The sequence below is a fragment of the Paenisporosarcina sp. HGH0030 genome (assembly GCF_000411295.1).
Taxonomy (GTDB): Bacteria; Bacillota; Bacilli; order Bacillales_A; family Planococcaceae; genus Paenisporosarcina.
On the sequence record NZ_KE150423.1, the window covers coordinates 230,393 to 278,099 of the forward strand.

The 47,707-nt window shown below is 39.9% G+C and carries 52 protein-coding genes, 9 tRNA genes, 1 rRNA gene and 1 riboswitch (1 of these 63 only partly in view); of the genes, 45 read left to right on the top strand and 17 right to left on the bottom strand.

The features are described from left to right. A protein-coding gene (locus tag HMPREF1210_RS15855) for a GNAT family N-acetyltransferase (protein WP_036660369.1) crosses the window boundary here: on the bottom strand, nt 1-451 show its 5' portion. Its footprint begins 32 nt before the window's first position; 451 of the gene's 483 nt are visible here — the first part of the coding sequence; its start codon is at nt 449-451; its stop codon lies beyond the left edge, outside the window. Nucleotides 452-557: 106 nt separating this feature from the next. Here HMPREF1210_RS15855 and HMPREF1210_RS15860 point away from each other — a divergent pair, with 106 nt between their 5' ends. Both HMPREF1210_RS15860 and HMPREF1210_RS15865 read left to right on the top strand, forming a co-directional pair. Next, a complete protein-coding gene (locus HMPREF1210_RS15860; protein ID WP_016429719.1) occupies nt 558-1,001 on the top strand; it encodes a GNAT family N-acetyltransferase in 444 nt (147 codons plus the stop codon). Between the two features lie 101 nt (nt 1,002-1,102). After that, nucleotides 1,103-1,441, top strand: coding sequence for a hypothetical protein (locus tag HMPREF1210_RS15865; protein ID WP_016429720.1), 339 nt, complete (start codon nt 1,103-1,105; stop codon nt 1,439-1,441). Nucleotides 1,442-1,548: 107 nt separating this feature from the next. On the opposite strand, the gene HMPREF1210_RS15870 is transcribed toward HMPREF1210_RS15865, so the two are convergent. After that, the gene (locus HMPREF1210_RS15870; protein ID WP_016429721.1) at nt 1,549-2,199 is read right to left on the bottom strand and encodes a LytTR family DNA-binding domain-containing protein; all 651 of its coding nucleotides are present in this window, start codon (nt 2,197-2,199) and stop codon (nt 1,549-1,551) included. A 336-nt stretch (nt 2,200-2,535) separates the two neighbouring features. Here HMPREF1210_RS15870 and HMPREF1210_RS15875 point away from each other — a divergent pair, with 336 nt between their 5' ends. The 4 genes from HMPREF1210_RS15875 (at nt 2,536) to HMPREF1210_RS15890 (ending at nt 5,084) form a co-directional block, all read left to right on the top strand. Beyond that, nucleotides 2,536-3,318, top strand: coding sequence for a helix-turn-helix transcriptional regulator (locus tag HMPREF1210_RS15875; RefSeq protein ID WP_016429722.1), 783 nt, complete (start codon nt 2,536-2,538; stop codon nt 3,316-3,318). Between the two features lie 95 nt (nt 3,319-3,413). Beyond that, entirely contained in the window at nt 3,414-4,178 is a 765-nt protein-coding gene (gene yidC / locus HMPREF1210_RS15880; protein ID WP_036660322.1) for a membrane protein insertase YidC, read from the top strand. A 53-nt stretch (nt 4,179-4,231) separates the two neighbouring features. Next, nucleotides 4,232-4,477, top strand: a complete 246-nt coding sequence (locus HMPREF1210_RS15885) for a hypothetical protein (protein ID WP_036660327.1) — start codon at nt 4,232-4,234, stop codon at nt 4,475-4,477. Between the two features lie 70 nt (nt 4,478-4,547). Then, complete coding sequence (locus tag HMPREF1210_RS15890) at nt 4,548-5,084, top strand: superoxide dismutase family protein (RefSeq protein ID WP_016429725.1); 537 nt, start codon at nt 4,548-4,550, stop codon at nt 5,082-5,084. A gap of 16 nt (nt 5,085-5,100) precedes the next feature. Here the strand turns inward: HMPREF1210_RS15890 and HMPREF1210_RS18535 are convergent, their stop codons facing one another. Together HMPREF1210_RS18535 and HMPREF1210_RS15895 are read right to left on the bottom strand one after the other, a co-directional pair. Beyond that, complete coding sequence (locus HMPREF1210_RS18535; RefSeq protein ID WP_016429726.1) at nt 5,101-5,232, bottom strand: hypothetical protein; 132 nt, start codon at nt 5,230-5,232, stop codon at nt 5,101-5,103. A gap of 82 nt (nt 5,233-5,314) precedes the next feature. Next, nucleotides 5,315-6,472: a 3-phenylpropionate MFS transporter gene (locus tag HMPREF1210_RS15895; protein WP_016429727.1), complete on the bottom strand. Its 1,158-nt coding sequence runs from the start codon at nt 6,470-6,472 to the stop codon at nt 5,315-5,317. Between the two features lie 121 nt (nt 6,473-6,593). Between HMPREF1210_RS15895 and HMPREF1210_RS15900 the strand changes: the two genes are divergently transcribed. Together HMPREF1210_RS15900 and HMPREF1210_RS15905 are read left to right on the top strand one after the other, a co-directional pair. Next, nucleotides 6,594-7,490 carry a D-alanyl-D-alanine carboxypeptidase family protein gene (locus HMPREF1210_RS15900; protein ID WP_016429728.1) on the top strand — a complete coding sequence of 299 codons (897 nt, stop codon included), beginning with the start codon at nt 6,594-6,596 and terminating at the stop codon, nt 7,488-7,490. Between the two features lie 158 nt (nt 7,491-7,648). Next, nucleotides 7,649-8,461, top strand: coding sequence for a LysM peptidoglycan-binding domain-containing protein (locus tag HMPREF1210_RS15905; protein WP_016429729.1), 813 nt, complete (start codon nt 7,649-7,651; stop codon nt 8,459-8,461). 181 nt (nt 8,462-8,642) lie between these two features. Here the strand turns inward: HMPREF1210_RS15905 and queF are convergent, their stop codons facing one another. From queF to cls, 5 genes are all read right to left on the bottom strand, one after another. Then, the gene (queF, locus tag HMPREF1210_RS15910; protein ID WP_016429730.1) at nt 8,643-9,140 is read right to left on the bottom strand and encodes a preQ(1) synthase; all 498 of its coding nucleotides are present in this window, start codon (nt 9,138-9,140) and stop codon (nt 8,643-8,645) included. Between the two features lie 15 nt (nt 9,141-9,155). Next, nucleotides 9,156-9,863, bottom strand: coding sequence for a 7-carboxy-7-deazaguanine synthase QueE (gene queE / locus HMPREF1210_RS15915; protein ID WP_016429731.1), 708 nt, complete (start codon nt 9,861-9,863; stop codon nt 9,156-9,158). Beyond that, nucleotides 9,860-10,285, bottom strand: coding sequence for a 6-carboxytetrahydropterin synthase QueD (queD, locus tag HMPREF1210_RS15920; protein ID WP_016429732.1), 426 nt, complete (start codon nt 10,283-10,285; stop codon nt 9,860-9,862). Before queD ends, queE begins: the two co-directional genes overlap by 4 nt. Further along, entirely contained in the window at nt 10,282-10,950 is a 669-nt protein-coding gene (gene queC / locus HMPREF1210_RS15925) for a 7-cyano-7-deazaguanine synthase QueC (protein ID WP_016429733.1), read from the bottom strand. Before queC ends, queD begins: the two co-directional genes overlap by 4 nt. A 169-nt stretch (nt 10,951-11,119) precedes the next feature. Next, a riboswitch (PreQ1 riboswitch) is annotated at nt 11,120-11,163 on the bottom strand. A 140-nt stretch (nt 11,164-11,303) separates the two neighbouring features. Continuing rightward, nucleotides 11,304-12,761: a cardiolipin synthase gene (cls, locus tag HMPREF1210_RS15930; protein WP_016429734.1), complete on the bottom strand. Its 1,458-nt coding sequence runs from the start codon at nt 12,759-12,761 to the stop codon at nt 11,304-11,306. Between the two features lie 225 nt (nt 12,762-12,986). Here cls and HMPREF1210_RS15935 point away from each other — a divergent pair, with 225 nt between their 5' ends. From HMPREF1210_RS15935 to HMPREF1210_RS15940, 3 genes are all read left to right on the top strand, one after another. Continuing rightward, nucleotides 12,987-14,306, top strand: a complete 1,320-nt coding sequence (locus HMPREF1210_RS15935; RefSeq protein WP_081637845.1) for an L-cystine transporter — start codon at nt 12,987-12,989, stop codon at nt 14,304-14,306. A 223-nt stretch (nt 14,307-14,529) separates the two neighbouring features. Next, entirely contained in the window at nt 14,530-14,685 is a 156-nt protein-coding gene (locus HMPREF1210_RS18155; protein WP_016429736.1) for a hypothetical protein, read from the top strand. Nucleotides 14,686-14,827: 142 nt separating this feature from the next. Continuing rightward, nucleotides 14,828-16,393, top strand: coding sequence for a GNAT family N-acetyltransferase (locus HMPREF1210_RS15940; protein ID WP_016429737.1), 1,566 nt, complete (start codon nt 14,828-14,830; stop codon nt 16,391-16,393). Nucleotides 16,394-16,395: 2 nt separating this feature from the next. Here HMPREF1210_RS15940 and HMPREF1210_RS15945 read toward each other — a convergent pair whose 3' ends face one another. After that, a complete protein-coding gene (locus tag HMPREF1210_RS15945; protein WP_016429738.1) occupies nt 16,396-17,643 on the bottom strand; it encodes a helix-turn-helix domain-containing protein in 1,248 nt (415 codons plus the stop codon). Nucleotides 17,644-17,758: 115 nt separating this feature from the next. Between HMPREF1210_RS15945 and HMPREF1210_RS15950 the strand changes: the two genes are divergently transcribed. Beyond that, a complete protein-coding gene (locus tag HMPREF1210_RS15950; RefSeq protein ID WP_016429739.1) occupies nt 17,759-19,063 on the top strand; it encodes an MFS transporter in 1,305 nt (434 codons plus the stop codon). Nucleotides 19,064-19,082: 19 nt separating this feature from the next. Here HMPREF1210_RS15950 and HMPREF1210_RS15955 read toward each other — a convergent pair whose 3' ends face one another. From HMPREF1210_RS15955 to HMPREF1210_RS15975, 5 genes are all read right to left on the bottom strand, one after another. Next, on the bottom strand, nt 19,083-20,258 hold the full coding sequence (locus HMPREF1210_RS15955; protein WP_016429740.1) for an MFS transporter: 1,176 nt from the start codon (nt 20,256-20,258) through the stop codon (nt 19,083-19,085). A 221-nt stretch (nt 20,259-20,479) separates the two neighbouring features. Next, nucleotides 20,480-22,894 carry a heavy metal translocating P-type ATPase gene (locus HMPREF1210_RS15960; protein ID WP_016429741.1) on the bottom strand — a complete coding sequence of 805 codons (2,415 nt, stop codon included), beginning with the start codon at nt 22,892-22,894 and terminating at the stop codon, nt 20,480-20,482. Nucleotides 22,895-22,977: 83 nt separating this feature from the next. Beyond that, nucleotides 22,978-23,190 carry a copper chaperone CopZ gene (gene copZ / locus HMPREF1210_RS15965; RefSeq protein WP_016429742.1) on the bottom strand — a complete coding sequence of 71 codons (213 nt, stop codon included), beginning with the start codon at nt 23,188-23,190 and terminating at the stop codon, nt 22,978-22,980. A 15-nt stretch (nt 23,191-23,205) separates the two neighbouring features. Further along, nucleotides 23,206-23,541: a metal-sensitive transcriptional regulator gene (locus HMPREF1210_RS15970; protein WP_016429743.1), complete on the bottom strand. Its 336-nt coding sequence runs from the start codon at nt 23,539-23,541 to the stop codon at nt 23,206-23,208. A 108-nt stretch (nt 23,542-23,649) separates the two neighbouring features. Next, nucleotides 23,650-24,063 (bottom strand): CBS domain-containing protein, encoded by a 414-nt coding sequence (locus HMPREF1210_RS15975; RefSeq protein WP_016429744.1) that lies wholly within the window; start codon nt 24,061-24,063, stop codon nt 23,650-23,652. A gap of 203 nt (nt 24,064-24,266) precedes the next feature. On the opposite strand from HMPREF1210_RS15975, the gene HMPREF1210_RS18270 reads away from it, so the two are divergent. Continuing rightward, nucleotides 24,267-24,404 (top strand): Lmo0850 family protein, encoded by a 138-nt coding sequence (locus tag HMPREF1210_RS18270; RefSeq protein WP_016429745.1) that lies wholly within the window; start codon nt 24,267-24,269, stop codon nt 24,402-24,404. A 245-nt stretch (nt 24,405-24,649) separates the two neighbouring features. On the opposite strand, the gene HMPREF1210_RS15980 is transcribed toward HMPREF1210_RS18270, so the two are convergent. Then, entirely contained in the window at nt 24,650-25,837 is a 1,188-nt protein-coding gene (locus HMPREF1210_RS15980) for an FtsW/RodA/SpoVE family cell cycle protein (protein WP_016429746.1), read from the bottom strand. Nucleotides 25,838-25,989: 152 nt separating this feature from the next. Between HMPREF1210_RS15980 and HMPREF1210_RS15985 the strand changes: the two genes are divergently transcribed. The 7 genes from HMPREF1210_RS15985 (at nt 25,990) to HMPREF1210_RS16015 (ending at nt 34,344) form a co-directional block, all read left to right on the top strand. After that, the gene (locus HMPREF1210_RS15985; protein ID WP_016429747.1) at nt 25,990-26,742 is read left to right on the top strand and encodes a hypothetical protein; all 753 of its coding nucleotides are present in this window, start codon (nt 25,990-25,992) and stop codon (nt 26,740-26,742) included. A 109-nt stretch (nt 26,743-26,851) separates the two neighbouring features. After that, nucleotides 26,852-27,937, top strand: a complete 1,086-nt coding sequence (locus HMPREF1210_RS15990; RefSeq protein ID WP_016429748.1) for a D-alanine--D-alanine ligase — start codon at nt 26,852-26,854, stop codon at nt 27,935-27,937. Nucleotides 27,938-27,949: 12 nt separating this feature from the next. Continuing rightward, nucleotides 27,950-29,326, top strand: coding sequence for a UDP-N-acetylmuramoyl-tripeptide--D-alanyl-D-alanine ligase (gene murF / locus HMPREF1210_RS15995; RefSeq protein WP_016429749.1), 1,377 nt, complete (start codon nt 27,950-27,952; stop codon nt 29,324-29,326). A gap of 146 nt (nt 29,327-29,472) precedes the next feature. Further along, on the top strand, nt 29,473-30,192 hold the full coding sequence (locus tag HMPREF1210_RS16000; protein WP_016429750.1) for a carboxylesterase: 720 nt from the start codon (nt 29,473-29,475) through the stop codon (nt 30,190-30,192). A gap of 431 nt (nt 30,193-30,623) precedes the next feature. Then, nucleotides 30,624-32,168 carry a DEAD/DEAH box helicase gene (locus HMPREF1210_RS16005; RefSeq protein ID WP_016429751.1) on the top strand — a complete coding sequence of 515 codons (1,545 nt, stop codon included), beginning with the start codon at nt 30,624-30,626 and terminating at the stop codon, nt 32,166-32,168. Between the two features lie 186 nt (nt 32,169-32,354). Next, a complete protein-coding gene (locus HMPREF1210_RS16010; RefSeq protein ID WP_016429752.1) occupies nt 32,355-32,834 on the top strand; it encodes a PH domain-containing protein in 480 nt (159 codons plus the stop codon). Continuing rightward, nucleotides 32,827-34,344: a PH domain-containing protein gene (locus HMPREF1210_RS16015; RefSeq protein WP_016429753.1), complete on the top strand. Its 1,518-nt coding sequence runs from the start codon at nt 32,827-32,829 to the stop codon at nt 34,342-34,344. The genes HMPREF1210_RS16010 and HMPREF1210_RS16015 overlap by 8 nt, the downstream gene beginning before the upstream one ends. 7 nt (nt 34,345-34,351) lie before the next feature. Here HMPREF1210_RS16015 and HMPREF1210_RS16020 read toward each other — a convergent pair whose 3' ends face one another. Continuing rightward, nucleotides 34,352-34,963 carry a rhomboid family intramembrane serine protease gene (locus HMPREF1210_RS16020; RefSeq protein WP_016429754.1) on the bottom strand — a complete coding sequence of 204 codons (612 nt, stop codon included), beginning with the start codon at nt 34,961-34,963 and terminating at the stop codon, nt 34,352-34,354. Between the two features lie 70 nt (nt 34,964-35,033). On the opposite strand from HMPREF1210_RS16020, the gene acpS reads away from it, so the two are divergent. The 25 genes from acpS to HMPREF1210_RS16145 form a co-directional block, all read left to right on the top strand. Next, a complete protein-coding gene (gene acpS / locus HMPREF1210_RS16025; protein ID WP_016429755.1) occupies nt 35,034-35,387 on the top strand; it encodes a holo-ACP synthase in 354 nt (117 codons plus the stop codon). A gap of 57 nt (nt 35,388-35,444) precedes the next feature. Further along, nucleotides 35,445-36,455 carry an outer membrane lipoprotein carrier protein LolA gene (locus tag HMPREF1210_RS16030; protein ID WP_036660330.1) on the top strand — a complete coding sequence of 337 codons (1,011 nt, stop codon included), beginning with the start codon at nt 35,445-35,447 and terminating at the stop codon, nt 36,453-36,455. Nucleotides 36,456-36,496: 41 nt separating this feature from the next. Then, nucleotides 36,497-37,606, top strand: coding sequence for an alanine racemase (alr, locus tag HMPREF1210_RS16035; protein WP_016429757.1), 1,110 nt, complete (start codon nt 36,497-36,499; stop codon nt 37,604-37,606). A gap of 130 nt (nt 37,607-37,736) precedes the next feature. After that, nucleotides 37,737-38,018, top strand: a complete 282-nt coding sequence (locus HMPREF1210_RS16040) for a hypothetical protein (RefSeq protein ID WP_036660331.1) — start codon at nt 37,737-37,739, stop codon at nt 38,016-38,018. A 4-nt stretch (nt 38,019-38,022) separates the two neighbouring features. Further along, nucleotides 38,023-38,373, top strand: coding sequence for a type II toxin-antitoxin system PemK/MazF family toxin (locus HMPREF1210_RS16045; protein WP_016429759.1), 351 nt, complete (start codon nt 38,023-38,025; stop codon nt 38,371-38,373). Between the two features lie 143 nt (nt 38,374-38,516). Further along, nucleotides 38,517-39,347 (top strand): RsbT co-antagonist protein RsbRA, encoded by an 831-nt coding sequence (locus HMPREF1210_RS16050; RefSeq protein WP_016429760.1) that lies wholly within the window; start codon nt 38,517-38,519, stop codon nt 39,345-39,347. Next, nucleotides 39,344-39,706 carry an STAS domain-containing protein gene (locus HMPREF1210_RS16055; protein ID WP_016429761.1) on the top strand — a complete coding sequence of 121 codons (363 nt, stop codon included), beginning with the start codon at nt 39,344-39,346 and terminating at the stop codon, nt 39,704-39,706. The genes HMPREF1210_RS16050 and HMPREF1210_RS16055 overlap by 4 nt, the downstream gene beginning before the upstream one ends. A gap of 2 nt (nt 39,707-39,708) precedes the next feature. After that, a complete protein-coding gene (locus HMPREF1210_RS16060; RefSeq protein WP_016429762.1) occupies nt 39,709-40,110 on the top strand; it encodes an anti-sigma regulatory factor in 402 nt (133 codons plus the stop codon). Nucleotides 40,111-40,123: 13 nt separating this feature from the next. Continuing rightward, nucleotides 40,124-41,128, top strand: a complete 1,005-nt coding sequence (locus tag HMPREF1210_RS16065) for a PP2C family protein-serine/threonine phosphatase (RefSeq protein WP_016429763.1) — start codon at nt 40,124-40,126, stop codon at nt 41,126-41,128. A gap of 76 nt (nt 41,129-41,204) precedes the next feature. Next, nucleotides 41,205-41,534, top strand: a complete 330-nt coding sequence (locus HMPREF1210_RS16070; RefSeq protein ID WP_016429764.1) for an anti-sigma factor antagonist — start codon at nt 41,205-41,207, stop codon at nt 41,532-41,534. Nucleotides 41,535-41,536: 2 nt separating this feature from the next. Continuing rightward, nucleotides 41,537-42,007, top strand: coding sequence for an anti-sigma B factor RsbW (gene rsbW / locus HMPREF1210_RS16075; protein ID WP_016429765.1), 471 nt, complete (start codon nt 41,537-41,539; stop codon nt 42,005-42,007). Then, nucleotides 41,985-42,767: an RNA polymerase sigma factor SigB gene (gene sigB / locus HMPREF1210_RS16080; protein WP_016429766.1), complete on the top strand. Its 783-nt coding sequence runs from the start codon at nt 41,985-41,987 to the stop codon at nt 42,765-42,767. Before rsbW ends, sigB begins: the two co-directional genes overlap by 23 nt. Next, on the top strand, nt 42,767-43,366 hold the full coding sequence (locus tag HMPREF1210_RS16085) for a PP2C family serine/threonine-protein phosphatase (protein ID WP_016429767.1): 600 nt from the start codon (nt 42,767-42,769) through the stop codon (nt 43,364-43,366). Before sigB ends, HMPREF1210_RS16085 begins: the two co-directional genes overlap by 1 nt. A gap of 204 nt (nt 43,367-43,570) precedes the next feature. Then, complete coding sequence (locus HMPREF1210_RS16090; RefSeq protein WP_016429768.1) at nt 43,571-45,739, top strand: Tex family protein; 2,169 nt, start codon at nt 43,571-43,573, stop codon at nt 45,737-45,739. Between the two features lie 60 nt (nt 45,740-45,799). Further along, on the top strand, nt 45,800-46,255 hold the full coding sequence (locus HMPREF1210_RS16095) for a SprT family protein (RefSeq protein ID WP_016429769.1): 456 nt from the start codon (nt 45,800-45,802) through the stop codon (nt 46,253-46,255). An 89-nt stretch (nt 46,256-46,344) separates the two neighbouring features. Next, a tRNA-Asn gene (locus HMPREF1210_RS16100) sits at nt 46,345-46,419 on the top strand. Nucleotides 46,420-46,423: 4 nt separating this feature from the next. Further along, a tRNA-Glu gene (locus HMPREF1210_RS16105) sits at nt 46,424-46,498 on the top strand. Nucleotides 46,499-46,761: 263 nt separating this feature from the next. After that, nucleotides 46,762-46,838: transfer RNA gene (locus tag HMPREF1210_RS16110), tRNA-Met, on the top strand. Nucleotides 46,839-46,841: 3 nt separating this feature from the next. Beyond that, nucleotides 46,842-46,917: transfer RNA gene (locus HMPREF1210_RS16115), tRNA-Asp, on the top strand. Nucleotides 46,918-46,925: 8 nt separating this feature from the next. Beyond that, nucleotides 46,926-47,000 (top strand) — tRNA-Gln (locus HMPREF1210_RS16120). A gap of 19 nt (nt 47,001-47,019) precedes the next feature. Further along, nucleotides 47,020-47,092: transfer RNA gene (locus HMPREF1210_RS16125), tRNA-Lys, on the top strand. A gap of 62 nt (nt 47,093-47,154) precedes the next feature. Beyond that, nucleotides 47,155-47,240 (top strand) — tRNA-Leu (locus HMPREF1210_RS16130). A gap of 9 nt (nt 47,241-47,249) precedes the next feature. Continuing rightward, nucleotides 47,250-47,326: transfer RNA gene (locus tag HMPREF1210_RS16135), tRNA-Arg, on the top strand. Between the two features lie 26 nt (nt 47,327-47,352). After that, nucleotides 47,353-47,426 (top strand) — tRNA-Gly (locus HMPREF1210_RS16140). A gap of 157 nt (nt 47,427-47,583) precedes the next feature. Next, nucleotides 47,584-47,707, top strand: a 16S ribosomal RNA gene (locus HMPREF1210_RS16145); the annotation flags it as partial.

The window sequence follows — 47,707 nt, forward strand, 5'->3', positions numbered from 1 at the left end:
CATATTTAGCTGTCGATAAAGGGTGTCCTTCAAAAAACTCATCGAACTCTTCGACACATGTAAAATTACTACGTTCATAGAATGTACGACCTTTTTGATTTTCGCTTTCAACGTAAACAAATAATTGTTGAGCATCTTGAATGTGTTGCAGTCCTTCATTTAATAACTGCTTCCCATATCCTAAATGCTGATGCGAAGGCAATAAATAAATGGCTGTCAGCTCGGCATCTCCATCTTCATCTACGCGCGTGAAATTGGCAAACCCAATAATTTCGTCATCATGAATAGCGACATACACAGATGTTTTTTCTAAACGTTTCATCATCATGGCATTTGAATAAGCCCGTTCAATAAATAAATCTTGAATTTCAGCAGGAATAATACCTTCATAAGTATCATGCCAACTAATCTTAGCGATTTGCTGTACCGCAGCAATATCGTCTTGTTTCATCGCTCGTATCAAATCGTCTCACCTCAAAATTCTTTCAACTATCATACCAAAGATTTCACTTGTATGCCATAGCTGTGAAATAATATCCTCAAGGGGAGTGGGAAATATGTGGACAATCAAATCATTTCAAGAGTTATCAACATACGAACTTTATACATACTTACAATTGCGAGTGGATGTCTTTGTAGTAGAACAATCATGTCCCTATCCCGAGATAGATGGATACGATATGGATTCATACCATCTCGCTTATATTGAAAATGGTGAATTGCTTTCATATGCACGCATTTTACCTGCCGGGATAAAATATAACCGTATTTCAATTGGAAGAGTGATTGTGAACAAAAAAGCACGGGGGAGAGGGCTGGCAAAGCAATTAATGGAACAGGCAATATCTTTTAGCAGTGAAAAATGGCCAAACGGTGATATTCAATTGCAAGCTCAAACGCAGCTGAAACATTTTTATGGAACTTTTGGCTTTGAGGAAATTTCGGAAGAGTATAACGAAGATGGAATTCCACATGTCGATATGCTATTGCACAAGTTTTGATAATGTCATCATTTTGCCATCATTATGAAGTGTTGAACATGAAAATAAGGGGTATCTAATAGTTATAAAAATAAATTAGATTTTTTGGAGGATTGGTGACAATGGGAAAAGGAAATAATCGTTCATTACTGTTAGCCGGACTGGCAGCAGGAGCATATGCTTACTTTAGTAAACCTGAAAATCGTGAAAAAGCACTAGTAGCTTTCAATAATACGAAAACAAAATTCAATGCCTATATGGATTCACAAAAAGTGAATAAAACAGAATTGACGAAGGCAGGTCATTCAGAACCTCATGATATTGACGACAATAAAATGGTAGGCGAAGGTGCCATGACAAGTGTTCATTATTACAACGAGTCAGTCCAGGATAAAAACAAACAATCGGATTCAAATGATACAGATCCAATTGAAAAGAAATTGGATACGGAAAATGAATAAAAAAGAAGGCTACGCTACGAGCGAGCGTACCCTTCTTTTTTTTTTGAAAGTGATTAAGGTCAAAAGTATCACCGTTACATGCTAAAGAACTATTCGCGTGATTACATTTAGAATCCGAGGGATCTTCGGAAATAACTAGCATATCGCTGACTGACAGGAATTCTGGTTCCATCAGTCATCTCAAGTAAAAAAGTCGAATGGGAATCAGGTTGAATTTCTTTAATGAATGCGATATTGACTATGTATGAACGGTGACATCTGATAAAGGTTTCCGAAGAAAGAAACAATTCCAATTCACTTAAATTAAAACGGTGATAACCTTCCTTACTTTCGGTTTTCACAAACGTTTTTCTTAGCTGGGTTTCCAGGAAAAGGACATGTTCATGTTTAACAGGATACCAATTTTCATCCGTTTTTATCGTCATATATTGACTTAAAAATGGAGAAGGTTGATGGGGAAGTATTGCAGTTACTGCACCTTTGGTTTTACCCTCTTCGATAATGGGGATACTCATTCCATAATAAGATACACCAAAAAGATCAGGATCTATAAACTCGTTCACTTTTTGACCATATAAAAGAGCTTTATGTGTTGCCGTTCCTTCTTTTATCGGATCACCAGGAAGTATTTTTAAATCAATTCTTTTACTCGGTTGATAATACACATACTCGTTGGTATTTGATATCGCAATGGATGCTTGCTCAGGAAAAAATTCCTGTATGACTTTCATGATTTCATTTATTGATTTTGTGTCCAATTACTGCACCTCATTTTTAAACGAAATTCTCTTTTTCACACTATTTTACCATATAAAACACTTAGGGTCAGAGGAGGTATTTTCCTTGAAAAAAGCCTTGTTCCTTCATCAGGTAAAGAATTAGCAGAAACCTATTAATATTTGTATAATATCTGCAAAAATCCTAATATATTAAATGTCTCTTGTTTCATTTGATGGAGCATGTCGTACAGTTGTGATAAAATACCCAATATTACAGAAAATTTACAAAAAATAAAAAAGTAATAAAACTATATTCATAGATGACAATTAATTATATAGTTAACTAATATGGTGAAATACGGGTGGTGAGTTTTTATGCAGTTAAATCAATCAACAGGCAGTGAAACAATAGCTAAAAAATATATGAGTGAAATTGAAATATCCTCTCAGTTTGAAGGAATAGATGATTTCTTTGAATTGGAAGCTAAGCTTTTGTATGAAATTCACCATTTGGAAACGGAACAAGCAAAGAAAACCTTGCATCTAATTATCGATCTAATATCTCTGAGAGCAGGTAAGCAGACGATCCGTGGAGTTAAAAATTACTTCAATGTGCTGTCATCCATTATGGCGAGGAAATTATATGAAAACCAAGTGCCTTCAAAAAAGGCTTTTGCTTTTAATGCAGCCTGTATTGAAATGATTGATTTTCATATGAGTGACGCGGCATTCCTTCAATTTGCAGATGATTTAATCGATTTTTTTGTGTCCGTAATTTCCGAAAGAAAACAACCTACCTTCAGTCATCAAACCGTAAATAAAGTAATTTTGTTTATTAACGAGGAAGTAGAATCCGAATTGACAGTAGAAGATATTGCAAAGCATTTCCAAGTCAGCACGAGCCACCTATCACGAATTTTCCGGGAACATGTTGGGATTACGCTGGTAGAATATTTAAATGTCAGACGTGTGGAAGAATCACAATACTATTTGCGCCATACAAACAAAAGTATTTCAGCGATTTCAAGACAATATCATTTCTGCAATCAGAGCTATTTCACCCGAATATTTAAGAAATATACAGAGGTTACTCCTAAACAATTTCGTGACCAAAAAGAACATGAATATTTTAGGTTTACATTACCAACAACAGTTTAAAGAGTCGTCCATACGACTCTTTTTTCTCTGGATTTGAAATTTGGTAGTCATATAAGGTATACTTTTCTATAGTTTAAAAGATGAAGGTGAACCTAGTGAAGAAAAAAATCGGATTACTGTCAATGCTTGTGATGGCTGCCGTAGTTTTAAGTGGTTGTTCGGGTGTTGAAAATAAGGAAGGGTTTTTCTATGACTTTTTAGTATACCCTTTTGAATATTCGCTTAACTTTTTTGGTGATTTGTTTAACGGAAGTTTCGGCTTAGCTATTATTGCGATTACTGTATTGATTCGACTTATTTTAATGCCTTTAATGTTGCGTAACTATAAAAATCAACAAGGCATGAAAGTCAAAATGGATGCAATGAAGCCAGAAATGGATGAAATCCAAAAGAAAATTAAAGCATCGAAAGACAAAGAAGAGCAAATGAAGTTACAGCAAGAGATGATGGGACTTTACCGTAAACATAATGTAAATCCATTAAATATGGGTTGCTTGCCTATGTTGATACAAATGCCAATCATTATGGGACTTTATTTTGCGATTTTGCATTCTCCAGAAGTAAAGGATCATCAATTCTTATGGTATAGTTTGGGATCACCTGATATTATCATGACGTTGATTGCAGGTGCTGTTTACTTCTTACAAGCAAAAGTGTCATTATGGACCGTTCCTGAACAACAAAAGCAGCAAATGAAGATGTTTGTGTATATCTCACCAATCATGATTATGTTCGTGTCATTTACATCGATGGCAGCTCTACCACTTTACTGGACAGTTGGTGGTTTACTGTTAATATTCCAAACCTATTTAGGACGCAAGTTTTACTCGAATCATCCTGAAAAAGCATTAGAAGAATAACATGAAAAAGTCGGTGGCACATTGCCCCGACTTTTTTTCTAGGAGAGAGCATGATGAAGACTAATTGGTTGATCGGTTTACTCATGACCGTTTTAAGTATATTGGCCATTGTATTTATTATTAAAGGGAACATTAACATGGCTGTTTTGTTCATGACCGCGATATTCGCCATAACGAATGGTTACCGTGCGATGAAGTTAAAAGAAAGTGGATTTGGCAAAGAGGCTAAGTGGATGAAATCGGTAGCCATGTTGTTTGTACTTGCATTTTTCGTAACACTTTTAATGATGTTTCTTTAAAAGTGTATAAACTATAAATTTTAAGCCATCATGCTAATGAGAGATTATATTCATGCATGGAGGTTTTTAGATGAAAAAATGGATGGTAGTATGTGTTGCTATACTCATATCAGGATGCATTCCCCAAAAAGATTCAATTCCAGTAAGTGGTGTGATTGAACATTCTCTTGCAACCACTATTGTAGATGCCACTGGTAAAGGAATAGGTTCAGCAGAGTTAACCGAAACAGAATCGGGGGTTAGAATTCATCTAATGCTGAAAGGACTGACACCAGGAGTCAAAGCGGTTCATTTCCATGAAGTAGGAAAGTGTGAAAATCCGAAGTTTACAACTTCAGGAAGTCATGTGAATCCTGCAAAAAAACAACATGGTTTTGAAAATCCCAAAGGGTTTCATGCCGGAGACCTTCCTAATTTGACCGTGAACGAAAATGGCGAAGTAGATTTAGAAATTACTTCTCCTCATGTGACACTAGAAAAAGGAAAATCAAATTCATTACTTGATGATGATGGAAGTGCATTAGTGATTCATGAAAAAGCGGATGATTATGTGACGGATCCTTCAGGGAACTCGGGAGATCGAATTGCTTGTGGAGTACTCAAATAAAAAACGTTCGTAACCTTTAACGGTTGCGAACGTTTTTCTGTTTATTGTCTCTGTTTTTGTCTCGGGTTCTATCTTCTTTACGGTTTTCTAAGAGTTCATCTAATTGATGCATTAATAGTAGCACGTCGAACTTTGAGATTCGTGACATATAGACACACTCCTGTCTCGATTTTGTTACTATATGATTCGTATTGCAAGATAGTTTTCTGTCCGTCTAATGAAAAAAGTTTTTAATATGAGAACTTTTTTCTTGTAAGCAGTACGATAACGATGGATGGAATGGAACATAACGTCATGCCCAAGAAAGCGGCCCCTGGATGAATTTCATATAAATATCCGCCTGCCAACGTCAATATAGCAGTACTTAAACTAAAGGCAAATGCGGCATACATTCCTTGAGCCGCAGGGATGTCACTGGGAGATAGACTCCTTGAAATATACTGGATAAAGGCATAATGCGCCACACCAAAAGAAGCAGCGTGAAGTAACTGAGAGATGTTAAATACCCAAACGTTGGGGAAAAGAAAGATCAAGACCCAACGAATAGTGGATCCGATGCCAGCAATCAAAAACATGGTAGACACTTTGGTGTTGGCGAAGAGTTTGTCTGCTCTAGTGAAAAATAAAATTTCCAAAAGAACCGCGACATTTAAAACTAACCCAATATATAAACTGTTCACGCCAAGATCTTGTAGGTAGATATAACCAAAGTTGTAATAGGAAGCATGGGCTCCTTGGAGTAATATAGCAAGAATCAACACGGTTACAAAAGGTTTGGAAGAAAGTAAACGTTTGAAATTGGATTTTCTGTTTTCTCCATCAATAGACTTGTGTTTCACGGTAAGAGAAACAGGAGCTGGACGCGTATGCAAAATCCACATAAAAGCAAGTCCAGCCAACATAACCCATAGAATAGCCTGTTCCGACCATATAGCTACAACCGCTCCGATGAGTAAGAGACCTACCGTATAGCCAATTGAACCAAAGGAACGACTTTTTCCGTAATGTATTTGTTCATTTTGAATTAAAACCGACGCGCTACTTTCCATCGCAGGAAGCAAATTTGGATAAACGAAATTAAAAGCAATAGTGATAAGTAGTAATGACACGAATGTGTTGGCGGGAATATACAATGCCATGACCAACAATGACAAAAATGCCGTCCACATCATCACTACACGAAGAGAGAAGATTTTCGTAGCTGAAGGAAATAACACAAATGTAGATATGGCACGCGCCAGCATTCCTGCCCCCATAATAAGACTTGCATGAGAAACGGAAAGTCCTTTTTCAGTTGTTAACCAGCCTGTCCAAAAGGGGAGGAATACGCCCCATGTAAAGAAGAAGGCGAAGAAATTAGTAGATAACCATTTTTGCGAATTTATCATAAATGAAACCTCTTATCTATTTCAATAGTCTAATGTATTATAGCGAAAAAATATTGATGGGTGTCATCTATAAACAATTTAATGGTAAAATAAATATAAGTAAAATGAAAGAAGGCTTCTCATGCAATCTCCAAAATACCGTTTTAATAAAAAAGATAAAAAGAATTGGCCAATTGTCCTCGCTGTTATTCTAGGTAGCCTTGTATTACTTGCACCTGTGGTTTGGATGGGATTACACAACTGGAGTCTGGATGAAAGTTTAACTGCTATGAATTTTCAAAAAACAGATGAACCTGAACCATCACATAGTACGGACAAACCGGTGGATGAAGTAAATGAAGATCCAAATCAAACTCAAAAGCCGAAACTGCCTAAAGAAACTGTCCCTCCAAAGAAACCGGAAAAGACTGAAACACCAGTCGAGCCGAAAGAAAGTCCATCACCACCAGTTGAAAAACCAGCAAGCGATGAATATATACCAAATCAAAAATATCCATCAACCCCGACACTCGTAGAAGGGTTTGTTATTGCAAATAAACACTATCCATTACCGACAGACTACAATAAAGGCGAAGATTCAAAGGCCCGTGAAGCTTTCGATCAAATGGCAGCTGCCGCTAAACTTGATGGCTTTGAACTGGTAGCATTCAGTACGTTCCGTTCTTTTGAGCGACAAGAGACATTATATAATCAATATGTTTCAAAAGACGGTCAACAAGCTGCAGATCAGTATAGTGCACGCCCTGGATACTCTGAGCATCAGACAGGTTTGGCTTTCGATATAGGAGAGAGAAACTTTGAACAGCACTGGGCTTCTGCTTCTTTTGGAAAAACACCAGCAGGCCAATGGATTGCAAATAATGCCCATAAGTATGGGTTTATCATGCGATATCCACTTGGGAAAGAAGAAGTAACGGGCTATATGCACGAGTCATGGCATTTCCGTTATGTAGGAGTAGAGCCTGCTACGGATATGTTTACACATAAACAGACGCTGGAAGAATATTTAGATCTATAAAAAGAAGAGGATTCGTTTCGTTCCTCTTCTTTTTATTTTGTATCGATATGTTAATGTAGTTATCCTTAATCTGGAGGCTGTGTAAAGTGTCTAACCTTACGCTTTCCGGGAACCACTTTGCGTACCAATGTATAAGATGGGGTAAAAGGAGTCCATACATGACGGTTAGTGAAAATACCCAATATGTCTATACGGTTCAGCCTAGTGATACCCTGTACAGCATTGCCAGGCGTTTTGGCAGTACAGTCGCTGCTATTGAACAAGCAAACTCCCTATATCCGCCCTTCACCGATCCTGGCTCGATCTTTCCCGGTCAATTACTTATAATTCCGGGGGGAAGATTCGGTTTTCAAAATGAAGTGTATTACGTAGCCTCCCCAAGTGACACTTTGTTTTCCATAGCACAACGTTTTTCTGTGTCTACAGACCTTTTATTTGGCATTAACTCACAGATAGCGGATCCCAATTTTATTTATTCAAACCAAGTCATTCGTGTCCCGGCATTCATATATGAAGTATCTAGTGGAGACTCATTATCACGAATTTCCAGTCAAACAGGAGTGTCTCTGGAAAAAATAATTAGAGCGAATGAACGTCGGGCAGGATTTTCGCCTGAATTGCTGTATCTTGGCTATCGCTTACTTATGCCGTTACCTGCTTCCCGCAACATACTGGTCCTACATCCATTGCCAGGGGATGTACTTCAATCAGGTGGCTTAATTCAAGGAATGGCAAGGGCTTTTGAAGCAAATGTTCTTTATAGCATCTTGGACACACAAGGAAATGTGGTATCCAAAGAGAAAAGCATAACGGCCCGTGCAGCCGGACCTGAATATGCTGAATTCTCCACCAATGCTCAATTCGAGCTTAAACCCTCCACGCCTACAGGTGAATTAAGAGTCTATACACGAAGTGCCAATGATGGAAGCATTCAAGATTTGGTAAGAGTAAAGGTTCGGTTTGAAGAATAATAAATAGTCTATGTTAAACTATCCTGTTGTTTATCGTACATTTGCTCTTGCCGGTTCATCCGCGGAAAGGGAGCCGACTCCCTCTCTATTTTTATATCTATATTAGCTAACCGTATAGTTTAAAAGAGCATGAATCAAAAAAGACACTCAAATTTCTGAGTGTCTTTTTCTTGGTTATATATTATCGATTATCAATCGTTTCTGGATACATGTCGTGATTCATCATTCGATGTGCAGCCATTTCTTCATATTTGGTACCAGGTTTTCCATAGTTCGTATAAGGGTCAATACTGATGCCGCCACGCGGAGTAAATTTGCCCCAAACTTCGATGTAGCGTGGGTCCATCAATTCAACCAAGTCGTTCAAGATGATATTCATGCAATCTTCATGAAAGTCTCCATGATTTCTAAAGCTGAACAAATATAATTTTAGGGACTTACTTTCGACCATTTTAATATCAGGAATATAACTGATATAAATCGTAGCGAAATCGGGCTGGCTAGTGATTGGACATAATGAAGTGAACTCCGGGCAATTGAACTTCACGAAATAGTCTCTATATGGATGTTTGTTATCGAATGATTCCAACACACCGGGATTATATGAAAAATCATATTGTACATTTTGATTGCCTAATAAACTGATTCCTTCTAAATCTTCTTTTTGACGGCCACTCATCTTATTTCCTCCTAGTTAGACACCGCGTTTATTTCCCCAAACTAATGCGTGCAATTGGGGCAATACTTTAGCATCGTTCATAATAGTAGATTTCATGGCACGGTCAATCAGCCATTCAAATCGGGTCAATAGAGTCGAAACCAATGCTTGGTCATCGACGGTTAGTACATCTTCATTTCCGACCTGCAAGTAGAAAGGAACGGCCGGATAACGCATGTGTACCATTTCTGCAAAATCAAAGTCTTCTTCATTGAAAACGACAACCTTCAGACTGATATGGGAGTCTTTTAAATTCCTCATGAAAGTATCAAGTTTGTTAAAATCAGTCACCATTAGCGAGCTCGGTGGTTTTGGGGAAATCGTGATATCATCGATTTCTGTTAGCCAGTCTTGCCAAAATGATCCTTGTGTTTCAATGGCCACTTTCCATCCTTGCTCGTGACATTGGTTGATGAATTCACCCAACCCTTTATGAAGAGCAGGATTCCCCCCTGAAATCGTTATATGTGAAAAAGCGTCTCCGCCGATTTCTTTGAGTGAAGAAATGATTTCCTCGGGTTTCATCGCAGTACTTTTACCGGTTCCATCCCAAGTGAATTTGGAGTCACACCATGAACATGAATAATCACATCCGCCCGTACGGACAAACATAGTCTTTTGTCCAATGACCATTCCTTCACCTTGTATGGTGGGTCCGAATATTTCCATCACAGGTATTTTCATAGCAGATCCTCCGCTTTCGGACGATACACAACATAGCTGGTAGGGGTTTCACGAACCACAACTTGAATACATTTTGGTTGGTTGGACAAAGTCATCAATTTCTGTTGGATGGTCGTCCAAATCACTTGAGCTACTTGTTCGGTCGTAGGGTTATTCTGTTTGAATTCTGGATGATCATTCAGCACTGTATGATCATATTTTTTGTGAATGAGATGTTTAATCACTTTGAAATCAATAAGAAAACCCATTTCATCCAGTTCGTCTCCAGCAATCGTAATGTTGATGAAGTACGTATGGCCGTGCATATATTGGCAGTTGCCCGCGTCGGCATGTGGAATGAAATGCGCCGCAGACAAATGCATATCTTTGTTTAATTCAAATCGGTAAGTATGAGGTGTTTGTGGGTAAAATTGCTGAATCACTGGGCTGCACTCCCTTGTTTTTCTTCAAGGTAAGTTGTTAACCCATTTTTGCGCAAAACGCATGACGGACACTCGCCACAGCCATCCCCGCGAACTCCTTCATAACAAGTGAGTGTTTTGGTGCGGACAAAATCCAACGCGCCTAATTCATCAGCGAGTTTCCATGTTTCCGCTTTATTCAACCACATTAATGGTGTTTGGAATTCAAGTGAAGTATCCATAGCCAGGTTAATGGAAACATTAAGTGCTTTTACAAATACATCACGACAATCTGGGTATCCACTGAAATCAGTTTCACAAACGCCTGTAATGATATGGCGTGCCCCAATTGACTGAGCATAAACGGCCGCAAATGATAGGAATAAATGATTTCTTCCTGGGACGAATGTTGATGGCAATTCACCATCGACTGCATCGGTTACTGCAATGTCATCTCTGGTAAGTGCATTGGCAGATAGCTGGTTGATTAGTGTCATATCCAACACTTTAAATGGCACGTTTAATTCCTTGGCAATTTCTTCTGCACATGTAATTTCTTCGATATGTCGTTGACCGTAGTCAAACGTAACTGTATACACTTCTTCGTACTGTGTTAAAGCCCACAGTAGACAAGTGGTACTGTCCTGGCCACCACTAAAGACGACCACTGCTTTTCCTTGTTTCATTGCTCATTTCTCCTTTTGAAGAATGAGTATTCGACATCTCTATTTAGGTGATTCAGTTTTCGAACATCACATATAAACATGAAAATGGCAGTCACCGAGCGAATCGGCGGATGCATGAACTGAATTGGGGCTGATTAAGCACAAAAAACTGTAATGCTAAGCAACAGTTTTCACCTTAGTTTTTTATAGAGGGAGTTTGCGAACCTCTTCCTATTTTGTTACATCGTACATAATAGCACAGAACGGATAGAGTGCATATAAAATAGGGGCTTTTAATCGTGTTGAGTCCGTTGCACCAAATAAAAAGGCATGAAGATTAAATTATCTTCATGCCGGTTTTAAAGTAGTCATTATTAAAGAATAGGAGATAGAAGTCTGGAGAAAGACTCCTTCAATTTAATTATTCTTGTCCGGGATTCATAGAGTTCCCATGTTAACTCCCTGGATAACAACATATCCTGCTCAAATAACTCAGCCAATTGATGGGAAGTTTCCCGATCATAAATAAAGGCATTCACTTCGAAGTTTAATTTGAAACTGCGTACATCAATATTTGCTGTCCCAACAGTAGAGGCTTCATCGTCGACTACAATCATTTTCGTATGCAGGAAACCATTGTCGTAAATATATACTTTTGCCCCTGCTTTTATTAGATTGCCGACGTACGAGTAAGTCGCCCAGTAAACAAACATATGGTCAGGTTTATTTGGAATCATAATCCGTACATCAATACCGGATAGACAAGCAATGCGAAGTGTATCCATAAAACTCGCATCGGGAATGAAATAAGGTGATTGAATATAAATATATTTCTTAGCCATTGTAATTAACTTCAAATAACCATTTTTGATTTGTTCCCACTCTGAATCAGGTCCACTTGAAACAATTTGCAAGCCGACTGATCCTTTCAAAGGAATAGCAGGGAAATAACGATCGGAGTATTCGATATCCTGTTCCTTCGATGCCGCCTGGTTCCAGTCCAAAATAAATCTTGTTTGCAAAGGGTGAAGGGCACTGCCTTCAATGCGTAAATGTGTATCGCGCCAATAGCCGAATTTGCGGTCTAATCCTAAATACTCGTCTCCAACGTTAAATCCACCAATATAGCCGACGCGTCCATCAATTACAACGATTTTGCGATGATTACGGTAATTCAATCGAGGATTAACGAGCGGCATGATCGAAGGGAAAAATGCTTCCACTTCGCCACCTAAATCCATAAGTTCCTTGAAATGTTTTTTACGAACTCCCCGTGAGCCCATATCATCAAAAAGTAAACGGACCTTCACGCCTTGCTTTGCTTTTTTAATGAGTACATCATAGATACGACGACCGAGACCATCTAAACGGAAAATATAATATTGAATATGAATGTGGTCTTTCGCATGTTCTAGGTCTTCTAATAAAGCGGAAAACTTTTCATTTCCATCATTGTAAATCGTCAATGCATTATCCTGTGTCAGTACAGCATGATTGTTACGCAAGTGCATGTAAATCATATCTTGGTAGTCTTGGGAATCGTCAAGACGATACTCAAAAGTTCCATCTTCGATGGCATCAATTTGATAATCTATCAAGTTATCAATCCCGATTTTACTGCGACCTTCCCATCGGAATAAATGCCTTTTGCGTAATTGTCTACCCAACATCAAATAAAGAATGAATCCTAGGATAGGAATAAAAAATAAGACCATCAACCATGCCCATGTTGAAGAGGCATCTCGCCGCTCAAGGAAGATTAACACAATGGCTAGAAAAATATTAAGTATGATAATGGCGGAAAAGCCGATGCCGAGTAAATTGGCAGCCATATAGTCCCTCCTAAATAATCTGATTTGGTCATATTTAAGTATAGCTTAAAGTAACATAAGAAAGAAGGGGGTGAAAAATCGAACAGTTAAATGAATGTTTCTCGACTCCTTAAGATTTTGGCACACGTGGTGACTTTATTATGAGCAGGGGGGATTATTTTGGATTATTTATTTATCATTATCAATGCCGCCATATTGCTACTCTTAATTGGACTTCTTATATATATGGGACGGAAGCATATTTCATTTTCAAAAAGGGTGTTCACAGGACTTGGCTTAGGGATTGCATATGGTCTAGTTTTACACTATGTATATGGGACAGATTCTGAAATACTGAGTGAATCAGTCCAATGGTTCAATCTAGTTGGAAATGGTTACATCAAATTGCTTCAAATGATTGTTATGCCATTAGTATTCATTTCTATCCTTTCAGCCTTTACCAAGATTACAATCGGGAAAAATTTCGGCAAAAAGACGGGCCTTATTTTAAGCTTATTGATTGGTACTACAGCAGTTGCTGCTGCAGTCGGAATCCTTTCAGCGGTTGTATTCGATTTGGATGCTTCACAAATTGTGAGCGGAGACGCTGAAACGGAGCGCGGCGCTTACATTGAAATGCGTACGGCAGAAGTGGCTGATCTAACATTGCCACAACAGATTGTTGATTTGTTACCAGGAAACCCATTCCTTGATTTCACTGGTGCACGACCGACTTCCACTATTGCAGTTGTCATTTTTGCTGCATTTTTAGGCTTCGCTTATTTAGGAATAGCTAGAAAAGAAGAAGAACATGCGGCTGTACTAAAAAGCACCGTGGATGCAGTTTATGCATGGATCATGCGTGTTGTGAAAATCATCTTACGTTTGACGCCTTATGGAATTTTGGCCATTATGGCACGCACCGTTGCCATGTCTGATTTTGATGCCATTTATGATTTAGGTAAGTTTGTCATTGCATCATACGTCGCATTGATTATTATGTTTGCTATTCACTTATTGATCGTTTCACTTTCTGGATTAAACCCATTCACTTATGTGAAAAAAGCAGCTGAACCATTATTGTTTGCTTTCACTTCACGATCAAGTGCAGGTACTTTACCACTGACAATCAATGCTCAAACTACTCGTTTAGGTGTACCAGAAGGTATTGCTAATTTTGCAGGTTCATTCGGATTATCCATTGGCCAAAATGGTTGTGCAGGTATTTATCCTGCGATGCTTGCGGTCATGATTGCGCCAACAGTAGGACAAAATCCATTAGAGCCGATGTTCCTGTTAACGTTGATTGCTGTTGTAGCCATTAGTTCGTTCGGCGTGGCTGGGGTTGGCGGAGGCGCAACTTTTGCTGCTATTCTCGTATTGTCCGCAATGGATTTACCTGTTGCATTAGCCGGGTTACTAATTTCAGTCGAGCCTTTAATTGATATGGGACGTACAGCGCTAAATGTAAGTGGCGCTATGGTGTCAGGTGTTACGACTTCTAAAATAACAGGCGAGCTGGATACTGATATGTACAATGAAGCAATCGATAACCAAACGGTGTAAGGATATAACGTTTTATTGAATGACGGGGGTACTCCATTAGTGTATAACACTTTTGGGGTACGCCCGTTTTTTACTTGTTTCAAAATTGTAATTTTGCATGAAGCTTAGATAAAACACTCCTGACGTCCGTCTCTTGCTACGTCTGCAGACGGATTAATTACATACGCCTCCTTGATATCCTTAAGTACATAACATTACGGGTAAGTGAGCGGGAGGAATTCATATGTTTGCTATCGTCAAACCACAAGGGTTTTTTGGTTGCAGAAGAGACATGAACTTAGAAACGACCGTATCGTCTGAAAAAACGGGCAGGGTGGAAGTTGCCCCGTTACCGATGAACGTGAAAGAAAAGGATTCAAACAACCATAAGAATTTGTGAATATGGGCCGTACAAAGGATATGCACAGCCCATCTTTTTATGAGCATGGGGGTTTTAAAGGGAACTGTATAAAATTTCTTTAAAATGACAGAACTTCCAGTCCCCTGAAACGTCCAATTTAATAAAGTGGAAGGTGCATGCAATGTATTGGTGTAAAATCGCTCGAACAGCGAAAGAATTTGAGGCAATAGCTAAACTGAATTATGAAACATTCGTAGAGGAGATACCTCAGCATGAACACCATCCGAGTGGCAAACGTACAGACGAATTCCATGCTGAGAATACATATTTAATCGTACTGAAAAACCAAGAACTAGTGGGAATGATTGCCCTTCGTGATGAACGCCCATTTTCCCTGGACCGCAAAATGGGACCGGTAGAACGTGGGCTTCCTGAAGAAGCGTTGGACGGCAAATTATGTGAAATACGATTGCTTTCGGTCCGCAAAGATCATCGGAACGGTCGTGTATTTTTCATGCTGGCACGTGCATTGGCTGACCATGCCTATGAAAAAGGCTATGGGGCAGCGGTCATTTCAGGAACCGTCCGGGAATTAAAACTTTACGGCCAACTCGGTTTCAAAGCGTTTGGAAAACCTGTAGGAAGTGGGGAAGCCATTTTTGTCCCCATGTATTTGACTAAACAGCATTATGAACAATCGGTTGCTGCTCGCTTTCAAAGCAAGCGCTATACTTTCTATCCGGGTCCGAATGAATTAAGTGTGGAAATGAAAAAAGTTTTTCAGCGCTCACCGATCTCCCATCGGTCATATCAATTTGAAGCGTCTCTGAAACGGGTACGGACCATGCTCTTGGAAATGGCAGGGGCATCACATATTCATTTGCTGGCAGGAAGCGGGACACTTGCCAATGAAGCCATGATCGCCCAAATTACACAGCTCAAATCCAAAGGGGTAATTTTGGTTAATGGTGCATTTGGGGAACGTTTGAAACAACAGGCTCAAAGATGGGGTCTGGCGTACGACACTATAGAAATGGAGTGGGGAGAGCCATTCGATTATTCAGATGTGGAACATCATTTGAAGTCTGGTATGTACGGATGGATTTTACTGACACATGGGGAAACCTCCACAGGGATGCTGAATGATGTGGCTCCGATTAAGAAACTTTGTAATGAACTTGGAATCAAGGTGTGTATGGATTGCGTCAGTTCGTTCGGCGCAGTTCGCTTTCAGCTTAAAAATATCTACTTGGCAACGGGTGTAAGTGGGAAAGCAATCGGTTCGATGTCTGGAATGGCAATGGTTTTTTCAAATCACACAATCGAAGAATCACAGACCATTCCAACATATTTGGATCTGGGGTGTTATTCGAATGGTCAAATCCCTTTCACTTATTCTTCTCAAATGCTTGCAAGCCTTGAGATTGCGTTGGGTGCATACAAGCAAAATGAACGGTATGACTTGTTAAATACCCGCTATCAAACGCTTTTAATGGCGGAAACCAACAAAGAGCTTGAATTTTTGACTGGGCAGGGCTATCCAATGATTGTGACCCTCAAAGTTCCGTCGAAAACGGAGTACCTTGTCAAGGATGCGAGACTTTCTGGATTTGATCTTCATGCTCAAAGTGAATATTTGAAGCAAAGAAAGTGGGCCCAACTGTCACTCATTCAGCCAGATTTTGAAGAAGCTTTCGAGAAATTCCTATTGTGGCTTCATCATTACAAAGCATATGAAAAGCAGTGAACTCAGAAGGAGTCACTGCTTTTTAGCAAGTCGTTATACGTATGGAGAATAAACGTTTTATATGGTGTTTCGGGTAACGGTAGAATCAAGTCATGACCAATCTTGGCTTCATTCACCGCTTTTTCTTTATCACCAAGTTTAGCGTAGCATTTCGCACGATAGGCATGAACCTCATAACTCATTGATAAATCAAGTGGGTGATGGGAATAGTCGGGCACTTTATATTGGTTTAGTAGCGTCAGCGCTTTATTGATTTGACCCAGCCCGAATAATGATTTTCCTTTTTCGAGCAGGTAGTGGTTGGTATCCTCTGTATTCTTATACAGTTCTTTTCCGAGTTCTAGAAAACGTTCGATATGGGTCAGCCCTTTATCGTACTCATGTGCATAGGAATTGTAATAATGTGCTTCCAGTAATTCTGCCATGGCTGTGGAATAAAGATTTTCTGCGAATTCCCCGTATTGTCTGACCTTGCGGAGATAGTATTCACGGTCCGCATCGTTTCCGTTGATAATGGCCTGGGCTCCAGCCAATCGATATAAATCGTCGATGCGGTAAAAAATTCGTTCTTCTTTTGAGTAAATTAAGGCTTCATTCATTTTCAACTGGGATTCTTCATATTTGCCAACTGCGGAATATAAAATGGATTCAATGTACATGTAGTCAAGGGTGGTCACGGCATCCAGTTTGATAGCGGGTGAATCAAAACGGGCATGCTCTTCCAAAATAATCGACAAGGCTTCTTCGTAAGCGTGTTGGTTGAACTTGATTAATCCTTTAAACATCGCTAGCGATGCCCACTGATTGTATAGATGCAATTGCTCGTAAAGTTTCATTGCCTGATTATAATAGGTTTCCCAATCATCCCGTTTTAAATAGTAGCCGCATTTACTGTAAATCTCGAGTAAACGTGCTGATTCGTAACTGATTGACAATTTATCGACAACCGGCTGCACGAGTTCAATGATTTGTTGGTGTTCGTCCTTTAAATCCGAGAAATCCACTTTATATAATTTTTCCACTTGGGCCAACAAACTTCTTTTTTCCGTTTGACTGACGTCTTCCATCAATTCGGACGATTCAATCCCAAGTCTTTTTGCAATATAAGATAAGCTCTCCATAGAAGGTTGGGCTTTGCCGTTTTCAATTAAACTCAACATCCCTTTTGTTAGCTGATCTCCAGCTAATGCTTCTAATGTGAGTTTCTGTTGCTTGCGTAATTTTCTGATACGTAATCCAAGTGAATCCATAACAATCTCTCCATTTCTAATTAGTTTAATTATATTAAACTTTTGGTTGCAAGGGAAGTTTTTTCATGTTATTATTTGTTTAATTAAATTAAACTTTTGAAAAGGGGAATGAGTCATGGAAGAATCCATGAAGTTAAAAAAAGCGACCTATCACTTGTGGACGTTCACCATTAGTAAATTAATTTCGACGTTCGGTGTCAGTGTCTTTTCGTTTGGAATCAGCTTTTATATTTTATCTGTAACAGGTTCTGCAACGAGCTTCGCTATAGTGCTGATCTGCAGCATACTGCCAAGAGTTCTCGTTGCGCCGTTTGCAGGGTATGCAGCGGATAAATATCCGAAAAAAATGATTGTTATCGTTGCACAGATATGTAGTGTGTTGGCGGTAGGCGGGTTATTGGTTGTTAGTCTAACTTTTGGTCTTTCACTGATCGCCATTTATATTACGCAAATCATTTTATCAATTACCTCGTTGTTTTCTGGGGTTACATTCAGTTCTTCCATTGCAAATTTGGTGGATGATGCACGAATTCAAAAAGCGATGTCTTTCAATCAAATGTCAATGTCAATTGCATCAATAGGAGGACCTGCGGTAGGAGGTCTATTATTCGGTCTGGTATCCATGAAAATGTTCCTCATCATTCACATGGTCAGTTACATCATTGCTGTCATTCTTGAATCCACTATGGATTTCAATTTGTACTCGAAGAAAGCGGCTGAATTTATAGAAGAGAAAAAAGAAACGATGCTTGAAAACATGAAAGCTGGCATCACTTACTTGAAACAGCACAGGGTACTTTCGGTAATCGTATGGGTAGCGTTAGTAATCAATTTCTTTTTCGGTGCGTTTACGGTTGGTTATTCTTACATCCTCGTAGAAGAACTGAAGGTTCAATCCGCCCATTTCGGTATAACGGAAGGATCAATGTCTATCGGAATGCTGTTGGCTTCCATTTATTTAGCCGCACGCAAGGATATTAAGTTTCCGCTTATTGTCTCGAAAAGAGGGATTATTATAATGGGGCTTCTGATGGCCACTGCCACGCTGCCCTTACTTGTGACTCTTTCTTATATGGGGATTGTCAGTTTCTATTTCGTTCTCATGTTCTCATTCGGTGTGGCCATGATTTTTGTTAATACACCGATTGGCGTCATGATGCAAAAACAAATAGCGGAGGAGTACAGAGGTCGAGTTTTCGGACTCCTTGAAACTATGGCTATGTCATTGATGCCACTTGCGATGGTGTTGTTCGGTTTCTTGTTCGATATCGTACCTGCACAATATGTATTGCTAGCTTCAAGTTCCATTATGTTGGCAGCCGTCATTTACATGCTTCGACCATCCGTCATGAAACAAGCACATCCGGATTTGAAAGTAGAAATGGTTCCTGAACCAATTAAAGCTGTATCAACCCAATAAAAAAATCCAGCCCCTCAAATCATGAGGAGGCTGGATTTTCGTTTTTCAATGACTTACTGGAGTTGCGGAACAAGATAATTAAGACAATAGAAATCAGCGCAAGAACAGCTGATAAAACATATACGTTATCTGGCTGTACGGTGAAAATCCATGTGAACAGAAGGGGACCGATAATACGACCCATATTGTCCATCGAATACGTCATACCTGCCGCTGTTCCATACCTGCCACCAGACTCTTTTGTCGTCAATGAAACCAATACTGTTCGTGCAAGTGCATTTCCGGCTGTAAAGACGCTGAGTGCAAAGCCGGCCCACAGAAGGCTGCCTGTAAATAGTAATAATATCAGTCCAATGGCTGTTACTACCTGTGCCGCCATAATCCATTTCGTTTCCTGACCATTTTTCACACGTCGAACGACACCGCCTTGAATAGCGGCATCTACTAAACCACTTGCCATAAATAAATAGCCGAGTTGCAGAGGAGTAATCGATATTTTATCAATTTGGAACAACTGGAATGTAGCTTCCAGGCCTGCAAGCAGAAACGTCACCATAAATGAGAACAAGAAGAGATAGCGAATTCGATACTGCCAGAGTTTGTTGGCACCTTTTGGCACAATGGCTCTTTTTCTTGCTTCCCCTCTAGATTCCGGTTCTTTTAAAATAAGACCCGCATACACCATCAAGGCTAGTATCAATAAAGCCGAAACAATGAAGGGAAGTTGCAGTGTAAGGCCACCGAGGACACCGCCAATAGCAGGTCCGAAAATGAAACCGAGTCCTATTGACATCCCAAGCAAGCCCATATATTTGTTGCGTTCTTCTTCAGTCGTCATATCCGCTACAAACCCGGTAACGGCTGTATATAATGCTCCGGAAAAAATACCTCCGACGATTCGTGAGACATATAACATCGGTAGCTGCTCAATAAAGAGAGCGAAAATCAAAAAACTCATACTGAAACCTAATAGGCCAATCAGAATTAATTTTTTTCTTCCTGTTCGATCCGATAATGAACCCCACAGTGGAGCTGTAAAGAAGGAAGCTAATGCATAAATCGTCAATAATCCGCCAACGTGAACTTCACTGTAACCCTGCTCCAAAACTACCTCAGGCAGAATTGGAATGATGATTCCAAAACCTAAATACACAAAAAATTGTACAGACATCAATAACAAAATGGCTTTCTTCATTTCAAAAGAACCCGCTTTCTAAACTCAATCCATATAATTCATTTTACTCGCAAATCAACCTTCAAACAACAAAGGAATAAAAGAAAAGTGGAAAGCGCATATCTAGCCTAAGGGCGCGTGGAACTAGACATATAAAAACTTGAAAGAAAGATAATACATATAATAATTTATGCTTTTTATAAGTAGAAAAAAACCCGCAGATAGTAATCTGCGGGAGAGAATTAAAGTTTTGCACGTTGAAGACGCAGTGCATTTAATACAACCGAAACCGAACTAAATGCCATGGCAGCTCCAGCAACCCAAGGTGCAAGTAAGCCGGCAGCCGCAATCGGGATGCCGATAGAATTGTAGGCTAATGCCCAGAATAAATTTTGTTTAATATTTCGTACTGTCAAACGACTCATGAGTAATGTGTCAGGTACACGCAGTAAATCTCCGTGCATCAATGTTACGTCTGCCGCTTCCATCGCAACGGCCGTTCCAGTGCCCATGGCAATTCCGATATCAGCAACGGCTAAAGCTGGAGCGTCATTGATGCCGTCACCGACCATGGCAACCTTGCGACCTTCATCTTTCAGAGATGTGATGACTTCTGCTTTTTTCGTAGGGAAGACACCTGCAACGACATGCTCGATGCCAACTTGTCTCGCAATCGCCTGCGCGGTTGTTTCCTGATCGCCAGTTAACATCACCACGTGAATGCCCATTTGCTGTAACTTTTGAATAGCTGCCTTTGAAGTTTCTTTTACTTGATCAGCGATTGCGATCGTGGCGACATGAACATCATCAACGGCCATGAACATGACCGTTTTCCCGTCCTGTTCGAGTGAAGAAGCTTGATCCAATGCCGAGTCTAACTCGATCGTGTGGTCAGACAAAAGTTTACGTGTGCCAATGACAATTGCTTTGGAATTAATAGTACTCTTAATGCCGTGCCCTGGAATCGCTTCAAATGCAGAACTCTTATACTGGATTTCATTGATTTCCTTACCAAAAGAAGTAATCGCATGTGCTACTGGATGCTCAGAATTACTTTCGGCAGCCGCAGCCAACAGAATGAGTGTTTGTCGATCCTGCTGATTTGCAACAATAAACTCTGTTACAGCAGGTTTACCTTTTGTGATGGTTCCAGTTTTATCGAACACAACCGTATCTATAGATTTTGTGTTTTCCATTGCTTCAGCTGTCTTGAATAATATCCCAAGCTCAGCCGAGCGACCTGATCCCGCCATAATTGAAGTAGGAGTTGCAAGCCCAAGCGCACATGGACAAGCAATGACCAGTACAGCAATCGTACTTTCCAATGCCGAGGCAAAGTTACCGATGTCCACAAAAAGGTACCAAACTAGGAAGGTCAGAAGAGCAAGTCCTACAACAACCGGCACAAATATACCCGAGATTCGGTCTGCCAATCTTTGTATCGGAGCTTTGGATCCTTGTGCTTCTTCAACCACACGGATAATGGAAGACAGAACGGTTTCTTTACCGATCTTCGCAGCTTTTATTCGCAGTGCTCCATTCGCATTGATTGTTGCAGCGAAGACTTCATCATTTTGTGCTTTTTCAACAGGCAAACTTTCTCCGGTCAGCATGGATTCATCCACCGCAGATGAACCGGATAGGACAACGCCGTCAACCGGAATGGATGCACCTGGCTTAATAAGCAAGATATCGCCTTTTTGCACAGATTCTATAGGGATTTCACGCGTCAGGCCATTTTCCTCAATTATGGCTAATGACGGTTGAAGATTCATTAATTTTTTTATAGCATCTGAAGAATGCCCTTTCGCACGCGCTTCGAAGACTTTCCCTAGTAAAATAAGGGTAATCAACACTGCACTTGTTTCGAAATACAGTCCGAGCATATGTGTTTCCCCGTGTTGCAAGCTATCCAATACGAGATAAATACTGTAAAAATAAGCTGCCGATGTACCGAGAGCAACTAAAACATCCATATTGGCACTCTTATTGCGAAGTGCAAAATACGCCCCTTTATAAAACATCCAGCCAATCCAAAATTGAACCGGTGTCGCTAATGCCCATTGAACAAATGGATTCATTAAAAGCTCTGGAACATATAACGCTGAAGTAAATGAAAAATGTCCTAACATTGTCCATAAAAGGGGAAGTGATAGAATGGCAGAAATCCAGAACAAACGGGTTTTCTTTTGAATGTCCGCTTTTTTATAATCAATGGCTTCGGCTTTTGCATCATTTTTGAAAGTTGCATCGTACCCTAAATCTTGGATTTTCTTCACAATGTCATGTGGGTTTGTCTGATTCGGATTAAATGAAATCTTTCCTGTTTCAAGCGCTAAATTTATGGCTGCTTCATTTACACCAGGCAAATTATTCAATCCTTTTTCAATACGGGTTGAACAAGCTGCACATGTCATTCCTTGAATTCTCAGGTCAACTTGCTCACTGATTACGTCATAGCCAAGTCCGCGAACTTGGTCTTCTAACTGATTCGGTTGAATGGTTTTCGCATCGTATGTAATATGTGCTTTTTCAGTTGCAAAGTTAACGGTAGCGGAAGATACACCTTCCATTTTCTGAAGCCCTTTTTCAATGCGATTTGCACAAGCTGCACAAGTCATACCGGTTATCGATAATTCTTGTTGAGTTTCAATCATAATTTTACCTCCTTATACATACCTTTACGGGGTATATAAAATGTTGAAAAAAAACTGCGAATTTCGCAGTCTTATTTTAATACTTATTTAGCCACCGAGTATCCTTGCTCTTCTATCGTATCCGTAATTTTTTCAACTTCAACTACGTCTTTGTTAAATTCAACACCCACTGTGCCGTTTTCCAGATGTACCTGCACGTTATCAACACCAGAAATTTTTGTAACACTGCTTTCAATTGCTTTAACACAATGTCCACAAGACATACCTTCCACTTTTAATGTAACGTGATCTACCATTGGAATTCCTCCTCGTTATTTTCGCATTAGTTTTTGAACCGTTGTTAGTAATTCATCCAGCACATCATCTTCGCCTGCAGCTAATCGTTCTTTCACACAGCCTTTTAAATGACCAGCAAGAAGAACTTTTGCAACACTGTTTAAGGCAGATTGAGTTGCTGATAATTGGGTAATAATATCATCGCAATAGACATCTTTATCAACCATGCCTTTAATCCCGCGTATTTGTCCTTCAATTCGGTTTAGCCGGGTGGTTAAATCTTTTTTTACGGAATCTGGATGATGGCTTTTTCTACAAGTCGTTGATTCTAGAGGTTCCTCAAGTGGTGAAGCATCAGTATTAGTGGTCATGATTTTATCACCTCCAGATTTTCTTAAGTATAAAGTACCGTCGGGGGGTATGTAAAGAAAAGAGAATCAAAAATCCCCAAACTTGAAAAATAAGTTTGGGGGGGTGGTTTAAAGATGTCTCGGTTCTGAAATTTCATGGAGAGCTTGAGAAGCTTCATGTGCTGTCTCACTTGGTACAGATAAATCTGCAAGAGCTACGAAGCCAACAAGTTGTTCATTCTTGATGACAGGAAGTCGGCGGATACGGTGTTGCGCCATGATTTCAGCCGCTTCCTGAGAAGTAGATTCAGGACCTACAGAAATGACTTCATCCGACATGACATCTTTTACAAGACGCTTGCCATTTTTTGCAACAGACCTTGTAACGATATCTCGGTCAGTAATCATCCCGATTACACTTGAACCTTCAACTACTGGCATACATCCGATGTCCAAAGCACGCATGCTTTGGGCAATTTCCGATATTAAATCGGTAGGTGTACATGTCACGATATCTCGTGACATGATGTCTTTAATTTTCACAAGAATCCCTCCTTATAATAATGGTTAGTATGATTTACAAAGGACTAAAATATGTAACAAAATTGAAAGATTTAAAATAGGCTAAACGTGGTATAATAAGTGTATAAAATAGAAAGTCAAATTTATAAAACGATTTTCTTGAACCTGAACCTTTTAGTAAATGAATACGTTCCTAAACTAGAGGAAGGATAGAGGTGGATTGGATGACGAAAGAAGTTGATTTGCGAAAAATCGTTTCGAACTTGTCAAAGTTGGGTGTCACCGTAACGCTTACCAAATCTCGTCTCGAAATGTTAAAAGCACTCGCTGCACCAACTCAGACTCCACATACTCAAGGCTGAATCCACAACTTAGATCATACATTCGAGACACCTACCAAAAAGTAGGTGTTTTTTTATACGAACTTTTGATAATTTTTAAAATGATTCTTATAAAAATTAGTGGGAACCGGCTCCCTTTCCGCAGACAAACCAGCTAGCCTCCTCGTCAAATTCGAGAAAGTTGCTCCAAAATTTAAAAGTTGCCCCAATCACAAAATTCACCCCAACAAAAAAGGATTACGCGATAATTGCGTAATCCTTTTTTATTATTCATCGTCAGAAGAACCAAACATATACGTGCGGTGATGGAATTTCATGCTGAACACCAATCCTAAAGCCAGCATATTCCCCATTAACGAACTACCCCCATAACTGATAAAAGGAAGCGGGATACCCGTTATCGGTAATAGCTGAATGGTCATCCCGATGTTTTGGAATACGTGGAATGTAATCATGGCAATAATGCCGGCACATACATACGTACTAAATGGATCTTTCAGCGTTAATGTAATTTTGGTCAAGTGGTAAATCAGCAAGAAAAACAGACTCACGACAATACTTGCGCCAATAAATCCATACTCTTCACCGATTACCGTGAATATAAAATCTGTATGATTTTCAGGAACGTATACTTCACGTCCTTGATAGCCTTTACCGGTAATTCCACCAGAGCCGATTGCGGTCATCGCATTAATCAAGTTATAGCCTTCCGATGTTGAATAGGAATACGGATCAAGCCATGAATAAATACGACCGAACTGATAAGCCTTAAAGCCGAATTTTTCCGAAAGAAAATCCTGCATGAAAACAGCCATCCAGAGTAAGGAACCTCCGATTAAAGCGGTTCCCGCAAAAATCGGAACAATCAACTTCCATGTGACACCACCCACAATAATCATTGCTGCGGTGATGGCCAAAAATACAAGTGAAGTACCAAGGTCTGGCTGTTGCATGATGAACAGTAAAGGTATAAGTGCCGTCGCCATGATTTTCCCCAATAGAATTAGGTCTGTTTTCATTGTTTTTGACACGAAATTTTCATGATGATTACTAATCATGCGTGCCATTGCTAAAATAAAGAACGTTTTCATGAATTCCGACGGTTGAATGCTCCCGATACCCGGTAAGTGGAACCAACTTTTTGCTCCACCACGTTTTTCAGCGATTTGACCTTCGCCGCCCGGTGCCAAAACAAGGGCAATTAAAATGAGAATCCCAATAGCATAAAGAACCCACGACATCTTTTTATATTGTTCGGGTTCGAATAACATAGTGAATCCTATAATCACTGCACCCACGATGTACCATAAAACTTGTCTAGGGATGAAATTAATCGGGTATTGACCTGATGATTGTGCAGACGAAATTGCGAACAAACTTACAATGAATAGCAGTAATAATATAAAAGCCAACGTCCAGTCGAAACGATCAGCAAATCCTTTGTTATTTTCCATAGTTGTCACCTGAATTTCTAATTTAAAGTTATAACTTATCAATTATACCGTAAAAGATAAGCAAATGCTTGTGCAGTATGTACTGACGAAGAACATCTTAAAATGTTTCATTCTTCTCAAAGTGAGATTATAATGAAAGGAGGAATGGAGTGATGATAATGGTGAAAAAGGCACGTGATACAGAAGATTACCTTCACCATATTTATATACATATGAACGAGGCTGATCAATTTGTGATCTTCAGCGGTCTTACAATGCAACAATTTGTCCTAAATGCAGGACCATTGCAACATCTATTGTTACTTAAGCATGAATACGAAGATAGTTCGTTTAACATGCATACCCAGCTGGAATTTGTACCAGATGAAGAGGTCTTGTCATTTACCAAAGAATTTATGGATAAACCAACTGATTTGAGATGGATTGATTTTGCGGATGAACGCAGACTCAATATGTTAACGCCTCAGGAACAAGCAGAACTATTATATATCGGGCATAAAAAAGAACCGATTCGATCACCATTTTATTATCAACTCCAAAATCGTTACGTCTATTTATCCAATGAAGAAGAGAGTATGACGAAAATTTATTTTCGTGAATTGAATGATTCAATTCATTTGGTCGTTAATATACTAAATCAAGTGGTCCGTGACAAAGAGAGGGGTGCTCCTTTTTGGCGCAGGAAACAAAAAGAAGGGTACCCTGAACTGACGGTGGACCAATTTATTACACATAAACCTTTGATGAAGGAAGGCGTACTGCTTTCGTTATTCAAACTCGAAAAATCAAAAGCAAGCTATGATTTAGAAATCCGTTCTTTGCCAGAATCGGTATTCCCCGATGAAATATGGGACGAATTAACTGCAGTCATGAAACAAAATCCGGACGAAACCATCCGATTCTAACTACAATCCCTTGCAAAGATGAGTGCAAGGGATTGTTTTTTGATTAGTGTACGTGGGTAAACATGGTTCATGTTAAAATAACTGTATCCAATATTGTGGAGGTATTAAAATGAAAAAAAGAATAGGTTTATTATACGGTGGGAAATCCGCCGAACATGAAGTATCTTTATCGACAGCTCGTGCAGTGACACAAGCTTTAAATTTCAATGAATATGATGTGTTTCCAATATACATTACACATGAAGGCGAATGGCGTAAAGGTGCCCAATTATTGGCGCCGGTAGAAACAATTGAACAATTGCAATTTGATAATACATTCAATCAAGAATTGCCTAATAATATTTCAAGCTTCTTACCGTCTCAACAGGAGACAGACGAAAACGCGCTGGACGTGATTTTCCCTCTTTTACATGGACCAAATGGCGAAGATGGAACGGTACAGGGATTGCTTGAAGTATTGAATCTTCCTTACATCGGTAATGGTGTTCTAGCATCTTCTGCCGGAATGGATAAAGTCATCATGAAACAGCTCTTCGCGATTGCTGGTCTGAAACAAGTACCATTCGTTCATTTCATCCGTAAAGAATGGCAAAAAAACCAAGAGAATTTGATTGGGAAAATGGAGAAAGAACTAGCTTGGCCAGTTTTCGTTAAACCGGCAAACCTCGGTTCAAGTGTGGGAATCAGCAAAGCCTCAACTCGTGAAGAGTTAATCGCAGCTGTGGATATGGCATTGAAGTACGATCGCAAAATTATCGTCGAACAGGGCATTAAAGCACGTGAAATTGAAATGGGTGTACTAGGTAACGATTCGCCGAAATGTTCTGTGCCAGGTGAAATCAAACCGTTGAAAGATTTTTATGATTACCAAGCAAAATACAAAGACGGCAACACGGCGATGATAATTCCTGCGGACGTCACTGAAGAAGTGGAAGCTACTTTGCAAGACAACGCAATCAAGGCTTTTAAAGTATTGGATTGCTCAGGACTAGTGAGAGCTGACTTCTTTGTAACGGATGCAAATGAAGTGCTAATTAATGAAGTGAATACATTACCTGGCTTTACGCCATTCAGTATGTTCCCATTGTTATGGCAGCACACAGGCGTGAATTACGCGGAATTAATCGATCAGCTGATTGAGCTTGCGATCGAAAGACATGCCGAAAAACAACAACTACACTATACAATGGATTGAGTGTGAATAATTTTGAAAAAATCATTACAAACAGTTGCTGGGTGGTTAAACATAAATGACGAAGTAAAACCGAATGTCACGGTAAGTGGCGTATCGATCAATACTAAAACCATTCAACCTGGAGATTTATTCATTCCGTTCAAAGGTGAAAAAGTGAATGGTCATCAATATGTGACTCAAGCTTTTGAAAAAGGAGCATCAGCAGCTCTTTGGCAGAAGGATGAACCAAATCCTCCACAAAATCTCCCTTTGCTTTTTGTGGAAGACAGTGAAATAGCGTTGCAGCAAATGGCACGCGCATATCGGAAAGATCATCCGGCAACGTTCATTGGCATTACGGGATCAAATGGGAAAACATCCACTAAAGATTTGGTGGCGGGTGTACTATCTCCTTATTTCCGTGTCCAAAAAACGGCAGGAAACTTCAACAATAACTTGGGATTACCGATTACGATCTTATCGTTGGATGAAGACACAGAGTTTGCCATCCTTGAAATGGGTATGAGTGGCTATGGAGAAATTGAGTTCCTTTCAAACTTGGCAAAACCGCATCACGTTGCGATAACCAACATCGGCGAAGCCCATATGCAAGACTTAGGTTCGCGTGAAGGAATTGCCAAAGCGAAGTTTGAAATCATTGCCGGCTTACAAGGTAATGGGTGTCTATTTTATGATGGAGACGAACCGCTTTTGAAGCCATTCATTCAAAAGTTCAATGATGAAAATGGATCTTCTACTATTAAAACCATTTCATTCGGGACAAATACGTCAAATGACATTTCAGCTCAATCGATTCTAGCGACGGAGAATGGCAGTGAGTTTGATGTGACTGGACTTATTGAATCACATTTTATGATTCCGGTTTTAGGAAAGCATCAAGTCAAAAATGCATTGGTTGCGATATTGATTGCCAAAGAGGCTGGCTTATCAAACGAACAAATTCTGGATTCCTTGAAAAATGTTTCACTTACAGACATGCGGATGCAAGTCATTCCTGCCAAGAACGGTTCATTGTTTATCAACGATGCGTATAATGCAGCACCGACTTCAATGAGTGCCGCCATTACCTTTATTCGTGAAACAACAATTCGTCCTGAAAAGTGGCTGGTTCTTGGGGATATGCTGGAACTAGGTTCTGAAGAACAGGCCTATCATGAAGACTTAGCCAATCAGATTAAATCGGAAGATTTTGCTGGTGTCTGCTTATATGGTCCACGCATGAAATGGTTATATGACAAGTTGCAGAAATCGTTCGATGAAAGACATCTAATTTGGTCGGAAAAGGATTATGAACCGATTCGCACTATGTTGGAAAGCCATACATCAGCAGATTCCATCACTTTAATAAAAGGATCTCGTGGAATGGCACTAGAACATGTGATTAATTAATACTTTACTCAAAGGAAACTCTGTTAATGGAGTTTCCTTTTTGTATGTTCAATATGGTTGGCATGTAGCGTTTGAAAAATGGCGAACTGGGTATCACAACTGTATCGAACAAGTCAAAGTTGCGATTCTAAAAGGGGACTGAAAAAATGAAAACCGGTCTATTATGCATTCATGGATTTACAGGAGGTCCGTATGAAATTGAGCCTTTTGTGCAAAATATTGAAGAGAAAACGGATTGGATTGTCAAAGTCCCTACGTTGCCTGGACATGGACCTACATTATCATTAACAGAGTTGACGGCGGAAAATTGGATGATGGAAGCTGAACAGGCCTTGAGACTATTGCAAAAGCAAGTGGACAGAGTGTTCGTTGTCGGTTTTTCAATGGGTGGACTGATTGCCCTTTATTTATCTTTGCGCTACAAGATTGACCGTCTCGTTCTTCTCAGTGCATCTGCTAAATACATTAATGGCGTTCAAATATTGGAAGATGTTAAAGATATCGTAGCTGATGTCGTGCAAGGGAATCTTTCAACCAATGCGTTTTACCATTTATACGAATACAAATTAACTCATACGCCAATTCGAGCCGCGATTGAGTTTATGCGAGTCGTAAAAATGGTCGAGCCTTATTATGAGTCAGTCACAGTACCGGTATGTATTGTGCAAGGCAAAAAAGATGGGATTGTCCCATTCACTTCTGTACAATATTTGTACGATCGATTGGGATCAGAAGAGAAAAGCATGGTTACTTCAGAATGCGGCAAGCATCTCATATGCTATAGCGAGGATTGCGATGAATGGTTCGATGAAGTGTTAAGTTTTTTGGAAAAGAATGAGAAAACTAATTATTACGACTGTGGTTGATTAATTGCATATTGTCTTTATCCGTGTTAAAGTGATTAGAGCAATGGATACATTTTGTGTAAAGACTCTTCGGGTTTTGATGAAGAGCTCTTTTTTTTGAACATAACGGTTTGTTCAATTTTTTAGGGTAGGATGTTTAGTTTCAAACATCAAAAATGTGAGCTATCACAATAGCCTCGTTCTCAATAAGAACTTTACAAAGGCTACCAACAGGTCACAAGAGACAGCGTGATGCATACGCTTTGAACATGCTCCCCACTGATCGAACCGCTCGGCAAAAGACCGGGCTTTCCTTTAAATATAAGTCCCCTCTGATAACTCTACAGAGAATTTTAAGTAACGGAAACGTTCCTCGTATAGGCTCGAATTTGCCGCAACTTCATCTGAAAATGTAACCATTTGTCAAATGTAAACAAAAAGGAGATTAAATTTTGACAAATTTTTCAGAATTAAATATTAGCGAATCAACATTAAAATCCGTAAAACGTATGGGTTTTGAAGAAGCAACACCAATCCAAGAAGGTACAATCAAATTTGCAATGGAAGGCCGCGATATTATCGGTCAAGCACAAACAGGAACTGGTAAAACAGCAGCGTTTGGTATTCCGTTGGTTGAAAAGGTTGACCCAAAAAACTCTAACATCCAAGGTTTAATTATTGCACCGACTCGTGAATTGGCGATTCAAGTTTCAGAAGAACTTTACAAAATCGGCCAAGACAAACGTGTGAAAATTTTATCTGTATATGGTGGACAAGAAATCGGACGTCAAATCCGTGCATTGAAAAATAACCCACATGTAATCGTCGGTACACCTGGTCGTATTCTTGATCATATTAACCGTCGTACATTGAAACTTGATAACGTTCAAACGCTTATTTTAGACGAAGCGGATGAAATGTTAAACATGGGCTTCATTGAAGATATCAACACAATTATGGAAAGTGTTCCAGCAGAACGTCAAACATTGCTGTTCTCGGCTACAATGCCAACACCAATCCGTAAAATTGCTGAGAAATTCATGAAAACGCCTGAAGTAGTTAAAATTCAATCAAAAGAAATGACAGTTGAAAACATCGAGCAATTTTTCGTTAAATCGCATGAGCGTGAAAAATTCGATATCCTTTCTCGTGTTATTAACGTACACCAACCTGAACTTGCAATTATCTTCGGTCGTACAAAACGTCGCGTAGACGAATTGTCACATGCTCTAAGCATCCGTGGTTATTTAGCAGAAGGTATTCATGGTGATTTAAGCCAAGCGAAACGTATGTCAGTTCTTCGTCAATTTAAAGAAAACAAAATTGACATCCTTGTTGCAACAGACGTAGCTGCTCGTGGACTTGATATCTCTGGTGTTACTCACGTTTACAACTATGATATTCCACAAGATCCTGAAAGCTATGTTCACCGTATCGGTCGTACTGGCCGTGCAGGTAAAAGTGGTGTGGCAGTAACTTTCGTTACTCCACGTGAAATGGGTTACTTACGTATCGTTGAAGAAACAACGAAAAAACGTATGTCACCACTTCGTCCACCAAGCTCAGATGAGGCATTAATTGGTCAACAGCGTTTAGCGGTTGAATCATTATCTGAAATTGTAGACAAAAACAATATCGGTGATTACCGTTCATTCGCAACGGAATTACTTGAGAAATATGAAGCAGTTGACGTAATCGCTGCTGCATTGAAATCAATGACTCGCGAACCAAGTGATACACCTGTATCAATCTCTGAAGAACGCCCATTGCCAGCTCGTAAAGAGCGCAGCGGTGGTGGCGGACGCAGCGGCGGCGGTGGCTATAAAGGCAACAACCGTAGCGGTGGAGGCAGATCTTCTTCAGGTTCAGGTCGTAGCTCAGATCGTGGTCCATCTCGCCGTACTGGCGGTCGTGACGGAGCTTCTTCTTCTTCTTCACGTGAGGGCTCTTCAAGCCGCGGTGGACGTCCACGTACATCTTCACGTCGTGAAAGCTAATTAAATTTCAAAAACCACAGTCCTTATGGGCTGTGGTTTTTTTAGATTGTGAATGGTTGAAACGCGAATAGAAGGCTTGCAACCGCGAATAGACAACCCAGAACTGATAATACATCTCTACCAGTATCTTTTTTATGAAACGTTTTTACTGTAGAATCGTATGCATAGTAGAAAGTAGGTGTTCACATGAGAAATGAACCAATTAATCAGATCTCACCAAAAGGATTAAAGGTATGGAGATTGTACGGCTTGATGCATTCCGCCATTATATGGTTATTGGCAATAGGTGCCGGAGTCTTAAATTGGTGGTTGGAAGGGCCATGGTGGGTATGGGTTATTTGTGTAGTGCTTCCTATACTATATACATACATATTTGTTTATTTTTTTCCTAAATTACGATGGCTTCGTTGGAGATATGAAGTTAGGGAACAGGAAATTGAACTTCAGCACGGACTCTTTGTCATCAAGCGGACACTAGTGCCAATGGTTCGGGTCCAGCATGTAGATACGGAACAAGGACCCATTTTACGCAAATATGATTTAGCTTCTATTACAATCTCGACTGCTGCAACAAATCATACGATTCCGGCACTTATTACAAGTGAAGCGGACGAAATGAGAATTCGCATATCGACACTTGCAAGGGTGGCGGAAGATGATGTCTAACGAACGTTTTAAACTCCATCCAATTTCAGCAGTGGTAAATTTCATTAAAGGCTTAAAGGATTTAATTTTACCGTTTGTCTTCATTTTTGTTGTAAATGGATTTCAAGGCGATTCCTCGGGAGGCGGCCATTGGACGGATTTTGTTCCTTATATTGTGGGGTTTTTGGTACTGGCGTTCATTTTGGGTAGTGGAATCATCAAGTGGAAACGTTTTGTTTACTGGTTTGAAGAGGATGAATTACGGATTGAATATGGATTGTTTGTAAAGAAAAAACGCTATATTCCTTTTGAACGTATTCAAAGCTTGAACTATACCGAAAGTATTTTACATCGACCTTTCAAACTTGTAAAAGTAACGATTGAGACCGCTGGTTCAGGATCTGCAAAAGAAGCAGAAGCAGAACTTACAGCCATCACCAGAGATAATGCAAAGCGGATCGAAACAGAATTGGCGAATGCAAAAAAACGTAAAACGTCTTTAACGAAAGCTGAAGTAACATTAACGGAAGATCAAAACCATGAATCGGACTTAGATTCTGCTGTTCCAATTTATAAAATGTCCATGAAGGATTTAATCATTCTGGCCACTACATCTGGAGGGATTGGTGTCGTATTCTCTGGGTTAGCTGTGTTCATGTCCCAGTTTTCGGATATCATTCCGTACAAGGAGATTTACGATGAGTTCGTTGTATTTCTGAAATTCGGCTTTTTCATTGTGGCAATTAGTATTTTTATGGTTTTATTGTTCGCATGGTTAATTTCCGTCATTCTGACGACTTTAAATTACTACCAATTTACGATTGTCCAGGAAAACGACCAGATTGTTTTAACTCGTGGTTTGCTGGAGAAGAAAAAAGTATCCATTCCAATTGGGCGTGTTCAAGGGATTCGTATTGTCGAGAATCCATTGCGCCAATTATTCGGCTATTGTACGGTTATTGTTGAAAGTGCGGGGGGTTCCCTAGAGGAACAAGATAAAAACATAAAACTATTCCCACTTGTTAAAAAAAGTGTAATCAAACAACCGTTAAATCAATTGTTCGTAGATTTCGACTTTGAACCTGAATGGACATCTTCTCCAAAACAGGCTAAATCATTTTATTATCGTCTTGACTTCTTATGGATGATTCCCGTGATGGTTGCGGTCAGTTATTTTTACTATCCATATGGATTATTGTCATTATTCCTGTTTCCGATTGTGATCCTATTGGCTCTATGGCAACATCATTCTGCTGCATTTGCACTTAATCGTAACCAGTTATCTTTGCGATACAGAGGGATTAGTAAATACACGTTCTTCATCGAAAAGAAAAGAATGCAATCTCTTCAAATGAAACAAAGTCCTTTCCAAAAAAGAAAAAAGCTCGCTTCCATTCAAACCACAATCAAGTCGGGAATGCTTGGAACAACTGCTAAAGTGGATCATTTAAACGTAATAGATATTGAGGAAGTCATGACTTGGTACGAACCTTCCAAGTATGAAGCGATAGAAAAAGGACAGCCACAATAAGGCTGTCCTATCTTTTTCTCTTTTTCCAGCTAATGATTCGTTGAGGATGGAAGTAACTAAGTCCAATCAGGAAACCAACAGCCAAACCGCTTAAATGAGCGGTAGCGTTAATGTTTGGTGTTAAGAAGGTCATGACGATACTGATGACAATGATCGGTAAAATGATTTGACGAAGTTGAGGTAACGTTTTGCGTGCATAGTACACAAGTGCACCAAAAGCCCCAAGCAGTCCGTAAATAGCACCACTAGCACCGACATGAACATAATTAGCGTCTTGCAAAAGGAAAGTTGCAACGGTACCGAATAATCCAGCCATGAAATAAATGGTTAAAAAACGGACTTTTCCTGCAAGCTTTTCAAGTTCAGGTCCAAACAAATATAGTGAAAACATATTGAACAGTAAATGCATTAAACCTGCGTGCAAAAACATTGGCGTGATGAAACGCCACCATTGTCCATCGGAGATTAGGTAATTGACACCTGCTCCATAATTAAATAGCACTGGGCCAAGGACTGGGACTAATGTAAGCAAATGAATGATAACATTAAGGGCAATAATTGTAGAAACCACTGGGTAAGACTTAATGTATTGTGAAAAATTTTCTGTACGACTAAACATGAATTCACCTCGAATTTCTATGTAAATATTATACCGTGAAAATGCCATGGGTTGAAAGGAGAAGTGTTGCATGATTAAAGGAATTGGCTTGGATGTGACAGAAATTGAACGTATCAAAGATGCACATATGCTTACGACTAAATTTAAAAGCCGTATTCTGACTGTACGTGAATTGGAGCGCTTTACTAATTTGAAAGAAGCAAGACAACTTGAATTTTTAGCTGGTCGTTTTGCAGCGAAAGAAGCATTTGCAAAAGCATTAGGGACTGGCATAGGCAAGCATTGCAGCTTTCAGGATATTGAAGTGATTTCAAATAATGTGGGAAAACCTGTCCTGTATTTTAAAGGACAAGAAGTCAACGGTCATGTGAGTATTACACACACAAAACAATTCGCCGCTGCCCAAGTAATATTGGTTGAATAATCCCTGTCCCTCTTTCATAAGATGTTTTAACGGATCGATATGAGAAAGGGTGGATTTATGCGTAGCCGTTTATTTGCAGGGTTAGTTGTACTGTTAATGCTTTTGTTAACAGCATGTGGGGCAGAGTCAAAAGAAGATGTGTTGAAGAAGTTGAGTAGTAAATGGGTTGACACGAAAGGGTATGAGTTAGAAGCACAGATGCAAATCAGTACAGGTTCTGAACCACGTCTTTACGATGTCAGTGTGTGGCACACAAAACCAGAATTTTACCGAGTGAAAGTTAGTCAAGCGGAAGAAGATGTTTCACAAACGATTGTTCGAAATAAAGAAGGCGTATTTGTGATTACCCCTACATTAGGTAAGACTTACAAATTCCAGAGTGATTGGCCGGAAAAAAATAGCCAAGCCTATTTAATCGGGTCTTTAGCACAAGATATTAAAGCGGATAAAGAGTCAAAAATGACAGAAAACAAAAATTCGTATATCTTTGAAACAAAAACTAGAAACAGTCATCAAAAAATGTTGCCGACACAACAAATCCATATCAGTAAGAAAACATTACTTCCGACAAAAGTATCTATCTTAAATGATCAAAAACAAGAACAAATCTTGATTACTTTTGATAAGATTACATTAGGAACTTCAAGAAGTGCTGCCGATTACAAAGCGGATATGCCTTCTGAAGAAAAAACAGAGAATGAAACTGCAAGTAAAGATGCTGAGGTACCAGTATTCAAAACGCATTACCCTACTTTACAGTGGGAAGGCGTAGATAAGCTGGAGGAAAAAGTGATTAAAAATGATACACAAGAACGAGTAATCATGACGTATGGTGGTAAAAAAGAGTTTACGCTCATTCAATCTCCAATTACGAAAAAATCTGTTGACTTAGTACCTGTTTTTGCTGCTGGCGACCCTGCCGATCTTGGATTTGCAATCGGGGCCATCACAGATCAATCAATCACTTGGGAACAGAACGGCATTCAATTCTTCTTAGCATCAGATTCGATGTCTCGTGAAGAAATGATAACAGTGGCTTCATCGATGACTGCAGATGATTTAAAATAAAACAATTATTATAACTATCGTACTTTAAATGAGGTATAACCATGCAACCAGCTAATTTTTATCGACCAACATTCGCACAAATTGATTTGAATGCAATAAAAATGAATATACTTAATCTGAAGAAACATATTGGTCCATCTAGTGATGTGATCGCGGTAGTAAAAGCAAATGCTTATGGACATGGTGATTATGAAGTTTCGACTGCTGCAATAGAAGCGGGGGCAAGCATGCTTGCCGTTGCCACACCAGATGAAGCGATTCGATTGCGGGAAAGTGGCATCGAATCGCCCATTCTTGTGTTAGGTGCATCTCCCCCATCCTTTGCAAATGCTGCCAGCCAGCACGATATTATGCTTACCGTTTTTCAAAATGATTGGTTTCTTCACATTCCGTCCTTACCCAAAAAGCTGAAAATACATATTAAAATTGACACTGGCATGGGTAGGTTAGGTGTAACTACGGAATCAGAATTAAGCACGCTTATTCAAACTATCAATCATCGACAAGATGTCGTGATTGATGGCGTCTTTACTCATTATGCGACGGCTGATGATGAAGATATGGACCAATTTACACGTCAGCTAGAAAAGTTCAAAACGTTTTTGCATTGCTTTCCTGAAAAACCACGATGTATTCATACTGCGAACAGTGCAGCTGCATTGATGCACAAAGAATCATTATTTGACGCAGTACGGTTTGGGATCTCGATGTACGGAATATCACCATCAGCATTTGTTGATAATGGACTTCCTTTTCCATTGGAAAAAGCAATGAGTTTGCATACAGAAGTTGTGCATGTCAAAAAAGTGGCTAAAGGTTCTACCATCAGTTATGGTGCTACTTACACTGCCGATGAGGAAGAGTGGATAGCCACACTTCCAATCGGTTATGCGGATGGTATGCTCCGGGGGTTGAGTGGACAAGAAGTATTGATTCAAGGAAAACGCTTGCCGGTCATCGGAAGAATTTGTATGGACCAGTGTATGGTTCATCTGGATGGACATGTTCCGGTTGGCGAACCAGTTGTGTTAATTGGAAGACAAGGAAATGAACTAGTAACCATTGAAGAGTGGGCACAGAAACTGCAAACAATATCGTACGAAATTCCTTGTGTACTGACGAATAGGGTGCCAAGGACATATCCGCAATAGTGTTCGACATAAACCGACTAAACTAAAAATATTGTCAGATATTTTCCTTCTTTGTCTTCTCATACCAAGTTTTGAATGGTAAGATAGAAAAGTATTGAAAAGAGGGACGGGTTTGTCGGAGGTGTTGACTGTGAATGAAAAGAGAGAAACAAAGGAAGTTATCGTAAAACTCCCACGAAAATTTGTGAACGATCTTGATAGACAGAAAGAGCAACAACTGGCTGAGCCAGGAGAGTTTGTTTATATTTCGACAAAAAAAGTGATTAAACATGTTCAACCCAATCTTATACGAGAAGCGATGATCAAGGGCTACGTGGAAATGTCCCATATCAACTTGTCAATTGCAAGCGAGTGTCTGCATTTGGAATACGAAGCGGAGCATACGGTGGAGCGTCTCGTAAGCGGAGGATGAAATCTTGAACGTAAAACGTGGTGACGTTTTTTTTGCTGACTTATCACCAGTAGTCGGGTCTGAACAAGGTGGAACAAGGCCCGTTCTGGTGATACAAAACGATATCGGGAATCGTTTCAGCCCTACAGTCATCATTGCGGCTATCACTGCGCAAATTCAAAAAGCAAAATTACCAACACATGTAGAAATCAATGCTAAAAAGTATGGGTTTGAACGGGATTCTGTTATTTTGCTTGAACAATTGCGTACGATTGATAAATCGCGGCTGACGGATAAAATTACCCAGCTGGATGATGTACTGATGGAAGAAGTAGATGAGGCGCTTGAAATTAGTCTCGGCCTCGTAAAGTTTTAATCATACATAATAAAGGACATCGTGCGCAGATTTTGTGTACGATGTTTTTTTGGTCCGAATTTAAAAAACGTGTGTAGTTGGCAATTTTCAGATACAATAGCAGGAACATATGAATTTGATTCGAGGAGGCTTCACCAAACTGTATGAATAAACAGATGGCAACATTCATTCAAGATAATATAGATGAAATACTTGTCAGATGGCAGGAATTAATGAAAGACGATTCAGAGGAACGATTCTTTCAAATAATGTCTCAAGATGTCATCGACAAAACAAGTCGTGAATTTGCAGAGTTAATGATTTCCAACCTATTTGAAGGTGAGAAAAACTATGTGAATCGTCTGAACGAATTTACAAGCAAAGTTGTTCGTTTTGGCTGGTCAATCAGCTTTGTCATGAAAGCAATCACTCATTTTTCACAAGTTGTATACGATATGTTGGAACAAAATGAAACCATCACAGAGAGCAATATGAAGGAATATGTTTTGGTTTTCGCTAATTGGATTACACCTATGCGTGATGGCATTGTAGAAACGTATGCTAAAACATGGGAACGTACTGTGCAGTTGCAAAAAATTGCGTTACAGGAACTTTCAGCATCATTGATTCCGGTTTTTGACAAAATCTCAGTTATGCCACTTGTCGGCACAATCGACACAGAGCGTGCAAAACTGATAATGGAAAACTTGTTGGACGGTGTCGTAAAACATCGTGCTGAAGTCGTGTTGCTGGATATTACTGGCGTACCAGTTGTGGATACAATGGTTGCACATCATATCATTCAGGCAGCAGACGCAGTTCGTTTAGTTGGGGCGAAGTGTATGTTGGTCGGAATTCGTCCTGAAATTGCACAAACAATCGTCACTTTAGGAATTAATTTGAAAGATTTCACTACTACAAGCACTTTGCAACGTGGTGTTGAACAAGCATTGGCATGGACAAACCGCAAAATCGTGGAGGTGGAAGAGGATTGAACTTACGTATTCCAATTTTAAAATTAAAAGACTGTCTGATTGTTTCAATTCAATGGGAGCTTGATGATCAAACGGCGTTACAATTCCAAGAAGATTTACTTACCAAGATGCATGAAACAAGTGCGCGTGGAGTAGTTATCGATTTAACACCAATCGACTTTATAGACTCTTTTATCGCTAAAGTTCTAGGAGATGTCATCAGTATGTCTGGATTAATGGGTGCCAAAGTGGTTATCACAGGAATTCAGCCTGCGGTAGCAATTACACTTATCGAATTGGGAATTCGTTTAGACGATGTGATGACAGCATTAGACTTAGAGAATGGTCTTGAAAAACTCCAACGAGAATTGGAGGCCTAAGTATGGGTTATCGGTCTTCTGTAGAAATTTTAACTGAGTGGGACATTGTTGCTGCTAGACAACTTGGTCGGAATGAAGCAAAAGAAGTGGGCTTCGGCACGGTTGATCAGGCACGTATCACAACAGCAATCAGTGAACTGGCTCGTAATATTTACTTATATGCGGGAAAAGGTAAAATCGAAATTGAACGTATATCAGAAGGCGGATCATTTGGCATTATTATTATCGCATCAGACGAAGGACCGGGAATTCCCGATGTTCGTAAAGTGATGGAGGATGGCTTTTCTACTTCTGGTGGATTAGGTGCTGGTATGCCTGGAGTAAAACGTTTAATGGATGATTTTAAAATAGACACAGTTTTAGGTGAAGGAACCGTAATAAAAGCGACGAAGTGGATTCGTTAGGAGGTTAGATTAAATGCCTCAAGAAATTGAAAGGCAATATAAGGAAATACTCCGACAATATGTCATGCGTCAAACAGAGCAGAATTTATATGCAGGTCAAAACTTCAGCCGTCAACTTATACAAAAAAACATAGCTCCCGAAGAGGTAATTAGCATACATAAGGCAGCACTAGAAGAAATGTTCCCGGAGTTGCCAATGAATGTTTGGAATTCATTTGATTTGCTAATTGAAATGATGATTCGTTATGGGCTTGCTCATGCAGAACATCAGAGCTTGTTGGAACAACAGGAAGAAATGAAGGTTGAAATGGACTTAGCTGCCAATGTTCAACGAACTTTATTGAAAACAACTGTTCCGGTAGTTTCTGGTTTGGAGATTGGTCTTGTTTCTGTGCCGGCTCGTAAAATGAATGGGGATTATATTTATTTTCTCAGCGACGATTTGAATAATGCTGGCGTTGCAGTTGCTGATGTCATCGGTAAAGGAATTCCTGCTGCACTATGCATGTCCATGATCAAATATGGGATGGACAGTTTGCAGGATGCAACTTCCGATCCCAAAAAAGTATTGGATGTTATCAATCGCATTGTTGAGAAAAGTGTCAATGACGATATGTTCATCTCCATGTTTTACGGTCGCTATAATGTTGAACAATCAACCTTTACATATGCCTCGGCAGGTCACGAGCCTGCCCTTTTTTACGATGCTAAAAAAGAAGAGTTCTCTGAACTTCATGCAAAAGGTCTTTTGCTGGGTGTTGTACCGAATGTCACCTATACACAACACGATGTCAAAATGGAATGCGGCGACTTTGTCGTGATGATGACGGATGGTGTGACGGAGTGCAGAACGGATGAAGGTTTCATTGAACAGGAAATCATAGTGTCATTGATTTATTCCTTACGACACGAATCGGCTCAAACAATTGTAGATACCGTGTTTAAAGAACTGGAAAAGATGCAAAATTTTGAGCTTCGTGATGACTTTACACTCGTTATTTTCAAAAAAACATGTTAAAAGGTTTCAAAAAGATATCGAAGTGGTATTAAGTAATTATCAATTAAGTTACATTGGATGGACGGGGTGTCAATAGATGAATATTCAAGTCGTGATAAAAGAAGAAGAGAATTTCGTTAAAGGTTTTATTAGCGGAGAAATCGATGCATTTACAGCACCGATACTTCGTGAAAAATTAGCTACTGTACAGCCAAATGATGGCTTGCAAGCAGAATTAGACATGTCGGATGTATCATATATGGATAGTACTGGATTGGGTGTTATTGTTGCGTTTTTCAAGAATATTAATGCCATTAACGGCCATGTTAAGTTAACGGGATTATCGCCTCGTCTAAAGAGATTATTTGATATAACTGGTCTTGGTGAAATTATGGATATTGAGACAGACGATAAAGGTGGAAACTGATCATGAGACCATTTGATTATGTAGAGATTCGAGTGCCTGCAAAACCCCAATACGTGGGTGTTGCACGTTTAACTATATCCGGATTGGCCAGTCGAATTGGCTTTACATACGATGATATCGAAGATTTAAAGATCGCTTCTTCAGAAGCAATCACTAATGCCGTGCAACATGCTTACACTGGAGTTGATGAAGGTGAAGTCGTTGTCGGATGTGCACTCTATCCAGACAAAATTGAAATCATGGTATCAGACCATGGTAAAAGCTTTAACTTTGAAGAAACAAAAGCCAAAGTTGGACCCTATCACGAACAACAAGAAGTACAGTTTTTACGTGAAGGTGGACTTGGTCTGTATTTAATTGAAACATTAATGGATGAAGTGAAAGTCCACCACCAAGAAGGCGTAACAGTCTTTATGACAAAGTATGTCGGAGAAGAGCAGGTGGAAGAGAATGTCGAAACTATCTCCTCCTAATCATCAAACTAAAGAACAAATTCTCGAGTGGATTAAAGCGTATCAAGAGTCTGAAGATGCAGAAGCTCAAACTAACCTGGTGATAAATTATCAACGACTGGTTGAGTCCATTGCACGAAAATATTCAAATGGGAAATCATATCACGAAGATATTGTACAAGTCGGCATGTTAGGTTTACTTGGTGCTATCCGTCGATACGACCCTGAGTTTGGCAGAACGTTTGAAGCCTTTGCAGTTCCAACAATAATTGGCGAGATTAAACGCTTTCTGCGTGATAAGACATGGGCAGTACATGTTCCACGTCGCATTAAAGAGCTCGGACCACGAATAAAATCTGCTGTTGAAACGTTAACCACAGAACTTCAACGTTCACCAAAAATCGTTGAAATCGCTGAATATCTCGAAGTAGATGAAGATGATGTATTAGAAGCAATGGAAATGGGTAAAAGCTACCAAGCTCTTTCGATGGACCATTCTCTTGAATCTGATTCGGATGGAAGTAGCATTACTTTATTTGACGTTATTGGCCAGCAAGATGATGGTTATGAAAAAACAGATCAGCGTATGTTAGTAGCAAATGCACTCAGTGTTCTTTCTGAACGGGAGAAACAAGTCATCCAATTTACATATATTGATCAGCTAAGCCAGAAAGAAGCCGGTGACAAACTCGGTATTTCCCAAATGCATGTTTCCCGATTACAAAGAAAAGCTATTAAAAAGTTACAAGATGCAATTCTTGCAGCTGGTGGAGTGTCGTAATGAACTCGATACGACATCCTTTTTTAGAGGTATTCGTCTATCAGGAAGCAAAAGAGGGAAACAATGAATCGGGAGATACGTATTTCACGTATATGAATGAGGAGTATTTTTTATGTGCTATTGCTGATGGCTTAGGCAACGGACCAATTGCGAGACAATCATCTGAAATCATTCCGATGATTTTGGCAGAATACCATCATGAAACAATTGATGAATTATTGCTGAGATGCAACAAATTAATGTTCCAAAAACGTGGCGCTGCTGTAGCGATTGTCAAAGTAAACTTTTCTGCTAAGACCATTGCATATAGCTGTGTAGGAAACATCAAGTTTTATATGACTAGAAGAGATGACGATAAAATGATTTACCCACTACCAGTAATGGGTTATTTATCGGGAAGACCTCAAAAGCTTCGAACTCAAATTTATTCCTATAAACCGGGTGATTTGTTCCTTTTCCATTCCGATGGTGTCGTCTTAGGAAACCCCAAGAGCACGATGAGAAGTAGTACAGGAGCTTATGATTTGCACCAAACATTAATACAAACAATTAAACATGGTGACGATGCAACATTTATCGCCGGTAGCCTGCTCCAATAAAATGGAGCGGGTTTTTTGTGTTTTAAATTGGTTTGGATTTCGTTTCATCCAAGATTAGCTATATCTAGCTCCACGCGTCACTTTGTGCTCTAAAAGGCGGCAACTACTAAGCGCCTATCATTTCCTTGTGTCAGGCAAGAGAGGCGCTTTACGCTTTTCTTATGTTAAAATAAATGGATGTAAAGCGAAAGGATGATAAGTCACATGGACGCTAAACAAATGATGCAACGAATAGCTAAAGAAACAAATGTACGCCCAGCACAAGCCCAGCAAGTTATCGATTTACTGGAAGAAGGTAACACGGTTCCTTTTATTGCACGCTACCGTAAAGAAGCGACAGGCTCACTGGATGAAGTACAAATTAAAGCGGTTGAAGATCGTTACCGTTACATACAGCAACTAGAGCAAAGAAAAGAAGAAGTGCTGCGCTTGATCGATGAGCAAGGGAAATTAACTGAAGAATTATCCCAAGCCATTCAGGCAGCCTCTGTATTACAAAGACTCGAAGATTTGTACCGACCATATAAGCAAAAACGCAGAACAAAAGCGACAATAGCAAAAGAAAAAGGATTAGAACCTTTAGCTTCGTTATTATTAAAATTTTCCCAAACACAGCCGGTAGAGTTAGCAAAAGACTTTATCAATGAAGAAAAAGAAGTGATGAACGCTGAAGAAGCATTGCAAGGTGCGCGTGATATTTTAGCGGAACAATTTGCGGATGACGCGAAAATACGTGAGAAAATCCGAAACTTAACTCGTGCAGAAGGGTCAATTGTATCCACTGTGAAGAAACAAGAGGCCGACGAGAAAAGCGTATTCGAAATGTATTATGATTACACGGAGCCAGTAAAGAAAATTGTGCCCCATCGAGTTCTTGCATTAAACCGTGGTGAAAAAGAAGATATTTTGAAGATCAATTTGCTTTCACCCGTGGATAGAATCATTAGTGTCATGCGCGATGAGTGGATTCCAACGCACAGTTCCTCGCTAAGCATCAGTCAAGTAGCTGAAGCGATTGAGGATTCTTATAAACGCCTGATTGCTCCATCAGTCGAGCGGGAAATTCGCACGGAGCTAACAGAAAAAGGGGAAACACAAGCCATTCATATCTTCTCTGAAAACTTGCGAAACCTTTTATTACAGCCTCCATTGAAAGGTAAAGTCGTTCTTGGGGTAGATCCGGCTTATCGTACAGGTTGTAAATTAGCTGTCGTGGATGATACCGGGAAGCTTCAGGAAGTATCCGTCATTTATCCACATCCACCAAAAGCAGATCCGACAGCGTCCAAAAAAACCATTTTGGATGTATTGAAGCGATACCCTGTTTCAATCGTTGCCATAGGTAACGGAACAGCCTCCCGTGAAACGGAGCAATTTGTCGCGGAATGTTTGAAAGAAGCAGACCGTGAAATTGCTTATGTAATAGTAAACGAAGCTGGCGCCAGTGTTTATTCGGCTTCAGACACTGCTCGTGCGGAATTTCCTCATCTTCAGGTAGAACAACGCAGTGCAGTATCGATTGCTCGAAGACTACAGGATCCGCTATCAGAATTAGTCAAAATTGAACCTAAAGCAGTAGGGGTTGGACAATACCAACACGACGTCTCGCAGAAAAAACTAAATGAATCATTAACATTCATAGTAGAAACTGCCGTTAACCAAGTGGGTGTTAACGTTAACACAGCTTCTGCATCGTTATTACAATATGTTTCGGGTCTCTCCAAAACCGTAGCTGAAAATGTCATCATCATGCGAGATGAAAATGGCAAGTTCACTTCACGCGCACAACTGAAGAAAATTCCGCGTCTCGGCGCCAAAACATACGAGCAAGCTATTGGGTTCTTACGTATTCCTGAAGCAAAAAACCCGTTTGATGCGACTGGTATCCATCCAGAAAGTTATCAAAGTGCTGAAGAAGTACTGAAAACAGCAGGGTTGAAGAAAGCACAAATCGGCACGAAAGAAGCTGAACTCGCTCTTAATGAGATAGATTTGAAAGAGTTGAGTGAGCGATTAGATATTGGGGAAATTACGTTGAAAGATATCGTGGATACCTTAAAAAAACCGACACGTGATCCACGTGATCAATTCCCTCAACCATTGCTGAAGACGGATGTTCTTCAAATGGAAGACTTGGCAAGTGGAATGGAATTGCAAGGAACAGTTCGCAACGTTGTTGATTTTGGCGCTTTTGTAGACATCGGTGTAAAACAAGATGGACTTGTTCACATTTCTAAACTAAAAAAAGGCTTCGTCAAACATCCACTAGACGTTGTTGCTCTTGGTGACATTGTGACAGTATGGGTGGAACAAGTCGAAAAAACAAAAGGACGCATTTCTCTTACAATGCTTCCGCCAGTAAAACAAAACTAAAAGGAGCCTGCCTATCATGAATCGGTAGGCAGGTTCTAATGTATTCAAAGGATGGGTGGTATGACGAACGAAGAACTACATCAACTGGTAGTGAGTATCTCTGAAAACGTGTTTCATAAGCCTTTTAAACATGAAGCTTATTTCAATAGCCGTCTTAAAACAACAGGTGGCCGATATATGCTGCAATCACATCACATTCAAATCAATCCAAAATCATTCGAATTATATGGTCTAGATGAACTTGAAGGAATCATTCGCCACGAATTGTGCCATTATCATTTACATATAGAAGGAAAAGGCTATAAACATCGCGATAAAGATTTTAAAGATTTATTAAAAGTGACTAAATCCCCGAGATTTTGTGCAAACTTAGTGTCGGTAAAAAGAAAGAAAAGAGTAGCCCAACATGTCTATGGATGTATCTCTTGTGGTTTGCTATATAGACGGAAAATTCGTTTAAATACCACCAAATACCGCTGTGGCAAGTGTTCTGGGCGATTATTAAAAGTGGAATAATATTTCTTTAGAGAAAATGGCCAAAAGTGGTTGACGAGGAAGAAGTACCTCACTATAATAAGAAAAGTCGGTTAGTTACATAACATTATTCCGAAGTAGCTCAGTGGTAGAGCACCGCACTGTTAATGCGATGGTCGTAGGTTCGAGTCCTACCTTCGGAGCCAATATGGCCCCTTGGTCAAGCGGTTAAGACACCGCCCTTTCACGGCGGTAACACGGGTTCGAATCCCGTAGGGGTCACCAATCAACTTATAAACAAACTATGTTATACTCTACATAACGATTTCGAGAAAAAGATGTACAAGCATTCACGCTAAAGTAATCTCTTCTATAAAGAAGTCGCGAGGGTCGTACAACTCACATTCCGAATTACTTCTAAAGTAATCGCGAGGGTGGAGCAACGCAGCTGTACGAAGACAGCAAGTAACGTCGAAGCAGGCGAAGCCGATGCAGACGTCAAACTCAACATAAGCGTTGAGTCATAGTGTTTATAACAATAATATTATCGCGGGGTGGAGCAGCACGGTAGCTCGTTGGGCTCATAACCCAAAGGTCGCAGGTTCAAATCCTGCCCCCGCAACCAAATGGTCCCGTGGTGTAGCGGTTAACATGCCTGCCTGTCACGCAGGAGATCGCGGGTTCGATTCCCGTCGGGACCGCCATTTTTTATTGGGGTATAGCCAAGCGGTAAGGCAACGGATTTTGATTCCGTCACGCCCTGGTTCGAATCCAGGTACCCCAGCCAAATGTTTTTCTAAGTTTGCGAGCCATTAGCTCAGTTGGTAGAGCATCTGACTTTTAATCAGAGGGTCGTAGGTTCGAATCCTACATGGCTCATAATTTTGTTGTTGACTTCTTGAATTAACGTGGTATACTAAGTATTGTCGTTAAAACATCAAGCGGTCGTGGCGGAATGGCAGACGCGCTAGGTTGAGGGCCTAGTGGGAGAAATCCCGTGGAAGTTCGACTCTTCTCGGCCGCACCAAAAATACTAGCGCCCGTAGCTCAATTGGATAGAGCGTCTGACTACGGATCAGAAGGTTGTGGGTTCGACTCCTGCCGGGCGCGCCAAAAAACCTTCTATATAATATAATAACGCGGGTGTAGTTTAGTGGTAAAACCTCAGCCTTCCAAGCTGATGATGAGAGTTCGATTCTCTTCACCCGCTCCATATAATTACCTAATGAACCTTGAAAACTGAACAGCAAAACGTCAACAATAAAGCGGAACACACTTCGGTGTAGGAAGCAAAAACTTGAACTTAATTGTTCATTTTAAAACGTCATTAATTTGACGCCAGCAACAAAGTCGAGCTAATCGACTCACCTATTATGGAGAGTTTGATCCTGGCTCAGGACGAACGCTGGCGGCGTGCCTAATACATGCAAGTCGAGCGGAATGATGAAGAAGCTTGCTTCTTCTGATTTTAGCGGCGGACGGGTGAGTAACACG

What these genes read in the sequence shown, in the direction of transcription:
- HMPREF1210_RS16050 (WP_016429760.1), top strand. Translation starts at nt 38,517, where the DNA reads ATGAATAAACAGATGGCAACATTCATTCAAGATAATATAGATGAAATA.
- acpS (WP_016429755.1), top strand. Translation starts at nt 35,034, where the DNA reads ATGATTAAAGGAATTGGCTTGGATGTGACAGAAATTGAACGTATCAAA.
- rsbW (WP_016429765.1), top strand. Translation starts at nt 41,537, where the DNA reads ATGAGACCATTTGATTATGTAGAGATTCGAGTGCCTGCAAAACCCCAA.
- HMPREF1210_RS15885 (WP_036660327.1), top strand. Translation starts at nt 4,232, where the DNA reads ATGAAGACTAATTGGTTGATCGGTTTACTCATGACCGTTTTAAGTATA.
- HMPREF1210_RS15890 (WP_016429725.1), top strand. Translation starts at nt 4,548, where the DNA reads ATGAAAAAATGGATGGTAGTATGTGTTGCTATACTCATATCAGGATGC.
- HMPREF1210_RS16085 (WP_016429767.1), top strand. Translation starts at nt 42,767, where the DNA reads ATGAACTCGATACGACATCCTTTTTTAGAGGTATTCGTCTATCAGGAA.
- HMPREF1210_RS16000 (WP_016429750.1), top strand. Translation starts at nt 29,473, where the DNA reads ATGAAAACCGGTCTATTATGCATTCATGGATTTACAGGAGGTCCGTAT.
- queC (WP_016429733.1), bottom strand. Translation starts at nt 10,950, where the DNA reads ATGAAACAAGGAAAAGCAGTGGTCGTCTTTAGTGGTGGCCAGGACAGT.
- HMPREF1210_RS15940 (WP_016429737.1), top strand. Translation starts at nt 14,828, where the DNA reads ATGTATTGGTGTAAAATCGCTCGAACAGCGAAAGAATTTGAGGCAATA.
- alr (WP_016429757.1), top strand. Translation starts at nt 36,497, where the DNA reads ATGCAACCAGCTAATTTTTATCGACCAACATTCGCACAAATTGATTTG.
- HMPREF1210_RS16095 (WP_016429769.1), top strand. Translation starts at nt 45,800, where the DNA reads ATGACGAACGAAGAACTACATCAACTGGTAGTGAGTATCTCTGAAAAC.
- HMPREF1210_RS15905 (WP_016429729.1), top strand. Translation starts at nt 7,649, where the DNA reads ATGACGGTTAGTGAAAATACCCAATATGTCTATACGGTTCAGCCTAGT.
- HMPREF1210_RS16090 (WP_016429768.1), top strand. Translation starts at nt 43,571, where the DNA reads ATGGACGCTAAACAAATGATGCAACGAATAGCTAAAGAAACAAATGTA.
- HMPREF1210_RS15895 (WP_016429727.1), bottom strand. Translation starts at nt 6,472, where the DNA reads ATGATAAATTCGCAAAAATGGTTATCTACTAATTTCTTCGCCTTCTTC.
- HMPREF1210_RS15950 (WP_016429739.1), top strand. Translation starts at nt 17,759, where the DNA reads ATGGAAGAATCCATGAAGTTAAAAAAAGCGACCTATCACTTGTGGACG.
- queF (WP_016429730.1), bottom strand. Translation starts at nt 9,140, where the DNA reads ATGAGTGGCCGTCAAAAAGAAGATTTAGAAGGAATCAGTTTATTAGGC.
- HMPREF1210_RS16060 (WP_016429762.1), top strand. Translation starts at nt 39,709, where the DNA reads ATGGGTTATCGGTCTTCTGTAGAAATTTTAACTGAGTGGGACATTGTT.
- HMPREF1210_RS15980 (WP_016429746.1), bottom strand. Translation starts at nt 25,837, where the DNA reads ATGGAAAATAACAAAGGATTTGCTGATCGTTTCGACTGGACGTTGGCT.
- HMPREF1210_RS15875 (WP_016429722.1), top strand. Translation starts at nt 2,536, where the DNA reads ATGCAGTTAAATCAATCAACAGGCAGTGAAACAATAGCTAAAAAATAT.
- HMPREF1210_RS15990 (WP_016429748.1), top strand. Translation starts at nt 26,852, where the DNA reads ATGAAAAAAAGAATAGGTTTATTATACGGTGGGAAATCCGCCGAACAT.
- HMPREF1210_RS15985 (WP_016429747.1), top strand. Translation starts at nt 25,990, where the DNA reads ATGATAATGGTGAAAAAGGCACGTGATACAGAAGATTACCTTCACCAT.
- HMPREF1210_RS16070 (WP_016429764.1), top strand. Translation starts at nt 41,205, where the DNA reads ATGAATATTCAAGTCGTGATAAAAGAAGAAGAGAATTTCGTTAAAGGT.
- copZ (WP_016429742.1), bottom strand. Translation starts at nt 23,190, where the DNA reads ATGGTAGATCACGTTACATTAAAAGTGGAAGGTATGTCTTGTGGACAT.
- cls (WP_016429734.1), bottom strand. Translation starts at nt 12,761, where the DNA reads ATGGCTGCCAATTTACTCGGCATCGGCTTTTCCGCCATTATCATACTT.
- HMPREF1210_RS16010 (WP_016429752.1), top strand. Translation starts at nt 32,355, where the DNA reads ATGAGAAATGAACCAATTAATCAGATCTCACCAAAAGGATTAAAGGTA.
- HMPREF1210_RS15960 (WP_016429741.1), bottom strand. Translation starts at nt 22,894, where the DNA reads ATGATTGAAACTCAACAAGAATTATCGATAACCGGTATGACTTGTGCA.
- queE (WP_016429731.1), bottom strand. Translation starts at nt 9,863, where the DNA reads ATGAAAATACCTGTGATGGAAATATTCGGACCCACCATACAAGGTGAA.
- HMPREF1210_RS18270 (WP_016429745.1), top strand. Translation starts at nt 24,267, where the DNA reads ATGACGAAAGAAGTTGATTTGCGAAAAATCGTTTCGAACTTGTCAAAG.
- HMPREF1210_RS16020 (WP_016429754.1), bottom strand. Translation starts at nt 34,963, where the DNA reads ATGTTTAGTCGTACAGAAAATTTTTCACAATACATTAAGTCTTACCCA.
- HMPREF1210_RS15865 (WP_016429720.1), top strand. Translation starts at nt 1,103, where the DNA reads ATGGGAAAAGGAAATAATCGTTCATTACTGTTAGCCGGACTGGCAGCA.
- HMPREF1210_RS16065 (WP_016429763.1), top strand. Translation starts at nt 40,124, where the DNA reads ATGCCTCAAGAAATTGAAAGGCAATATAAGGAAATACTCCGACAATAT.
- HMPREF1210_RS16015 (WP_016429753.1), top strand. Translation starts at nt 32,827, where the DNA reads ATGTCTAACGAACGTTTTAAACTCCATCCAATTTCAGCAGTGGTAAAT.
- HMPREF1210_RS15900 (WP_016429728.1), top strand. Translation starts at nt 6,594, where the DNA reads ATGCAATCTCCAAAATACCGTTTTAATAAAAAAGATAAAAAGAATTGG.
- HMPREF1210_RS15860 (WP_016429719.1), top strand. Translation starts at nt 558, where the DNA reads ATGTGGACAATCAAATCATTTCAAGAGTTATCAACATACGAACTTTAT.
- HMPREF1210_RS15970 (WP_016429743.1), bottom strand. Translation starts at nt 23,541, where the DNA reads ATGACCACTAATACTGATGCTTCACCACTTGAGGAACCTCTAGAATCA.
- HMPREF1210_RS18155 (WP_016429736.1), top strand. Translation starts at nt 14,530, where the DNA reads ATGTTTGCTATCGTCAAACCACAAGGGTTTTTTGGTTGCAGAAGAGAC.
- HMPREF1210_RS15955 (WP_016429740.1), bottom strand. Translation starts at nt 20,258, where the DNA reads ATGAAGAAAGCCATTTTGTTATTGATGTCTGTACAATTTTTTGTGTAT.
- HMPREF1210_RS15945 (WP_016429738.1), bottom strand. Translation starts at nt 17,643, where the DNA reads ATGGATTCACTTGGATTACGTATCAGAAAATTACGCAAGCAACAGAAA.
- sigB (WP_016429766.1), top strand. Translation starts at nt 41,985, where the DNA reads ATGTCGAAACTATCTCCTCCTAATCATCAAACTAAAGAACAAATTCTC.
- HMPREF1210_RS15935 (WP_081637845.1), top strand. Translation starts at nt 12,987, where the DNA reads ATGGGACGGAAGCATATTTCATTTTCAAAAAGGGTGTTCACAGGACTT.
- HMPREF1210_RS18535 (WP_016429726.1), bottom strand. Translation starts at nt 5,232, where the DNA reads ATGTCACGAATCTCAAAGTTCGACGTGCTACTATTAATGCATCAATTA.
- HMPREF1210_RS16030 (WP_036660330.1), top strand. Translation starts at nt 35,445, where the DNA reads ATGCGTAGCCGTTTATTTGCAGGGTTAGTTGTACTGTTAATGCTTTTG.